Genomic DNA, 41,743 nt, shown 5'->3' on the forward strand with positions numbered 1-41,743 from the left:
CTTGCAGTATTGATCGGTAAAATATTTTCTCTGAAAATAAAGCGCCAGGTTTACAAGACTGATCAAGACCGGCACCTCGACCAGCGGACCGATTACTGCTGCAAAGGCCTCGCCTGAATTTATCCCGAAGACCGCGATGGCTACGGCGATGGCCAGTTCGAAGTTGTTGCTGGCTGCGGTAAAGGAAAGGGTAGCTGTTTTTTCATAACCAGCCCCAAACAGCTTTCCAAGATAAAATGATACAAGAAACATGCTGACAAAATAGATAAGTAGCGGTATCGCTATACGGAGTACATCAAGCGGAAGCCTTACAATATACTCGCCTTTAAGGGCAAACATAACAACTATGGTAAAAAGAAGGGCGATAAGGGTAACAGGACTTATGACTGGAATAAAAGACCTTTCATACCACTCCCTGCCTTTGATTTTTAAAAAGACAAAACGGGTAACAATGCCTGCTATGAAAGGTATGCCAAGATAGATAAATACGCTCTTGGCTATCTCTAACATGCTTACTTCAACGATTATTCCCTTAAGGCCAAACAACAGCGGAAATTTTGTAATGAATATGTATGCATAGAGGGAATAAAACAGTACCTGAAATATGGAGTTAAACGCCACAAGGCCTGCTGCATACTCACGATCTCCACAGGCAAGATCATTCCATACTATCACCATGGCTATGCAGCGGGCAAGCCCTATCATGATAAGGCCGTACATATAGTGTGGATAGCCACTTAAGAAGATGACTGCAAGTAAAGACATCAGGATCGGCCCTATGATCCAATTCTGCACAAGGGAAAGGGTCAAGACCTTTTTGTCTCTGAATACCTTGCCAAGCTCTTCATAGCGCACCTTGGCAAGCGGGGGATACATCATGAGGATAAGGCCTGTGGCGATTGGGATATTTGTCGTCCCGACCTGAAAAAGATCTATAACGTCCTTTATCGGCGGGGAAAAATAGCCGCTCAGCACCCCTGCCGCCATCGCAAGGAATATCCACATGGTTAGAAACCTGTCAAGAAAACTGAGACGCCTGGTAAGATTATCCATTTTTACCTCCCTTAATCTTGTTATATTGTAAACATGCCGGATTTTAATAAAAGAGCTCTTGTTTTTTAGGATGGCCATCATAGATTTTATAAATGGAGTTCATCTATCATACACATCATGAGGGGCAGTAGATCGAAATCTTTAAATATATAGCCGAATATCTTTGAAGGATAATTTTTAGACATATATAATTAATTATATATAAAAAAATAATGATATGTCAAGCCGCAATCCTCTATGACGGAACGATCAGCCGACTCCTTAATATTCGGCATCAAGACGGTTTATAATTGTGACAAGATTGTGACAAGGCAAAGAACGAATTCCGCCGAAAATAGATTTGAAAATTAATGTAAAGGATTGTCATGGCGACCATCTCTTTGAAAAAGATATTTTTGGTCTTCCTTAAAATAGGTACTCTTTCCTTCGGAGGGGTCTATTCCATGCTTGCCTTTTTTGAAAGGGAGCTGGTTGAAAGGCGCAAATGGCTGACACATGAAGAATTTATTGAAAGCATAGCCATCGGACAGATGACGCCCGGTCCGCCCATAGTAAATACTGGTATTTGCATAGGTTACAGGCTGCGAGGGATAAAAGGCGCCCTTGCCGCAACCGTCGGCCAGTCGTTTACAGGCAGCGTGCTGGCCATATTACTTGCGATCTTTTATATAAAAAACAGAGACAATGTCCTGCTGAATTCGGCCATGAAAGGCGTTGGAGCAGCCGTAATAGGATTGCTGCTTTCAATCATTCTAAAAATGGCAAAAAGCACTATCAGGGATTACAAGACGGCGCTGTTTGCCTTGGCCGCCTTTTTTGCCCTCATATTGTTCAAATTGAATCCCATCGGCCTTATCCTGGCATCAGGAGCACTCGGCTTCGTTGTCTATGGAAGGAGTATATGATGGTTTTGCTAAGACTGTGCTGGTTGCTTATCGTCATCAACGCACTCACCATAGGAGGTGGCTATGTGATGCTTCCTATGCTCCAGAGAGAATTCGTGGAAAAGAATCATCTGCTTACCAACCAGGAATTTCTGGATGCCATCGCGATCGGGCAGATCACCCCTGGCCCCATGACCGTTATGAATGCCGTTATCGGATACAAAATCAGCGGTTTGATAGGGGCTATATTGGCAATGCTAAGTTCATACTTGCCGTGCATTATAATTGCAACGCTTGTGACGAAATATTATTACGATTACAAGGAATCGATAATCGTTCAATCGGGCTTCAAAGGGATAAAACCAGCCGTTATAGGATTGTTGTCAGTAGTGGCCGTTTCGCTTGGACATACAGCGCTTGTGGACCTTCCCACATTAGGGATCGCCGTTATAAGCTTTGCTGTAATCGCCTTCACCAAGACAGATCCGTCTTTCGTGATCGTCGGGGCAGGGATCCTAGGGGCTATCCTATCATAAAATCATAAAACTCTCGATAGGATTAAAACACAATCAAAGAGGCAACGGCCCCTGCAACTACAACATATAGGACGTCTATCTGTTTGGACAATGCAACAAAGGCCACCAACGCCAACAACGCTCTCACGACATCCCAATGGATGTCAAAGGCGAACTTCAACGTTACATAAAAGAGCAACCCCACAAAAGACGAAAGGATTCCCTTTGTAACCGGCAGGAAATACCTGCATGACCTCAGCCTGTCAAAAACCGGGACGACCATGACCAATATCAGAAATGACGGCGTGAAGACCGCTATAGTTGCAACCACTGAACCTGCAAATCCATATAACAAATATCCGACAAATGCAGCCGTAATGACGATGGGGCCTGGCGTAACCTGGCCTAGAGCTATTCCATCCATAAACGTCTTGCCGTCGAGCCAGCCCTTTACGTTTACAATCTCATGGAGCATCAACGGTAAAGAGGCAAAGCCCCCTCCAAATGCGAACATGTCTATTTTCATCATCAGAAGGGCGAGGTGAAAAAATTTGTCATCTAAGACATAAAGGGCAAAAAGGCCTGAAAACAAGGCTGCAACAAGAACAATATCGCGTTTGACGACAGACAAGACTGACTCGCCGCGGGGGTTTGGGAGGTCCGTACCTTCAGTGGTGCTGAAAAACAAACATCCTGCCACTCCAGAGCCAATCACAACAAAAAAAGGGCTTATGCCTTGCCAGAAGAACACGGCGGATGCAACCGCCATCAAGACAGCCTTGGCGCCCTTCAATATAGACCTGCCGAATACGAAAGTGGCGTTAGCTACGATGCAAACCACGATCACCTGGAGTCCGGCAAAGACTGATGCAGTCCACGAAACCCCGTGGGATATGATATAACCAATCGAAAGCCCCACCATGAGGATAAAGGCCGGAAGGCCGAAACCTATGTAGGACGCCAAGGCCCCGGTTATGCCGCTCACCTTGAGCCCCACATAGGCCGCCATCTGCATGGCGGTCGCACCAGGTATGGACTGGCAGAGGGCGACGCCATCGTTAAAGGTCTTGCTGTCCAGCCACCCCTTGCGCCTTACCGAAAGTTCCTTTATATGCGCAACCATAGCTGGGCCGCCGAATGCCGTAAGCCCGAGCCTTAAAAAAGATAAAAACAAGGAAATGACCACGTTGGGGCTGCTATCAGGGTAAACCATGGATTTCATTTGTACCACAAAATCCATCTCAAAAAAACGACCAGGGCAAAAGCCATGTAGTCATTTCTTCATATTTCATGTATCTTAATGGCAACTTTTACGCATTTTACCCCATCTTGCCCATTGAATTGGCATACGATTGGGTGTTCTGTCTATCTGTTTGATCGAACGGCTGCAATTTGTCAAAGAAAGGGATTTAAAAAAAATGGAATATAAAGACACGCTGAATCTCCCGAAGACAGGCTTTCCAATGAAGGCCAACCTGGCGCAGAAGGAGCCGGAGATGCTCAAACGCTGGGAGGCGATGGACCTCTACAGACTCCTGAGGGAACAGGGCAAGAGACGCCCTAAATTCATCCTCCATGACGGCCCTCCCTATGCAAACGGGCATATCCACCTCGGCCATACGGTCAACAAGGTCTTGAAGGACATAATCATAAAGTCGCGTCAGATGATGGGCCTTGACGCCCCATATATCCCTGGCTGGGACTGCCACGGCCTCCCCATCGAACACAACGTGGAAAAGGAACTCGGCCCCAAAAAGAAGGAGATGGGACGCCTTGATATCCGCAACCTTTGCCGCCGATACGCTGAAAAATTTGTAGGCGTTCAAAGAGATGAATTCAAGAGGCTTGGCGTCCTGGGCGACTGGGAAAACCCGTATCTCACCATGACCTTTGACTATGAGGCGTCGATTGCAAGGGAGTTCTGCCGCATATTCAACGAAGGCCACGTGATAAAGAACAAAAAACCCGTACACTGGTGTCCGACCTGTGTAACGGCCCTTGCAGAGGCCGAGGTCGAATATGAAGACCACCGCTCCCCTGCCATCACCGTAAAGTTCAAGGCCGAAGATGACCTAACAGATTGGCTCAAGGCGCGCATCAAAGACCTCGCTCGCCCTGCATCTGTGCTAATCTGGACAACCACGCCCTGGACGCTTCCGGCGAACATGGCGATCGCTCTTCACCCGGAATTTGACTATCTAGTCGTAGAAGTAAAAGACGAGGTCTGGATCCTTGCCGAAGGGCGGCTCCTGCAGATCCTTGCACTCTGCGGTCTCGAGCAGACGGATGCAAGGATCTTGGGTAGATTCAAGGGCGCTGAGCTTGAGGGATTGTCTGCGAGGCATCCGTTTCTTGATCGGTCGAGTAGGATCATACTTGCAGACTACGTAACGCTTGAGGCAGGTACAGGCTGTGTCCACACAGCCCCCGGTCACGGGGTGGACGACTACGAGAGCGGTCTCAAATACGGCCTTGAGGTCTATTCACCTGTGGACGACCTGGGCCGTTTTACCGCGGATGTCCCGCTTTTCCACGGCAAAAACATATTTGACGCCAATAACGAGATAATCGAGCTCCTTCAAGGCAATGGCGCGCTTGTATCAAGCGAGTCCCTAACACACAGCTATCCTCACTGTTGGCGCTGCAAAAGGCCGGTGATATTCAGGGCCACGCCCCAGTGGTTCATATCGATGGAAGCCGGCGACCTTAGGAAAGAGGCGTTAAGGGCCATAGACACCGTAAGGTGGATCCCATCGTGGGGAAGGGAAAGGATCTACGGCATGGTCGAGTCAAGGCCTGACTGGTGCATATCCCGGCAGCGGGCCTGGGGGGTGCCTGTTACTGTATTTTTGTGCGGAGATTGCGAAGAGCCGGTGATGGATGAAGAGATCGCGGCGCACCTAGTCTCCATATTTGAAAAGGAAGGGGCGGACGCCTGGTTCAGGAGAGACGCCTTGGAACTCCTACCGCCTGATACAAGGTGCCCGAAGTGCGGCGGAACAGCGCTCAAAAAGGAGATGGACATCCTTGACGTCTGGTTCGACTCGGGCGTAAGCCACGCAGCGGTCCTTGAAAATAGAGAAGGGCTTCACGCCCCTGCCGACCTCTATCTCGAGGGGAGCGACCAGCACCGTGGGTGGTTCCAGAGCTCACTCCTCACCTCTGTGGCCGCAAGGCACAGGGCGCCTTATAAGGCGGTCCTCACACACGGATTCGTTGTGGACAAAGAGGGCAAGAAGATGTCCAAGTCCGTGGGAAACGTGATCCCGCCTGCCGACGTAATAAAGGAGTATGGCGCTGAGATATTGAGGCTCTGGGTCTCTGCCGAGAACTATCAGGACGACATCAAGATATCCAAAGAGATTCTGAAGCGCCTGACAGAGGCCTACAGAAAGATAAGAAATACGATCCGCTACCTCTTAAGCAACCTCTCTGACTTTGATCCTGAAAGGGACACACTGCCCTTGAAAGAGCTCGAGCCCATAGACCGCTGGGCGCTGTGGCGGCTTGAAAACCTTATAGCCAAGGTGAAACAGGCCTATGAGGATATGAGATTTCACATGGTGTTTCATCAGACCTACCAGTTCTGCACGGTTGACATGAGCGCCCTTTATCTCGATATCCTGAAAGACAGGCTCTACTGTGAACTCCCTGCCGGGCGGCTGAGGCGTTCGGCCCAGAGCGCCATCTACCGGATAGTCCGCGATCTGATGCTTTTGATCGCACCTGTCCTTTCCTTTACCGCGGATGAGGCCTGGGATTATCTGCCTGGCGATAAGGAAGAGAGCGTATTCCTGGCTGGATTTCCGGATGTTGATGCAAATGTTCTAAGTGAAGAGGAAAGACTGGAATGGGAGCGGCTTTTGTCCATAAGGGCCGAGGTCACAAAGGCCCTTGAGACAGCGCGCAAAGAGAAGCGGATAGGGCTTGCCCTTGATGCCAAGGTCACGTTGTATACAAGCGATGGGGAGACCGAAGCCTTCCTGAAGGGACACGAGTCCATCATGAAGATGCTAGCCATAGTCTCCCAACTTGAGACGATCTATACGAAACAACGCCCTAATAGGGAAGATATCCGGGAGGCCGAAGGGGTAGCAGGCCTTTACATCAAGGTAGAACCAGCAGCCGGACAAAAATGCGCCAGGTGTTGGACATGGAGCGAAGACGTAGGCAAAGACCTTACGTTCAAAGATGTATGCGGCCGCTGCTCAGGGGTTCTCAGGGCCCTTGGGCTCAACGGTTAGGGGGACTACGGCCGTGAAGTCACCAAGCGATCTGGCCAGGGGATGGTCAAGGCCCCTTCTCCTGCCCGTCGCACGCCTCTTTTCTCACATAGGTCTTGGCCCAAATGCTATATCCATAATCGGACTTGCGGCATATGGGGCGACAGGGGTCATGATTGGTCTCGGATCTTTATTTTGGGCAGGGATAATGCTAGCCGTATTCGGCCCCCTGGACGCCGTCGACGGCCTTGTCGCGCGGGAGAACGGTATGGTGAGCCGATTCGGGGCCTTTCTTGACTCTGCCGTTGACCGCTATGCGGAATTCTTTTTGTTTGTAGGGCTCATGATTCATACATCCTCAGATACAGACGGTTGGGGATGGTGGGCACCCCTCTTGACACTTTCCGCCATGTCAGGCTCCCTTCTGGTGAGCTACACAAGGGCCCGCGCAGAGGCCTTGGGTTTTACCTGCAATGTCGGACTCCTCACGCGTTTTGAGAGAATCCTCATCCTGGTTGTAGGGCTCATCTTCGATCTCATCTATCCTATGCTCATAATCCTCGCTGTCTTTACACACGCAACCGCCATTCAGCGGATAATCCATGTCTACAGACAAAAAGACGCACATTAAACCGGGTCGACTCTATGTAATCGCAACCCCGATTGGAAACCTCAAAGACATAACCATTAGGGCAATTGAGACCCTCGCAAGGGTACATCTGGTGGCTGCAGAGGATACGAGACAGGCGAGGAAACTCCTAAGCCATCTCGGACTCAACCCAAAACTCATAAGCTCCAGGCAGCAAAACGAACTTATAGTAAAAGATGTGATCTTGAAGACACTCGAACAGGGAAAGGACGCAGCCCTGGTCACTGACGCAGGGACCCCCGCGCTTTCAGATCCAGGGGCCAGGCTTGTAGCAGCTGCAAGAAAGGCTGGTTTTTCGGTCATCCCGATCCCAGGCCCGTCAGCCGTCACGACCGTCCTCAGTGTGGCCGGTATGCCAGCGGACAACTTCCTCTTTCTCGGATTCCTGCCATCCAAGAGAGGTGAACGCAGAAAGAGTCTTGAAGCAGCATCAGGCCTCCCTTGCACGCTCGTCCTCTTTGAGGCCCCACACAGGCTCCACGAACTCATGGTGGACATGCTGGATGTGCTGGGGGACAGAAAGATAGTTATTGCAAGGGAGATAACAAAGGTGCATGAGACTATTATGGCGGGCCATATAAGTGAAATCATGAAAGACCTGCCGAATGAAATAAAAGGGGAGATCACCATTGTTGCTGAAGGGGCGCCTCCTGTCAAACCGGATATCAAGGGCCGCGAAGAGGCCATAAGGGACGCTGTTTCCCTTATGCTCGCCTCGACATCAGTCAGAGAGGCGGCTGAGACCTTGAGTAAGGCCACAGGCATAGCCAAGGGCGTCATCTATAAAATCGCACTGGAGGTGAAAAAGGGATGAAGATCGTTGCCATTATCCCAGCCAGATTCAAGTCAACCAGACTACCCGGGAAACCGCTTGCCGACATCGGAGGCAGGCCCATGATACTGCATGTATATACACGGGCCGTGTGCATCCCTGACATGGATCAAGTAGTGGTGGCCACTGACGATAGGCGCATATCCGAATGCATAAAAGAGGCAGGAGGCAATGCTGTGCTCACGGATCCGACGCTCTTGTCGGGCACGGATAGGATCACCGAGGCGGCGCGCGCACTTGGGCTCTCGGATGAAGATATTGTGGTGAACATTCAAGGAGATCAGCCGCTGATCGAGGAGGAGCCGGTCCGAATGATCATAGAAAGGCTCGTCCGCGAAACCGAGCTCGCTATAACCACACCTGCATGCCCCATGGATATGGAAGAGGCGATAAACCCCAACAGGGTTAAAGTGGTGGTGGATGCCAGGTGGCACGCCATATATTTTTCAAGGGCGCTGATCCCATTCGACCGCGATGGGGTGCTGAAAGGGATCAGAGGGGCCTTTTTGAGGCATGTCGGCCTCTATGCCTATCGTTTTGGCTTTTTAAAGACCTTTGCTGGACTTAAACCCGGCGCCCTCGAAAGGATCGAACAACTTGAACAGCTAAGGGCCATTGAAAATGGCTTCCGAATCGGCGTGGTAAAGATTGAAAAGGCCCCGCTGGATGTGGATACGGCCGAAGATCTCGAGGTGATTCGAAGGCTATTTAAAGAACCCATGTCGCCACTCTAGCCAATGGTCACCTTTTCGAGCCTTACCTTTTCTCCCAAAAACCATGCGACTATCCGCTCGGTCATGGGGGTGACGTCAGACAGAAAGAACCTGGCCTTGGCCCGCACCCCTAACATGCCGGCAGTGCTGTCGTCTCCAAGATAATTTCTGATAGCCGCCGCAGCCTCTCGCGATGGATCTATTATCTCAACGCGTTTCCCCATCTTCTCCGTAATCACTTGCTTTAAAAGCGGATAGTGGGTACAACCGAGTACCAGGGTGTCTATTCCTTTGTCTTTAAGGGGCCTAAGATATCTCCTCACAATCATCCTGGTCTCGCGTGCCTCGAACCAACCCTCCTCGACCAAGGGTACAAGCAGTGGGCATGCCTGGCTATAGACCTTTATCTCAGGATCCCTGGCGCTGATCTCCCGCTCATATACCATACTTGAGACAGTAGCCCTCGTCCCTATAAGCCCTATGACCTTTTTACGCGTCCTGGCCACGGCCTGGTCTATGGACGGCGTGATAACCTCGAATACAGGCACATCAAGCGTCTTCCTCAACGCCTCTGTGGCGACGCTAGCAGCGCTATGACAGGCGATCACTATCAACCCCGCCCCCTGACTGATGAGAAACCGTGCATCCTCAACCGCATACCTGATAAGCGTCTCGGGACTCTTTGCACCATAAGGAGCTCTGGCCGTATCGCCGAAATATACGAGCTGTCTGCCGGGAAGCATGCGCCGTAACTCCCGTGCCACGGTAAGCCCACCAACACCTGAATCGAAAATACCGATTATCATATCCCTCATGACCTTCATAACGACTTTTTACATTGACACAGCAGAGTATTTTTGGCTAGTGTAAAAGATCAAAAAATAAACATCTTCGAGGTAGCCGATATGTTGCAAGAAAAAGATAGATGCCTGCCCAACGTTGCAGGATACAATGACATAATAGATGAAATAGGTGAGGATGAGGAAATAGAGACGACGATAATCTCGCTCGGTGAATGCAAGATAGACTCGCCGCTGGTGAAAAAACTGTATTCCTGCTTCATCCGAGATGAAGACCGGGTGCTCGTAAGGGTGTCGGAACATAACATCAGACAGACCATCAAACGCGGCGCATCCCTACCCTCCTTTGAGATGGCCGGGCCAAGAAGAAAGATATACTTCGATCCAGCCAAGACACGTTGCGCGATAGTGACATGTGGCGGGCTCTGTCCAGGCATAAACGACGTAATCCGCGCTATCGTCATGACCCTGCACTTCGGCTATGGTGTGCAGCCCATAGTTGGCATCCGTTATGGACTTCGGGGCTTTATCCCAAAATACGGCATCCCGGTAATGGAACTTACGCCCGAATCGGTGGTCCGCATACACGAATACGGCGGCACAGTTTTGGGATCCTCCCGTGGGAATCAACCTGCGGACGAGATAGTAGACGCCCTGACGAGACTAAATGTGAACATACTTTTTATGATTGGCGGTGACGGGACCTTCAGGGCTGCAAGCAAAATAGACGATGAGATCGCGGCAAGGGGGCTTAAAATATCAGTGATAGCCATCCCGAAGACAATAGACAACGATATCTATCTGGTATCAAAGACGTTTGGATTTGACACAGCCGTGGAGATGGCGTGCGAGGCCATAAGGTGCGCGCACACAGAGGCGGTCGGCGCCCCAAATTGCATAGGTCTTGTAAAGGTAATGGGCAGACACTCTGGATTCATCGCCGCCGCCGCGGCAAATGCCCTTCGGGAGGTCAACTTCTGTCTGATCCCAGAGAGCGATTTCGACCTTGAAGGCGACGGGGGGTTGTTAAAGGCCCTTGAAAACAGACTCAGGGAACGTGGGCATGCCGTAGTGGTAGCCGCCGAAGGGGCAGGGCAACGGTATGTAACCGGCGGCGTTGTTGAAACAGACCCTTCGGGGAATGTAAAGCTCGGGGACATCGGCCTCTTTCTGCGGGACCGCTTCAAGACCTATTTTGATGAGATTGGAATGGACGTCTCTATACGCTACATAGACCCGAGCTATATCGTCCGCAGTGTACCAGCCAATGTAAACGACCGCCTCTACTGCGCAAACCTTGGGCAAAACGCGGTCCATGCAGCCATGGCCGGAAAGACCGCTATGATGGTAAGCCTCTGGAACGACCGCTATGTCCACGTACCCATAACTGCAGCGATAAAACGTAGGAAAAAGGTGGATTTGAATAGTCGGTTCTGGCTGAGCGTACTTGAATCAACAGGACAATCAACGCTTAAAAACTAAACGCCGCCTATGTATAAAGGCGCATGGGAACAGCCGAAAATCAAAATATGGGCGGGCTGTGTATGATAAACAGCCTCAGCTCTCCGTCGCTTGAACTTCTGACGCCGTGTGGAACGGCCTCGGGGACGAATATATAGTCGCCCTGGCCGATCTCCTGATGCCGCCCGTTTATAAAGGCCTCTCCTCTGCCGCTGAGGACATATATAGAATCTATCTCATGCTCGTGGACATGAATAGGTATCTCCGTGTCTGGTTTAAGGATGAGTATGGAGACACCCACCTTCTGACACTCTGTCTTTGTAATGAGCTTGGCGATCTTGACGCCCTCATATTTTGGATGGGGCTCGAATCTGATCCCATCACCGCATTGAAAGAAAGCAGTCTTTAATGAGACCATTACAGACCTCGCTTAAAAAATAAAATATAAGGCATCTCGTTTCAATTTTGAATCTAGGTCGGTCTATAATATTTGTCAACAAGGCACTTTCAGCCCAAGATATCAATTTAAATCAACATCGAGAGCAAAATGGGCAAGAACACCAGCACAAGCGGCATTTGGAGAAACAAGCCCGAAACAATGGCTATGGCAAGCGGTTTCAACATAGCCGCCCCTTCACCGAGCCCAAGCGCAAGCGGCATTAAGGCCAAGATGGCAGCTATGGTGGTCATGGCGATGGGGCGGAGGCGGTTTTCCCCGGCCTCGACCAAGGCGGCCTTAAAAGGCATTGTGGACGAGATGCAGATGGCATTGAGCTCGGAGATATAAAAAATGGAGGCCTCTGTGACTATACCGATAATCATTGTAATGCCCATCATAGACGAGATGTCAATCTCCGACCCTGTAATCCACAACCCGAAAAAGACCGCCGAGATGGAAAGGAGGGTGGTAAAAAGAATAGCCAAGGCGATCCTGAATCTCTCATAGAGAAAAAGGAGCAATAAAAATACAAGCATCACCGCCGCAACGAAGACCGTGATCAGGCCCTTGAAGGCGATCTTTTGCTGTTCGTAAAGCCCGCCGAGCTCATAATACACCCCTTTTGGGATCAATCCCGGCCGACGCAGAACCTTCTTTACATCTCTTATGACAGAACCCATGTCACGCCCACTTATCCTACCCGTTACGGCTATCATCCTCTTCAGGTCTTCATGCATAATCTGGGGCTGGCCGGTAAGTATATTGATCTTAGCTATCCTCTTCAGGGGAAAGAGATGTCCTCCGGAACCCTTGAGCTGTAGATTTTCTATGTCCTTCATATTCTTTCTGACATCTTCAGGGACCCAGACCCTCACGCCCACCATCTTCATGTTCTCCTGTATCTTTGTCGTAACAACGCCTGTAAGATACTGGGTGACAAATCGTGTCACAGCCTCTGGATCAACCCCTTCGAAGGACGCCTTATCCCGGTCCACACGGATTTGAAGGGCATCGCCTGCGAAAACGATCCCGTCCTTCACCTCCACTACCCCTGGGATATTGCTTATTGCCTGCGCCACCTTAGGCCCAAGCCTTCCAAGGAGGGACTGATCATCGGAAAAAAGTTTTATCTCTATAGGTTGCGGTACCGCAGTCAAGTCTCCTATAAGATCCTCCATCAATTGGGCCATCTCGACCTGGATCCCAGGTATGGTCCTCTCTATCCTGCCCCTTACCTCATCCATTACGGCCTCTATAGGACGTCTGGGTCCAGGCTTGAGCCTTACAAAGAAATCGCCCTCGTTGGCCTCCGTGAGGAAACCGCCAAGGGCCGTGCCTGTCCGTCTCGAATAGGTGTCAACCTCTGGGGTGGCGCGCAGTATCGCCTCAACCTGCCTTAAGAGCCTATCTGTTTCAGTAAGGGATGTGCCTGGAGGGGTGCGGTAATCGAGTATAAAACCGCCCTCGTCCATCTTCGGCATAAATCCTGAACCTAGCCTCTTGTATGAAAACCAGCCGGCAAATGCCAAGCTGACAAGGGTCAGCATGAGAAAAAGGGGGGCCCGATCAAGTATACACCGCATAAACCACCCGTATCCATTTTTAAACCGCTGTTCAATACCTCCTTTTCCGCCGTCCATGACCCTGATGTCGTCTTCTTTTAAGAGGTGTGCAGCCAGTACCGGAACCCCTATCCAGGCCACTAAGAAAGACACCACAAGGGCAGAGGCCATAGTCAAGGATAAGGCCTTGAAAAAGGCGCCAGTTACGCCCGAAAGAAAGGCGAGCGGGGCGAATATGATGACGGTCGAGGCGGACGAACCAGCAAGGGGGCTGGTAAGCTCCTTCATAGCGGCCATTATCCTCTCATGTCTGGTACCACTGTGCCTTGCGAGGCCCCTTACGATATGCTCCTCCATAACTATCATGTCGTCGATGATGAGCCCAACTGCAGCGGCCATACCCCCAAGCGTCATGATGTCGAACCTCATGTGCAGAAGATAGAGGACCAGAACGGTAACCGCCAGAACGCTGGGCACGGCGGCGGCGGCGATAAGGGTCATCCTTGCATTTCTCAAAAATATCCACAGGATGACTGCGGCAAACAAGACACCTAAAAACACTGCATCGCGGACACTCTTGGCAGAGGCGAGTATCAACTCGCTCTGATCATACCAGTTGGCTATCTTTATATCGCTGGGAAGGTGGGGCTTAAAGGCCGCAAGCTTTTTCTTGATATCCGTTGCTATCTGAACGGTATTGCCCCTTGGCTGCTGGTAAACCTGGATGAGTACGGCATCGCGTCCATCAGCCGTGACCTTTATCCACTGCGGGACCGTACCCAGTGTCACCGTCCCTATGTCGTCAAGGCGAAGCAGACCGTTTTGCCCTGAACGGATGACCGTGTTCTTAATCTCACCTATCCCGCCTAGTCTGGTATCGGATACAGCAAGATAGAGACGGTAGTGGTCCTCAATGCGGCCGACGGCCTTTACCACATTCGACGCCGAGAGCGCCTTTGCAACATCGTCCACTGTAAGCCCAAGGGCCTCCATCTTTGCCGGATCAAGCATAACCTGAAACTCCGCCTCCTGACCGCCCTGGACCTCGACCTTCGCAACGCCTTTCACCGTTGACAGGAAAGGAGCCAGCTGATAGAGGGCGATGTCCCTAAGCTCCACCAAGGAATGGGTATTTGAGGTAAGGCTGTAGGCCAACACCGGAAAGACGGTCGGATCCATTCGCCTAACCGTGAAACTAAGACCCTGCGGAAGCGTCGATCTTATCTGATTTATGGCCGATTCCACCTGAAGCATAGCCGAGACCATATCTTCGCTCCAATCGAAATTGACCGAGATATCAGCACTGCCGCGACTGGTGGTGGAACGCACGTTCCGCACGCCGGGTACGCCCCTGATCGCCTCCTCGACAGGTCTTGTAACCTCAATGGCCATTAGATCAGCCGGCCTGTCGCCTGCGTCTAAGCTGACCTCGACGCGCGGGAATTCAACATATGGGAAAAGGGCAACAGGGAGATACAAGCTCGCAGCGGCACCGGCCAAGGCAAGAACCGCTATCAAAAAAAGAATTGAACGATGATGGCCCTTGATCCAGTCGGCAATATTCACTTTATCCCCCGATCGCCCGGTATGGTCATGGGCACGGATCCGGCCGCCTCCTTAACCGTAACCGCCATGCCGTCCTTCAGCTCATAGTTGCCGAGGACTACGGCCATATCACCCTTTAAAATATCCCCTGCCATGACCTCAACCTCACCGTCGTTCTCAAGCCCCACCTTTACGATGTGTTTTTTCGCAAGACCACCCTTTACTGTGAAAAGGACAAAGGCCTTATCCTCCGGAATAACCGCGTCCCGCGGGACAAGAAGCCCCTTTCTGGAAAACAACCTTATCTCGCCCCTTACATACTCATTCAGCATGACGCCCAAACTGGACGGAAGCGAAACAAAGACATCAAGGAGGCGGGTTGAGGGATTCACCATCTTTGATACCGCCCTCACCCGACCGACGATGGGTCTTGCATCTGCCCTGTTCACAAACGAGACTGCCACCGACTGACCTGTCTTGACCAAAGAGGCGTCTTCAGGTTCCACGCCTAGCCTTACTTCCAACCCATTTTGCGCCACGATCTCCACTAGGGAGCTGTCAGGCTGGACCACTGCATCCCTACCTGCGATAACCCTGTTCACCGTCCATTCCGCAGGACCGTTTACAGGGACCCTTATAAGTCTTTCCGCACCGACTCCCTGATCTTCAAGGTGTTTAAGACGTGCAGCTGCTTGGTCTAATGTCTTTTTTGCAGCAGCCACCTCTTGATTTGTTGCAAGTCCCAGGGAAAAACGCTGATCTATAAACCCAAGCTCCTTCTTTGCACCCTCATATTCGAGCCGTGCCTCCTTGAAGGCAAGCAAGGCATCAGGACCTAGAGCTATCTTAAGAAGAGGCTCGCCCCTTCTCACCACCTGGCCCTCGTTCACATAGATCTCGGCAATCCGCGCCTGATACGGCAGAGACAGCACCTTTACCGCACCGGGCGACGGGATGACCGTCCCATATGCCGTTATAGTCTTTGTGACAATGCCTTCACGCACAGGTACGCAATAGACAGTGGCCCTTACATCCGCCAGCCTCCCGGCATATAAAGGCCCTGGACCGGCGAGATCAAGGCATATACAGAAAAATACCCCAACACTACAAACAAGAGGACAGAAAAACGATCTCATCGCCCGCCGCCTCCATGCGGTAAAGATTGTGCGGTATGTAAATATGGAAAGTAAAGACCAGATGCGGCCTCAAGCGCCACTGCCAGTTCGGTGAAACTCTCTTTGAGATTCAAGAACTCAAGCTCCTTGTTGATAAGATCTTCAACAACCTGATAATAACCTATGGCATCAATATCTCCTCGTTTAAAGGCCGCCTCTGTCTGCTTGAGAAGGCGTCTCTTGTTTTCGACAGCCTGCTGCAAAAGACCGACCTGGTCTCTTACCGCATTGATATCGCTTGTTATGGAGGCCAGTTGTGACCTGGCCTCAAAGAGTCTGGCCATATATTCGTCAAAGAGCCTCTGTCTTGTAGCATGCTCCACGGCTATACCGCCTTGATTACGGTCAAACACCGGGAGATCAATACTCACGGCAAAACCAGTAGTAACTATGGCCCCTGTATCCCTTGAACGGACTATCCCTAAGGCCATCTTTGGAAACTGCTTCAGTATTTCAGCACGAAGCCTAGCCTCTTCGCCTTCATAGCCCTCCTTAAGCGCCACGAGATCCAGGCGCCGCGCCTCAAGGCCGTTAAGTACACTGTCCTCTGAAGGAAGCTTGCCAGGCCAAGCGGAAAGGCCGACATCTTGGATATGTATCTCATAATCAGGGGGAAGTCCGAGGACCATATTGAGCGCAAGCCTGTCTTTCTTGACCTCTTCCTCGGACTTTGAAAGCCCAAGCTCGAATTGACTGAAGGCCGCCTCTGCTGCATCCAGATTCAATGCCGTCTCATTACCCTGCACCGCGGCCTTTTTCAGGATATCGAGCCTCTTCTTCATATCTTTCTCAATCCCTTTCAAGAGGGCAAACCTCCTTTGCGCCCAAAAAAGATGGATAAAAGAGAGTCGCGCCGCTTCAGCCACCTGCCACTCTTTCCAAGCCACCTCAAGTTCCACGGAGCGAAGGTCTTTTTTTTGTGCCTCAAGCTCAGCGGCCCTGCTGATCAATGAGGTGATGTCCCATTCAATCTGGGCGTTATAGGCGTTTACAGTACCTTTGGTAGGGCCGCCGGTTGGTCTGTCAAGGCCGGCGGATATCTTTGGATTGGGCAGTATGCCTGCCTTTAGAACCTGCGCACGGGCCAGACCAAGGCGGTCGCGCTCGGCCTTCAGTCCTGGGTTTGCAACAACGGCCATTATTGCGGCCTCGTCAATGGAAAGCCCGTCCGAAAGATCAAAAGGCACCGGCTTCAAGGGCCTCAACAGGGGATTTTCAAGCCCCTGCAACTCTATTTTGACCTTGGCCGTGTCAACCGGAGCAAGGGCCCGCTTCACGGCCAAGCTGTCGATAGGCATGGGATGATAAGGCGTACAGCCGGCGAGCAAGGCTACAACTAACAAAACGCAGCTGCTGATTGTACAATTTTCTTTCAACATTGCATTCTCTGACGGTTCTTTAAGGCCTGCAAATGTCGAAAGACAATAATATATAAATTTAACTGCTCTATTGCCTTTAAATTACCTCGAAATTAAATCTGATAGCGTCACAAAAGGCGCCGACTGCCGTGTTGCGCTGCATCCTTCGTCACCGCGACGTACAAGAAAATACGCCTCATTCCTCAGGATCTGCGCGCCTTGTATTTACGATTTTTACTTAGCCATCTCATATAATGACTTTTTATGAGATCATCAAATCTGGCGGCAAAAGGCCCTGCACAGGCCATCAGGCTAAAGTTCAAGGGCCATTGCACTCGTAACCCCATCCTGCTCCCTTAGCTTGGCCATGGCCTCTTCATTTACCTGCTCATCTGTCGTAAGGAGAATCACATTACGCCTATGGCTTGGGTCCTGACCGACCTGCATCCTGGCTATATTCACCCCCAACTCGCCTAGACAAACGCCGATCCGCCCTATCACTCCGGGCCTGTCTTCGTTATATATAAGGAGCATGTGCCCTTCAGGCGCCGCCTCCAGACGGAAGTCATTGATCTTTATGATCCTGGGTTCTTTCCTACCAAAGATGGTACCTGCTATCTCATTCGATCCGGACGCCGCTTTTACTTTTATGGTCAGGAGATTAGTAAAGTCTTCCGGCGTCTCACTCCTGGACTCAGTGACATTTATGCCGCGTTCCTTGGCTATTATCGGGGCGTTTACAAAATTCACCTCTTCCCTGAGCACGGGGGCAAGAAGACCCTTCAAGGCAGAGACCGTAACAGGTTTTGTATCAAGTTCAGCTATATCCCCCTGATAGAGTATGGAAACCTCCTCAATAGGACCGCCAGCCAGTTGGGCATGAAATGCGCCTATCTTTTCCGCCAGCAGAAGAAATGGGCCGAGTTGGGCAAGCACCTCGCCGCTCACCGATGGCACATTGACCGCATTTCTGACCTCACCCTTTGTCAGATAGTCGACGATCTGTTTAGCAACCGCAAGCGCTACGTTTTCCTGCGCCTCTTTTGTGGATGCACCCAAATGGGGCGTGCATATAAAGTTATCAAGGGAAAGGAGTGGATTTTCTTTTGTAGTAGGCTCTTTTTCAAAGACGTCGAGTGCCGCACCGGCGATCCTGCCTGATGTCAGGGCCTCATACAGGTCTTCTTCGTTTATAATCCCGCCCCTTGCACAGTTTATGACGTACGCCCCAGGCTTCATCTTATTGAAGAGTCCCTTGTTTAAAAAACCCTTCGTCTCTTTTGTGAGAGGGGTGTGGACTGTGATGTAGTCTGACTTTGCAAGCAGATCATCCAGATTAGTCATCTCAACCCCCAGCTTCTCGGCGACCTCCGGTATTACATAGGGATCAAAGGCAACCACCTTCATCTTCAATCCCTGGGCCAGTTGGGTTATAACACTACCTATCCTGCCCATTCCTATTATGCCCAAGGTCTTGCCCGCCACCTCTTGCCCCATAAAACGCTTCTTCTCCCACTTGCCTGCCTTCATCGAGGCAGTCGCCTGCGGTATGTGCCGCGAGAGTGCAAGGATCATGGCGATAGTATGCTCGGCTGCGGAATTTGTATTGCCGCCTGGTGTGTTCATAACAACTATACCGCGTTTGTTACAGGCCTGGATATCAACGTTATCGAGGCCTGAACCGGCCCTTCCTATCACTTTGAGCCTTCTTGCAGCATTTACGACATCGGCCGTCACCTTTGTGTTGCTCCTGATTACAAGACCATCCACGTCTTTTACGGCATCCAAAAGCTCGTCGGCCGGGATCCCCGGCCTTTCATCCACCTCGATCCCAGCCTCCCTTAGTATCTCAATCCCTTCCTTTGCTATCAGATCACTTACCAAGATCTTCATGGCGCACTCGCTCTCCTTTAATCTGTATCGAATTAATTGCTTGCAAAAAAGGCCTGTGCTGCAGCGACGCCTTGCCCAAGCTCAATCGGGTGTCCCATCGCCTTAAGCGCCCGCTCCACGGCTGCAATGGCTATTATCATGTCCCATTCACTCAGATGTCCCATATGGGAGATGCGGACGATACGACCCTTGGCCTGACCCTGACCGCCTGCAATGGTAATCCCATATTCCTCGCGGAGTTTCTTTACAATAGCCTGGCCATCTATGCCTTCAGGGGTCTTTATAACAGTCACCGCCTCTGAAGGGGCCTTTGAATACAACTCAAGCCCCATGGCCATGACCCCCGCCCTTGTACCTCCTGCAAGGCGGGCATGTCGTTTGAAAACGCCGTCGAGACCCTCTTTTCTTATCTCATCGAGCACGGCACCAAGACCTATAATGAGGGAAACCGCCGGGGTAAATGCGGTGGTGTCTTTGGCAATGGCCTTTTTTTCTCTCAAAAAATCGAAATAATATTTTGGAAGGCCTGACTTCTCGACTAGCCTCATGGCCTTCTCGCTCACGCTTACCATGGCAAGACCAGGCGGAAGGGCCAAGGCCTTCTGTGACCCTGTTATGACCACATCGACGCCCCATTCATCGGTCTTCAATTCATAAACGCCGAGCGCAGTAATGGCATCAACAACCAATACAGTCTCGGGCTTATTTTTCATCAGTGAAGCGAGCTCCTTTACAGGTTGCTTGGCGCCGGTGGAGGTCTCATGGGCCTGGACAAAGACCGCCTTCGCCTCAGGATTGGCATCAAGGACCTTTTTCACACGATCCGGATCCACGGCCTCCCCCCACGGTACGTCTATGTTTACAACCTTTATGCCATATGCCTCACATAATTCCGTCCAACGCTCACCGAACTTACCTGCTCTGATCACGATCGCCTTGTCCCCTTGGGACAGGAGGTTCACGACAGCGGCCTCCATGCCGCCGGTTCCGGAGGAAGCAAATATGATTACATCGTTCTTTGTCTGGAACAGATATTTCAAGTCCTCCCTCACCTTAGCGAGAAATGTCGAGAATTGGGGCGATCTATGATGAATGACCGGCTCAGATATCCTAGAAAGTATATGAGGCGCTACAGCCACAGGCCCTGGGGCCATGAGATAACGTTTCAACATCGAAAGTCTCCTTCGACTCTGATTTTGGGTTTAAAGCCTGCTATCTTATCGCCGTTTTATAGGGATATGTCAAGGGCAATAGCTACAAAAGATGGATCGGGATTGCCCCCATCGCGGATTTCTGTTAAAAATTATAAAAAATGCAATGCACCTATTTGAAGGCCATGTCTATGGATAACTCATGGAACGCCCTGATTAAAGACAGTTCTGGACCCCTGACAGAACGGCCGTTTTCAGACCTCAAGGCCCTTATAGAAAAGAAAAAGTCACGCAAGCCCGCCAAAAAGGAGGCTACTGGCGGCATATCTCAAAAAAATCAAAGGAAATCAACAAAACATCAGGCCGAGTGTTCGGATGAGGCATTATTTCTAGAAGCGGTCCAGGATGTGACCCCACTTCATCCAAAAAGAGAGGGGGAAGAAATAGACCCTGAGATGTCTTCCAGGCCTGCTATGCCGGCACTTCCCAACCCTCAGGAAATGGAAAAGGCAGAGATACTTAAGGCATTAAAGGCCCTGGTCTCGGGAAAGGCCCCATTTCCAGTAAAACAGACCCCTGAATTCGTGGAAGGTCCTGACCCTAGAACAAATGAATGGCTTGTAACCCGTCTGCACAATGGTGAATTTTCGGTACAAGGTTATTGTGATCTGCACGGCCTTGACACATTGGGGGCCATCGATGCCTGCGAGGCGTTCTTGAATCAAGCCATTTCAGAAGGCAGGCGTTGCGTGGCGTTCATCCATGGCAGGGGGCTCTCTTCCCCAAAAGGACCAATACTTAAAGAGGTCGTCACAAGATGGATCGCTCACGGGCGCTTCAGGAAATTTGTCCTGGCCTATAGTTCTGCCCCGGTCTGGGACGGCGGTGCAGGCGTAACATATGTACTGCTGCAGCGCAGACCCCAAGGCAAAAAAAGAAGGGCAAGGACAAGCGGAGGGCCTTTTGAGACATAAAGGGCGGCTGATAATAATAGAAGGTATAGACGGCACCGGAAAGACCACGCTGGCAAAGGCCCTACAGGAGCGACTTGCAAGGAACGGCTTTGATTCGATCTTCACATTTGAACCGACGGATGGCCCATGGGGAAAACGGCTTCGCAAGAGCTTTTCGTACAGCAAAAGGCTGCCGGTTCAAGAAGAACTTGATCTCTTTATCAAAGACAGGAGAGAACATGTCGCAGGGCTGATCCTGCCTGCGCTGGGCAGTGGGAAAATCATCGTCTGCGACCGTTATTATTTCTCGACCATGGCCTATCAAGGCGCAAGGGGGCTCGATCCGGACAAAATACGCCATGAAAACGAGGCGTTCGCGCCGTTACCTGACCTGATGTTCATCCTTGAGCTTGATCCGGCCGTTGCCTTGAGGCGCATATGTGAAAAACGCGGAAACCAACCGAACAACTTTGAAGAAATAGATTATCTTAAGAGGGTGGCCGCCATCTTCAAAGGCCTTTCCGATCCGTTCATAGAACGGCTTAATGCAGGGAGACCGCAGGACGAAATCATTGCCGCTGCATGGGTAAAAACAGCCTCATGCCTCGGTGCGCCATGAAAAATATCTTTCAATCCCGTTATACTGAAAAAAATCATCAGTATTTGGCGGCTAAACTACCGTCAAGTCAAAATGTTGTGCCGCTTGACAGACAGACGTGGGGATGATTCTTGCAAGGCCATTGTACAGAAACTTTTATTTTGACATTACGCAGGCGTCTTTTTTTACTATCGGAAACCTGACCGGATACATGCTAGGATCCAAAACCACCTGGCAGGCCAGACGCTCGTCCATATTTATTACTAGTGGCGCCAGGAGATTCGCCGTAATCTCATCCGGATTGCCTTTTGGGATCGTTACTATAACCATGACAAAGGCCTGCTCTGCCCGCTCAAGCCTCAGTTCTTTTTGCACTGAATCAGGCAGTTCAAAGACATAGTCGGAACAAAATACCTGCGGGCTCATTACAACAAAGGCGAGCCAGGGGGTATCGACACTCTGAAGCCAATAAAATGCGGAACCGCTGCGGTGAGGGAAGAGGACATATCTCTTGTCGGAAGGAAAACCCAATATCTCCCTTGTAAACGTTATCACCTTTTCGTTGTCTATCTCTATGCGGCCGAACCGCGTGGTCTCTATTTCCATAATCTTTCCTATTAAGACCGTGTCTTAAAAACTATCTTGTCCAGGTCCTCCGGCGCTGCAGCGGAACCCGCCGCCTTCAGGTTTTCTTCTTGAATGCGCCTGAAGACCTCTTCCCTCAATATCGAAAGCCCAGGCGGGGCACTGATCCCGATCCGTACCTGACGGCCATTTACATCCAGAACTGTGACCTCTATCTCGGCTCCTATGCGTATCTTTTCCCCTGCCTTTCTGGTCAGGATAAGCATTAGGTCCCCCGCGGCATCTGCCACCCCTCAACCCTGCAGCTGCCTTGGCCTCGCAGCAGGAAAATCCAGGATCTTATATCCTGGCCTCTTGAGACGGCCGCTATCATAATTTCATGATCCGTTTCGACGCAATCATTTCAAGTAATCAACAAGACTGACGTTCATGACCTTTGCAGCCGCGGCAAGGGCCGCCTGATAGCTCGTCTGCTGGGTCGTCAGATCCGTCACAGCCTTGACGATATCTGTATCCTCCACTGATGAAAGACGCTCGGTGTTTGTAAGAACAAGATTATCCGCCATGGACGACTTGTTGGTCAAGGCATTTGACATGGCACCGAGCGTAGCGCTCTGTTGGTTTACATACCCTATTGCCCTATCGATGTCTGAAATCGCAGCGATTATATCAGCCTGATTGTCCGACATCAGACCATTATAAAGGACATTGAGCGAATTGAACACGCCGCCTTCGACAAGGGCCGTATGGCCATCCAGGTTTATCTTCTGTCTCAGACCTGACGCCGCCTGTATGGCTATATCCTCCTGGTTGCCGTTGTATTTGACCGTACCATCAGCCTGCAGGACAAAAGGCGCCTCCCCTGTTGCATAGCCGGTGGTCTTTGTCCCGCCGAACACATAGCGATCTCCCATCTTTGTATTGCCAAGCGCCACCACCTCATCTATGATGGATTTTACCTCCTCGGCTATGGCCTTGCGTGAATTCGCATCCTGGGTGTCGTTCGCCCCTTGAACCGCCAGCGTCTTGGCGCGCGTGAGCCTGTCTTGTATCTGTGACATGGCTGAATCGGTAGCAGTCACCCAGCCCTGCCCATAGGTGATATTGTCTTTATATTGATTCGTGCTGCTGATGACATCCCTGATACCCAAGGCCTCGGTCAGGGCCACGGGGCTGTCCGAAAGGGTACTATATATCTTGCCCGAAGAGATGGACCTGGTTGTCTTCGCCATGTTGTCTGTAAGACGGCTAAGGTCTGTATTTATTTGATCATAGATGGTATTCATGGTTATACGCATATCTTTTGCCCCCTTAACTGGCTTACAGCCTACTCCTTACTGCTTTGCAGCGAGAAGGCTCTGAAACAAGTCATCGGCCACCTTGATCAGCTTGGCCGCAGCCGAGTACGCCTGCTGAAACCTAATGAGATTTGCCATCTCTTCATCGAGCGATACAGCCGATACCGCGTCTCGGCTCGCCTGAAGCCCGTTTACGGCAGACTGGCTAAAGGCATAATCCGATTGAATGCCCTTGGAATCAATGCCCACTGTACCGACAAAACTCTGATAAGCGCTGTTGATGTCCGCCCCATCCAGCCCGGCAATGCCTGCCCGGCTCACATCCCCCATGGCCAGGGCATTCTGGTTGCTTGCAGGCGAAAAGGTCCCACCCTGAGGGGTCGAAATGTCCATGGCACCCAAGAAACCAGAGGGGGTCACAAGATCCTCGGTCAGGGCGAATGCAGCTGCGCTGCCATCAGTCCTGATATTGAGGCCATTGTTGTCAATGCTTGCAACAAGTCCTGGAATTGAATCTATCTTCTTTGCAACGCTTGAAAGACTGTCATATTTTGAGACGGTAATCTGGTTTACGCCGCCTATCTGGTTGCCATTTGCATCATAGAGATAAATGTTGAATTTTCCGCCAGATGTCACGCCCATCAAGAGCTGGTTGAGGGGGCTCGCCGTATTTGAGACCGCATATGCCCCATTAGCCGCCTGGCTGATCTGCCCAAGGCCGAGGGCGTTCAGGACCCCACTCGTATCGGAATCAAGGGCAAATGACTCACCGGAATTTGTGGGCGAGATGACGAGGTGTTGATTTGTTGGATCGGTCGCGTCAATCGAGGCCGAAAGGAAGCCGGTGGCATTTAACTTGCTTACCAACGTATTCAAACTGTCAGTGGCAGCTACGGTTACGGCCGTTGTACCAATCAAATTCTTGTTCACATCATAATGGTTTACAATAAATGAACCATTACGGACAGAGCCGTAGAGCGGAAGGCCCGAAGCGGAAGAATTGAGAGATTGGGTGGGATCCGTCACCCCTTGGAGCGCAGTCATCTGAGGTGTGGCGGTCAACGGAGGCGCATCCGCAGCATCAAGACCCAGATAAGATAGGACGCCCGAGGTGTCTTCAAGGGTGATGCCCTTCCATGCGCTGTTTGCAGCACTGATCGTGAGTTTGCCGTTATTGATGCCCGCACTGAGGCCGCTTACGTTGTTTATGGCATTTACAATGCCATCTATAGAGGTAGTTTTCGGATCGACAGGTATCCTCACAGGATCGATGCCTGCGGTGGTTGGATCCATATCAACAAGCTGGCCGTTCTGGTCATAGACCCAGAGCCTTATCTCACCGGAGGCAAAATTGGTCACAAGCGGGCGGTTCGGATCCGTGACAGTGTTTCCGCTTACAGCCTGACCGGCACCTACGCCCTCCACCTGTGCGGCAGCGACAAGGCGGGGGTCGTTTATAAATGTCTGGTTAACGCCGATTGTGCCTGCGTCATGGCCGGTAAAAAAGCTGTTCATCCCCAAGGCCATAAGCGCCCCAGAGGTGTCCTGCCCAAAGGCGAAGCCTGCTACGCCATTTTGCCCGTTTACACTGATGGTAAGCCTTCCGCCTGCTATGCTTGCCGTAAGACCGACATTGGCAGTATTTATGGCGTTTTGGATATCGGATAGGGTCGTTGAACCCTTTGTGATGTCTATCTTGAGCGGGTCGTTTACACCAGGTGTTGCAGGATTGAGGTCTATGACATTGCCGTTTTTATCATAAAGCCAGATGTCAAAGGAGCCGGTCTGCACGCTGCTTGAAAATGGAAGCCCTGAGGCCCTGTAACTTATGGGCTGGGTTGTGGCAATGACCGTGTTGGAGGCCGTAGTCTCTGTAAGAGGGATAAGACCCACGCCCTGGCTGTGCTGGCTATTTACGGCCTTGATGAGCTCGGATGCCCAGTTGTTCAGCTGCGTAAGATAATTTGGCGGGTAACTTCCATCGAACTTGCCGAGATTCAGGCCTGTCACGCCGCCCGATATGGACTCTATCTGAAATGAGATGGGGAAATTCCCGGGGTTTGTATCTTTGAGTACGAGCCTCCCGTCACTGTTGGGGTACATGTCTACAGTATTGCCAAATGCCGCCTTGACTGCGGTTACAAAATCGCCGATGGTACCTGTCACCGACGAACCCGCCCCAGGACCAGAGCTGTTTGTCCACGTCCATGAGCTATGGTTTGCAGCGGTCGGATCATAGGTATATGTGCCGGTGATAGGCGTGCCATCCTGTCTTGTACCAGAGAACTGGATGGTAAACGGGGCAGTGCCGCTCACCGTTACGCCGTCAATGTTGCTCCATGCGGTTGACGATGCTATGGCTTGTCCGCCTGTTGTATTGGCCTGGGAACCTATGAGCGTCGATGTGTCAGGGGGGCTTATGCGGGACTTGATATCAAGCCAACCTCCGAGCGTACCGTTTTTTATATCTTGGGCTGTAAGCGTCTTAATCTGGCCTGTCGGGCCTTCCCAATTGACACTGCCATCGCTTATGGTCAAATGAGATGACTTATTCCCCTCGACGAGCGGGGATCCTTGGCCTATAAGCACTGTATAGGTACCCTGTTTTGTCTCGAAATAGTGGACATCCGCCAGCTGAGATAGCTGTTTTACGAGTTCGTCCCGTTGATCCCTTAAGTCGTTAGCCTGGTGATTAGATGACTCCATCGAAAGGATCCTGACATTTATATCGGCGATCTGATCTGCGATCTGGTTTATATTTTTCACCGCGGTGTCGATATTCAGATCCACGTTTTTTGAAAGTTGCATTAGTGAATTATAGCGGTCGTTTATTCCCTGGGTTAGAAGACTTGCATTATTTAGGAGCGTTGTCCGCTCAGGTATGCCCTCCGCATTGTTTGCAAGACCATCCCAGCTCGTCCAAAACTGACTCAGCATTCCATTTATGCCGCTTTGATCGACCTCATTAAACACGCCTTCCACAAGCTGCATCCCTGATTGTCTTGCCTGAAGCCCTGACATGACGGATGTCTTGCCGAACAGGGTCTGAGTTATAAAACGGTCATATGCCCTTGTTATCTCGGTAGCGCTTACGCCGTTGCCGATAGGACCAACTGAAGAAGGGGTAGGAAAATTAGGAGACAAAGTGACGCTCTGCCTTGAATAGCCAGGCGTATTTACATTTGATATGTTTTGGGCGGTTATATGGAGATTTACCTGTTCGGCAAGCACTCCTTGATTTGCGACATTCAAAATACTTGTTAGACCTGGCATTATATCACCTCCAGCTTATACCTGCCCTGCATCCCGCCCTTGGTATGGACCCTTGCCTGCGAGTCATAGGTGGCCGGCCTTGCACCTGAAATGCCCTCCATGAATAGTCCGAGGAGGTCATCGACCATCTTGGCCTGGCCGAGCACCCATTTTTCATGACGCCGATTCATCGAAACGATCTCCTTACGCAAAAGCCTCGTCTTAGTCAGCCATGACCCCAGACCTTCGGAATCAGCCCTGTTGGTCAAACTCATGAGTGCATTCCATCGCCCTTCTCTATTCCCCCCGTAATCCACTCCGCACATCTCAAGCATCTTGTCCGCCAGGGCTGCTATAATCCTTTCTAACCCATTTATCTTTTCAGCCTGCCTCTTTTTCTTTTCGGCAATATCGGCAAGCGGCTTGAAGTCGCCCGATCTCAAGACGATCCACTCCTCAATAAGGATGGAGCGCATTTCCTCCCATGCCTGTGTCACAGAATAGGCACGGACCCAAAACGACCTGGGCAGGGCCGGCAAATATCGTACATCTCCTGTTGGCATGCGCCGATTAAGGCTATTTATCTTTCTCGTCTTTGATGTTTCCATATCTGTGCACCAGATTTTTGTAGAGCTCTTTACCTATACCTATGCCCTTTCCCTCAGACAAGACCTTCGAAAGCTGATCTTCAAAGAGGGTGGTGTATATATCCCCTTGAAACCTGGCGCCAAAAAATCCGCCGTTGGACATACTCTTCCTCATCGTCTCAAGCATCTGTTTTATAAACATGGCCTCAAAATCGGCACACACCTTTTTTATCTCCTTATCGCTATGTCCCTTCAAAGAAGAAGTGGTCTCACCAGCGACCCTGACACCTGGTAACTTATTTATCGACTGCGGCAACATGGCTAGATGATCTCCAGATCGGCATGAAGGGCGCCTGCAGCCTTGAGCGAAGTGAAAATGGCTATTAAATCTCTCGGCGTTACGCCTATTGCATTCAAGGCCTTTGCGAGATCTCCTATATTGGGCTGCGTATTGAGCACGATGAGCCTTCCCTTACCTTCCTGCACAGATATCTGGGTATTCGGCGTCACAGCCGTAGCCCCTTGTGAAAACGGCTGGGGCTGTGAAACCCTAGGGCTCTCATTGATCTGGATGCTTAAATCACCATGAGATATAGCCACCTTTGATATTGTAACATCAGATCCCACTACCACGGTCCCGGTCCTTTCATCTAATACCACCTTTGCGACCTGATCCGGCCTGATCTCGACATTTTCGATGGCCGCTATAAGATCTACGATATCCCCCCTGAATTCAGGCGGTACAGTGAGCTTGATGGTCTCGGCATCCACGGCCCTTGCATCCACTCCCCTCAAGACAGAATTGATCGCAATCGCCGTCCGCGATGCGGTTATAAAATCGGGATTATTTAGACTTATCAATATATCAGACCGTTGATTGAGAGCGACCGGGATCTCGCGCTCGACCGTAGCGCCGTTTGCTATCCTTCCGCCTGTGGGGTGATTTTTTTGCACACTCGCCCCAGCCCCCTGTGCCGAAAAGCCACCAATACTGATCGGGCCTTGCGCCACGGCATATATCTTGCCGTCGATCCCTTTGAGCGGGGTCAAAAGCAGGGTCCCGCCCTGCAGGCTCTTTGCATCACCGAGCGACGACACCACCACATCCAACTTCTGGCCTATCTTGCTAAACGGCGGCATCTGGGCTGTGACCATGACGCCTGCGGTATTCTTTACCTTGACCTTCTTCGGGTCTATAATCACTCCCATCCGTTCCATCATGTTGACTATAGATTGGGTGGTGAAGTCCGCTTGCGTCCCGTCTCCGGTGCCGTTCAAACCGACTACCAACCCATACCCGACAAGCTGATTTGTGCGAACGCCGTCTATATCAGCTATGTCTTTAAGACGCACCGCATGCGACGTCCCAACGCACACGAGGATTGTGCATAAAACAATGGGCATGCAGACGGCATGCAACATCGATTTGAAAACAAACGACCCGCCCTTAAACATACCTTGCCTCCATCAAAAAGGCGCGACCATGTCAAGAAGCCTCACAAGCCAACCTGGTCCCTGCTTATCCGACAAAACGCCCCCGCCTGTGTACTCTATCCTGGCGTCCGCCAGACGCGTGGATGGAACTGTGTTGTCGGATGACAAGTCCTTCGGCCTGACGACGCCGGAGAGTGTTAAATACTGTGTCTCGTTGTTGATCTTGAGCTCACGGCTCCCCTCGACCAACAGATTGCCGTCCGGGAGCACCTGAACAACCCGTGCAGAGATAGTACCTGTAAAGGAGGCGTTCCGCGAACTCTTGCCGCTCCCATTGTACTTGTCGGTCGCACTGCCCCCTATGGTGTTTGACGGGTTAACCGTACTGTTCTTGCTGAATATAAGTCCTAATATGCCTGTAAGTCCAAGATTCGCATTCGAATCCTTTTGTGTCTGGGTGGCTGCGTCATTGGCGGCCTTCAGATTCTCAGCTATTAAGATGGTAATCACATCGCCAACGTTCCTGGCCCTGAAATCGGAATATATGCTTCCTTCACGCCCTGGCGTAAAAAGCGACCCTTCATGCGGATGCTCCCGTGGCACCGGTATCTCATAAAATGATGAAGGGACCGGCGTCATTGGACGCTGCGGCTGCGACACACCCGCACAACCCGACAACGTCATCATGGCAGCGGCCATGGCCGCAATATTTACAACAAACACGACCTGGGAGAGAAAGGTTGATCTTTTCGCCCTATTCATCCTATTCATCTTGCACCTCATGCTGCCAAACCAAACCGCTCCCTGTCAAAAACGCACAGAGACAGTCTTTGCGTCCTTTACGACGGCAACTATCTCACGCTTACTCATGATGTTTTGGACCTTTATGGCCTCACCGAGCGCACCATCCTGCATGACCTTACCCGGCGTCGTGATAGTGAAAGAGGGGGAATCAGCTACTATCGTCACAATGTCACCGCGATGGACCACCAGCGGCTGGGCGACCATTCTGTCTGTCAAGATCTGCCCGGGTTGGACAAAACGGGTGAGGGCCAAACCAGTAACCTTGGCAGGATCGTCAAAAAAACTGTCATAAATCCTGGAAATCGGTTGGCGGATCATATTTATATCATCCAAAGATAAGATATGCCCTTTTGGAAGCGCCTTCGCCGCGCAGACAACAGGACGATATATCTCCACAAAACCACAACCCCTTACCCTATGTTTAATCTTGCCGTCCACTTTTACTGTGAAGATACAGGTGAACATCCCAAGGGGGCGCTCGCCAGCAGGGGCCTCAGTCTCTATCTCGACCTTTCCGCTGGGCACGGTCACCTCCGGCGGAAAGGTCTGAAACCTCATGATCTCAATCTCACCATCAGCCCAAGGGATGCGCCTTGATATCTCCTGCCTGAAATAACGACTGAAATCATCGGTCGTTATCGTCTTTTGAGACTGTGCAACCTGACCTTGATCAGCGGCCGCAAGGTCATGACCCAGTAGCAGGATGGCCGAAATCATAAAAAAAATGACACGCAAAAGACAACGGAGCTCGCCGGACATCAGGCCTTTTTTTATCATTTTACATCATCCCCCTTTCAACGCCTCAGGTCTAACGTCTCAGATTGTCTGCCAGGCTGAGCATTTCATCAGCCGCCTGCACCGCCTTTGAATTGAGCTCATAGGCACGCTGGGTCACGATCATGTCCACCATCTCCTTTACCACATCGACATTGGACTGCTCTAAAAAACCCTGGGCAATTGTGCCGAAGCTGTCGGTCCCAGGGGTGCCCTCCACTGGATCACCTGAGGCCTGAGTCACGCGATAGAGATTCCTGCCTATGCTAGAAAGGCCTGCAGGATTGGCGAAATCATATATAGAAAGCTGGACGGATGCGAGCGGATTGCCGTTTTTGTCCGACGCAGTCAGCATCCCATAAGGGTTTATATTGATGGTGGTCGTACCCTGTGGTACGGAAAACTCAGGCTGAAGTCTGTCCCCGCCTGACGTAACGATATAGCCGTCTCTATCGAGCTTAAAGTCCCCGGCCCTCGTATAGAGCTCCTCGCCATTGCTTATCACCTTGAAAAATCCCCTCCCCTCTATGGCCCAATCAAGATCATTGCCGGTATGCTGATAATCACCTTGGGTGAATATCTTTTCAACTGAACTTAACCTAGAGCCCATACCAATCTGTATGCCGGTCGGGACCTGCGTCCCATCGGCATTCTGCACGCCAGGGGTCTGTATCGTCTGATACAAAAGATCTTCAAAGTCAGCCTGGCTCCTCTTGAAGGCAACTGTATTAACGTTGGCCATATTATTGGCTATTACATCAAGATTGGTTTGCATACTGTTCATGCCCGACGCGGCAGACCAAAGCGCCCTTATCATAAGCCACCTCCGTTTATATCTGGAATAAATAACATCTGTCGTCTATCAACCTACCCTGCCTATATCATTGGCTGCATGCCCATCCATCTGGTCAAGCGCCTGAAGGGTCTTCTGTTGCGCCTCAAAGGCCCTGTAGATATCCAGAAGATTCACCATCTCCTCCACCGGATTCACGTTCGAACCTTCTAAAAAACCCTGTTTTATCAGGGCGGATGCAGGCATGGCATTACCGGAAGCCGCGGTTTGGGCATAGAGATTGCCACCCAACCTCTCAAGCGCCTGAGGATTCTTGAAATTAACCACATCGAGCTGTCCGACATCTGTCTCGTCAACCCAAAACCTGCCGTCCTTACTCAACCATATCCCTTTTCCGGTCGTATCATCGAGGACTATCGGGACCCCTCCTCCAAGCACTGGATACCCTTCTTGAGTAACAAGCTGTTTATTGGCATCCAAGGTGAAGTTCCCGGCCCTGGTATATCTAACGCCCTGCGGCGTCTGCACAACAAAAAAACCATCACCCTCTATGGCAAAATCAAGCGGGTTGTTGGTCTCTTTCATTGTGCCTTGACTCAGATCAGATCGGACCACCTCTTTTTTTGCAGTCCTCTCCGTCCCGTCAACCTGGGGCAAAAGATACTCCTCGAAGGTCATGGACTGTCTTTTGAAGCCTAGCGTGGAGACATTCGCCATATTATTGGCGCTCATCTGAAGCTTTCGATCAAGTATATCGGCGTCCTCGAGGGCCTCTATATGACCCAGCCTGGTATGGGGATGCAGCCCGATTGAAAAAAACATGCTTTTTCTCCTTACAGGTCATATCTCGAATAAAAGTTTATGCAATGCCCATGCCTAAATTCAGCTGGTGATGCATTTGAGACCGACAAAAAATTCTCAAACAAAACAAGATATTATCCCATCCAACAAGGTCACAGCTTGGCAACCGGAATAGATCAAAATGGAGCACGGCATTTTATTCCTACCATCAGGATCCGCTCCGGCATCCACCGTGCATGATGGCACCAATTGCAGAATCAATCACGACAAGATAAAAGTGTGTCCTAGGGGATGACCTAAAGAGATCGGGAAAATGGATTTTAGGTGATATAAGCTACATATTATTTATTATTGATGGCCTTATTGTTCACCTTGTATATCCAGGCCAATATCTCGGCCACAACCGCATAGGTGTCTGGAGGTATCGCAGCGTTCAATTCAAGGCGCGAAAGCACCTCAACCAAGTCGGAATCTTGACGCACAGGGACACCGGACGCCCTTGCTATCTCCAATATCTTCTCGGCAACAAGCCCCTCACCCTTTGCAGTCACCCTGGGGGCGATGTCTTTCTCAGCGTCATAGCTCAAGGCTACAGCCTTTTTTCGTTCTGCAGTCTGTCTCTTCATGTCAGAATCACGTCACCAAGTCTATAAAGCCTGGTCCGCCTACACCTTCGACAAAGGGCCCGATGAATTCGGCCTGATTGGCCTCGTCAATAGGGATGATCCCGGATATCTCAAATCTGAATCCTAGACGCTGTAGGGCATTCTTTAATTCCGGGAGATCGGCCCTTATCCTGGGGAGGGCATCATGATCAGCCGCAATCATCATGTTCAATAAACCCCTGCCCATAGTGACGTGCATCATAACCGCTCCAAGACCCCTAAGCGTCAAATCGAAGATCAGGTGCGAAACCGGACCATCAGATCGCCCTTCAGGACCGCCTTCGGCACCCCCTTCAAACCAAAATGAGACATCTCCAAGGCCGGCACCCCCTTCAAACCAAAATGGGACTATGAAAAATGGGATGTCGAGATGGGCTCGGACTTGACTTTGGTAGTTTTGAACGACATCCACATGAGAAGACAAGGCCTTAAGGCCGTCAGCGACATCCTCTAATGCCTTGTCTTTCATATCTATACCAGCGTCGGATATATGACCTTGCCCGACACGTCGACTATCATCAAAGGTATCATCAAAGGTCGTCTGTCGCGCCCCATCGGATGGCCTGTCCGAACCAAAATAAAACCGCACTCGGCCCTTTGCATCTAATACCCGGCCAGCTTGAGACACCTCTTGGCCTTTTTCCCCGGCATTATGCTTCACCTGAACCTGTTGTCCAGGCCACTTAAGAGGTACATCCGGCCCAGACACACCGGCTTCGGCCTGAATAATGTCCGAAACTGCGCGTGCAAGTGGCCCAGCTCGGTCGGCCGGCGCATTGCTTAAGGCAGATTGATTATCCAGGTGAGGGCTGGAAATTTTTACATACATGCCATCAGCCACGATCCCTTGCGGCGCCTTTTCAAAAAGGGAGGGTTGGGCCTGCCCATTTGGGGCGGCATCCACGGATGGCACATCCAGTAACCCAGCCTTGCCGGTAGGCTGAGACAAACCGTCTTGGGCCCTGACATATACACCCTGCGATCTGGTCTGCAATGTCCTTGACGGATCTTGCTGCACCACCCGGCCAGGGATTCCGTCTATATCCGCAGTCGCCGTCCTGATCTCTGATCCATGGCCCTCGACTGCAACGCCATCGGCGTCGACACGACCGTCCTGACCCTTGGCACCAGCCAATCCATCCAGGAGATTTTTCAATACAATCCGCAAGGAAGGCAGTTGCTGTGGTGAGGATTCAAACTTGCCGCTGGATAGACCTGGGGCTCCACCCGCAGTCGCCATGGTAAACGAGATCCTGACCTTATCGGGATCGGCTTTCCCGCCATAAGAAAGTGCATCGACTACAAAGGAGGCCGCCTTGATGGCATTTTTCAAACCACCCGCCGCCGTATCTTCGGCGGACAAGATCCCGACTCCATGCTGTTGCGGCAGCTCAAGGTCTTTGGTGTAACCCGCCAAACCGTCAAAGAGCCTTGAAAAGGCCTGTGAAGCCCTTAAAACATCGGCCCTGACCGCCATCGAGGCCAACGTCAACTGTCTGTCGCCCTGTACGCTGGCCTGCGATTCGGAGGAAACGAGCCTTACCCTTACAGGTGTGCCAGACTCTAGTATACGAAGGCGCACCTTGGTACCTGCCGAAGGCAGCAAATCTACATCGGCCCTTGCCTTGACGACATCGCCCTTGATCGAGATCAAGCTCAGTCCGCCTTTCGTCTCAAGCACAAGCCCATCAACTTCTGCACCGGGCCTTGCCCAGTCTGGAACAGCAACAGATGACCTATCACCTGTGCCCAGGTCTTGAAGTGTACTGGTCTGGTCATCTGTCAGACCTCTAACCCCAAAAAGCAAGAGTAGCTCAGAAATGGTCCCGACCAAAAGGCATCCCCTTTCTTAAAGACTTCATACCATCTTTTCGGAAAGCGGCTGCAAATCATAAATTTTTGATGGCATCGCAAGAAGTCGCCAACCGCCGTGTTGCGCTGCATCCTTCGTCACTGTAGCGTACAAAAAGTACGCCTTTCCTCAGGATCTTCACGTCTTGCATTTGACGATTTTTGCTTAGCCATCTCATATAATTAATGGCCTTTTACGAGATCATATTACGAGATCATAAATTTTGAAGGGAAAAGATCTGAGAGAAGGATCCGGAGATCAGACCATCCCACGCATACGGATGGCAAGGGCCTGTGCATCTATGCCCTGCATGACGTACAATTCCTTCGGGCTCCCTGATGAACCATAGTGCGTGACACCGACGGCTGCAAAATGCTGACTTATACCCTCCTCCGCAAGTATCTGCGCCACGATGGCACCCAGACCTGTATGTACAATGTGGTCCTCGACCGTCAATACAGGTCCGCGTCGTGCCGCCTTTATTATTGCATCCCTATCAATCGGCTTAATGGACGCCATATTCAAAACACCGGCGGAAATCCCCTCTTCAGCCAAAATCTCCCTTGCCTTCAACACCTCGGAGACCGCTGTGCCGTAGGTAATAAAGGTGGCACTGTCCCCTGACCTCAACCAATCCGCCTTTCCTGGTTTGAAGACATAGTCTTCTCCGAAAAATGGGGCACCGAAATCATCTGTTATGACAGGCAGCTTAGACCTCCCCATCCCTACAAACACATTTCCTGGATGAGTTGCCACATAGCGGATAATCCGATCGGTCTGATTCGCATCCGCCGGCATAAATATTGAAAAACCAAAGAGATTCCTAAAAAGCCCTATGTAATCAAGACACTGATGGGTAGGACCGTCTTCCCCCACATCCAAACCTACATGTGTTGCGACAACCTTCAAATAGGTTTCATTCAGGTCGTTTAAACGGTGTTGATTATATGTCTCGGCCGCTGCAAAGACCCCAAATGTGCTGAAAAATACACAAAACCCCTCGCGACTCAATGCCCCTGCACAGGCCACTGCATGGTGCTCCTGGATCCCGGCCTCAAAAAAGGCGTTGGGTGAAACCGCCCTGAAACCGCTCATCTTGACCGAACTTTCAAGGTCGCAACTGAAACCGACTATCTTTGGGACGGAACCCGGCGGGTTATTGGCCACGGCCAGCCCTTTCAGGGCTGCACCATAGGCCGAACGGCAATCGACCTTTTCATCAGGGCCGTAAACTATAGGTGCCGCAGGGTCTATGGCCGGCCATTTGACAGGATGATCCAGGTCTGCGGCCTGGATCATCCTGTGACCCCTGCGCCTGTCGATCCATTCGTCCAAAAGGCTGGGTGCAAATCCAATCTCAGAGAGGGCCTTTTTCGCGTCATCCGGCCGAAGGGTCGAGCCGTGATATTTGGCCTTGTTCTCCATGAACGATATACCCTTGCCCATCACAGTCCTGGCTACCAGGACCGTCGGGCGCGCCGGATCAAGGTCTTCGTGCAGCCATGCCCTCCTCAACGCCTTAAACAGACATTGGAAATCATTGCCGTCAGGTACATATAACACATTCCATCCGGCTGCAGCATACTCATCACGTACCCTTGTCGGCATGACATCTTCTGTGGACCCACCTATCTGTAAGTGATTTCGATCAACAATACCTATAAGGCCGGCCTGGCCATATTTAGCGGCAAATCTCCTGGCCTCTGCCACCTGGCCCTTCTGTTGCTCCCCGTCTCCCATCATAACGATGGTCTTTCCTGGAGAACCACGTAATTCCTGACCGAGTCTCAGCCCGGTCCCGACCGAAAGACCTTGCCCCAAATTACCCGTATTCCACTCTACACCCTTCACCCCTTGCTCTACATGACCGGCACATGCCGAACCGGCCCGGCGGAATTCAGTTAGGAACTGCTCCTCCGATATATAACTATACTCAGCCAATACGCTGTATACACCAGGAGATATGTGCCCTATACTGATGACGATCCTATCTCTGTCCTCCCAAGACGGCTCATCCGGCCTATGCCTTGTAACCGCATAGAGCAACAACAGGATATGGAGTGAAGACAAAGAACCGCCCGGATGACCGCTGCCGGCCAACGTCGTGGAAAGGATGACACGTGCCGCACACCTCCTCCACATAGCCTCCAAATTCATCAACTGATCATCAACAAGGTATTTCTGCTGTTCAATGTCTATGTGAAACATAAAAAATGCACCTGAAAGATTACTTGGATTTGGAGGGTTGCGACTGACCGGCGCTCTCCTGGTCGTAGGCCTTGATTACCGAATCTGTTATATCAATGGCTGGTGAGACATAATAGAGGCCTGGCATGTTGCTTTCCAAAATAATGGAGTAACCGCCACTCTCTCCTATCTTGGTGACCACCTTTTCGAGTACCTTTAGAATAGGCTCCATCACCTTGGCCTCAGCCTTGCGCATCTCAAGCTGAGCATCATCGCTCTGCTCCTTGAAGTCCCTCACCATCTTTTTATATTCGAGCTCCTTCTCCGTCCTCGCCTCCTCGCTCATAAGAGGGGCCTTTTTTTCGAAATCGTCCTTAAAGGCCTTGATTGCATCCTGTTTAGCCTGCAATATCTTTTGCAGATGCTCGAACTGCTGATTAAGCTGAGACGTGGCCTTCCGCCCCACCTTTGACTCCCTTACCACCTTTTGCATGTTAATAACCGCTATCTTCGGTGCGGCAGAGGCCTCTGCTGCCTCTGAAAAAGACGGGACAAGACAGATGGATCCAAAAAATAAAATCAACATTAGGTTACGAACAAAGCATCTCATATAAAAACCACCCCTTTTTTGACAAAAAAGACCACAGCGCCCATAAGTTAGGATGCTGTGGTCTTTTTTTAAATTAAATCAATCCAAACTTTTACTTATTGACGATGACAAAATCATCTCTACGATTTTTTGCCCAGGCTGCCTCGTTGTGGCCTGGATCAAGTGGCCGTTCCTTGCCGAAGCTTACGACATCCATACGGTCAGCCGCTACACCGAGCTTTGTAAGGTACGCCTTTGCACTCTTCGCCCTTTTTTCGCCAAGGGCAAGGTTGTATTCGGCAGAGCCGCGCTCATCACAGTTACCCTGGATCTCGATCTTTATCTGCGGATTGTCCATCAGGAACTTGGCGTTGTTGTCAATCCTGGACTTCATGTCGTTTCTGATATTGTAACGATCAAAATCAAAATAGATTGGCAGCATCGGGGCACTTGTCCTCCCCTCTGAGATCTGTGCGGCGGTCTTTATGCCCTCTTCAGGCGGCGCCTCGTTATTTACCGTTGACTCCGTTGTGGCAGGGGCCTGGCTTACCTCCGGGGCCGGCGGAATCGGCTTTTTCTTGGCGCAACCTGAAAAAGCGGCAACCATCATCAAAGATACGGCAACCATAAACAATAATCTGAATCTCTCTTTGCCTCTAAACATCTTTTTCTACCTCCCAAATTTACTTTATTTTTTATTGCCTGCTGCTTGATCAGCAAAAAAATCTGAAAAATATATTAAAATAAGTTTTTTATAAAATTCAAGAACTTTTTACAAAAACCATAAAAAACTCTATCAATCAATTCCTCCTATCCATCAATGCACTGAAGCCGACAACGCAAAATTGATATTTTTAGAATAATCCCTCACACCGGCGACTATACCGTCTGCAATCTTGTCCAGATAGGCATCGTCTCTTAAAAGTTCCTCTTCCTTTGGGTTGCTTATAAACGAGGTCTCAACAAGAATTGACGGCATCTGTGCCCCAATCAAGACAAAAAACGGCGCCTGCTTAACCCCAAGGTTTTTGACGTCACCAAATCTACCGTCCAACGAATGTACAAGGTCTTTCTGGACAAAAGCGGCAAGCCTCGCCGACTCATTTACCTTGGTATTTTTAAGGATTTTGTTTAAAATGGATCGAAGCTCACCCACCCTTTTGCTGGATGTGGCGTTTTCAAGGGCCGCAACCCGCATGGCGTCTTCATCTACGGCAAAATTAAGAAAATATGTCTCAACCCCAGCAGTGGTGGGGTTGGGCGCCGAATTGGCATGAATGGAGATAAAGAGATCGGCCTTTTCAGCATTAGCGATGGCGGTCCTCTGTTCGAGCGGCAAAAATACATCGCTGTGTCTAGTAAGGACAACATCGCAGCCCAGTTCATTCTTAAGCCTTTCAGCCACTTTGCGTGCGATCTTAAGGGTCACATCTTTTTCCTGAAGGCCGGTAGGCCCTATAGCGCCCGGATCTTTCCCGCCATGACCTGGGTCTATGACCACCCTCCTCACACAAAGGCCCAACTGCTGGGCTATGGAAAGACCCTTTCCCTTAACGATGCCATTGCCCTTAATAGACGGACCTGCGACCTTTTTACCCTGTTCAGCAGATACTTCACCCTTTTCAACAGGACAAACAGTCTTTTTTGCATATTGTTCACTAAAGGCGTCGATTATAACCCTGAACGGATCTTCAAGATAAAAGGCCTTGATCTTGCGGCTCCCGCCGAGGTCGCATACCACTCTCACCGTAGTTCTATCAAATTGACCTACCCTTACACCCTTTAAAAGTCCATCTCTTATATCAACTGCAGTGGGTAGACCTTTCTTTATTATAGCTGGCCTGATATCTATATAAAAACGAGGTGGCAACCCCTTTGGCCTGTTGGCAGGCAGAAACCCTTCCTTAAATGTAACAGGGCCTGTGGTATCAATAACTATCCTTGTATAATCAGAGACGGACCAGTGCCTTATGTCGGTAACCTCCCGCATCCCTGTCTCTTTTTCAGGTATTAGCGCAGGGATTTCGGCGGATCGAACTTCATTGTAAGGATATTTGCCGAGTACGGCCTCATTGACCCCGAGAGATGCGAGCTCCTTCTTGGCCCTATCCACTTGATCGCCGTTTGGATATTGTTCGATTATCCTCTTGAGCGCACCCTTGGCTGACGCAACATCGCCCTTCATGAGATAAAGCCCGGAAAGCAAATATAGGGCGTCATCAGCGAGTCGATGTCTGGGAAACCTCTCTACAAGGACCTCGTAGCGCTTTATAGCCTCCTCCAGGTCTTCCCCGGATTTGGAATGATCGTATAAATTATTATAACACCTGCCCATCATGTATAAAATCTTGGGCGTGACATCTTGATCGTCTGGATATTTGAAATAAACGGCTCTGAACTCCTTGATCAACCTCTGCCACTCCGCCGCCTGACTACACAGCGTTGGAGACTCGACAAGCCTGTCATATTTGGTCTTGACCTTGACATAACTGGCCTCTGCCTTATCAATACCCTGACCTTGATGCGGACGTGACTGCCGAGCGTATAACTGGCCTTGGCCCAAAAGTGCAACGGCCGACATCGTCAATATTACAAAAAACAATCTCGCAATGTAAATGCGGCGGAATCTCACGGATCTTACCTTGCTTGCCGGATATCTTTCATCAATAAATATTTGCCTGACATGCCTATCACTGTTTATAATCGACTATCCAGCATACTGGATTTTGAAAGGCCATTGGGCATCGGTCGACCTCGACCCCTTCTCTCAAGCCCCAAAATATCCCTTTCAGAGGAGGCCTCAAGCGCTATCAACCAATAAAGTCTATTATACAACTGTATCTTCTTGCGACATTCATGGCTAATCCAATGCGAATCTTCAACTAGATTATAAAAATATGAATCAACCCCGAAAAAACCGTCCAACATATGGGTTGCAATGTGCAGGAGTTTGCTGAGATATCCCTGAGGCAGCTCCCTGAGTTCTGGGATAGATTTAAAGCCCGCCCTGGAAAGCTCTGAAAGAAAACCATCCAGGACCGCCCTATTCTCCGCTATGCCCATATCCACCCTTACCCAAAAGTCTCTATGCACAGCCGAAAGGCTCCTTGGCTCAAGGATATAGATACTCTTATACGAAATCAGCTTATATAGCTCAAAAAAGCGCAGGGCTTTTTCCTTGCAAACCTCAAAGCCATCTCCCTCTACCAACAACTCGTGATAAAATTCCATGAATTGCTATTTTGCCCCACATCATCATAAAACTCAAGGCCACCTTTGAGGTAGATTGTATAAGTTTTTAATTAAATAGTTTTGCTGCATAAACCACCTTCAACCCATGATCGCGACTATTTAAAAAAATAAACTTCATGCTACCATAAAGCCAACCTTTTAAGGACATATATTTGTGCAGCCTTTTAATAAACGCATTGCAATAATGCTCCCCTTTGGTTTTTCGTCAGGCCTTCCCCTTGCACTTACCGGTGCAACACTCCAGGCATGGCTTGCGACCTCGGCGGTCGATATAAAAACCATAGGCCTGTTCTCCCTCGCAGGCCTTCCATATGCCATAAAATTTCTCTGGTCTCCGATCATGGACCGCTTTTCCATACCTTGGTTGGGTAGAAGAAGGGGGTGGATATTCCTCGCCCAGATCCTTCTGTCTATAGGCCTCGCCTTTATGGCCACATTGTCACCTGCTGAAAACCAGATGGTAATGGGATGGACCGCATTCATTATTGCATTCCTCTCGGCGTCTCAGGACATCGCCATAGATGCCTATCGCGCCGATGTCCTTAGACAGGAAGAAAGGGGTCTCGGGGTGGCCATGACAGTCACGGGCTACAGGATTGCTATGCTGGTCTCAGGGGCACTCGCCTTAATCCTTTCCGACCGGATAGGTTGGATGAATACCTATCGTGTGATGGCCGCATTCATGGCTGTTTCGATTATAATAACCATTTCAAGCCCTAAAACCGATGGAGAGACAAGGCCGCCGCGTGACATAAACGAGGCCATTGCAGGGCCACTGAAGGAGTTCTTCTCACGAAGGAATGCCCTGTTTTTCATACTCTTTATCATACTCTACAAACTGCCCGACGCATTCGCTAGTTCACTCATCACGGCCTTTTTGATAAAAGGACCAGGTTTTTCGCCGACCGAGGTGGGAACGGTAAACAAGGCCCTGGGGCTCGCATCCACCATGGCAGGGGCCTTTCTGGGCGGCTGGCTTATGAGGCGTATGGGGCTATTCAGGTCGCTCCTTTATTTCGGCGTCTTTCAGGCCATATCGAGCCTTTGGTTTACGGCCCTCGCCATC

The 41,743-nt window shown here is 50.6% G+C and carries 37 protein-coding genes; 10 read left to right on the forward strand and 27 right to left on the reverse strand.

Annotation, left to right across the window (positions count from 1 at the left end):
- A partial coding sequence (arsB, locus tag ACP5SG_RS00845) for an ACR3 family arsenite efflux transporter (RefSeq protein ID WP_428121100.1) occupies positions 1 to 1,053 on the reverse strand: 1,053 nt, incomplete at its 3' end.
- 365 nt (positions 1,054 to 1,418) lie between these two features.
- Here arsB and ACP5SG_RS00850 point away from each other — a divergent pair.
- Together ACP5SG_RS00850 and ACP5SG_RS00855 are read left to right on the forward strand one after the other, a co-directional pair.
- A complete protein-coding gene (locus ACP5SG_RS00850) occupies positions 1,419 to 1,958 on the forward strand; it encodes a chromate transporter (RefSeq protein WP_237888641.1) in 540 nt (179 codons plus the stop codon).
- Complete coding sequence (locus tag ACP5SG_RS00855) at positions 1,955 to 2,473, forward strand: chromate transporter (RefSeq protein WP_237888642.1); 519 nt, start codon at positions 1,955 to 1,957, stop codon at positions 2,471 to 2,473. The genes ACP5SG_RS00850 and ACP5SG_RS00855 overlap by 4 nt, the downstream gene beginning before the upstream one ends.
- Before the next feature lie 22 nt (positions 2,474 to 2,495).
- Here ACP5SG_RS00855 and chrA read toward each other — a convergent pair whose 3' ends face one another.
- The gene (chrA, locus tag ACP5SG_RS00860) at positions 2,496 to 3,665 is read right to left on the reverse strand and encodes a chromate efflux transporter (RefSeq protein ID WP_428121104.1); all 1,170 of its coding nucleotides are present in this window, start codon (positions 3,663 to 3,665) and stop codon (positions 2,496 to 2,498) included.
- Positions 3,666 to 3,870: 205 nt separating this feature from the next.
- Between chrA and ileS the strand changes: the two genes are divergently transcribed.
- From ileS to kdsB, 4 genes are read left to right on the forward strand one after another with little or no spacing between them, the layout of a single operon-like run.
- Positions 3,871 to 6,696 (forward strand): isoleucine--tRNA ligase, encoded by a 2,826-nt coding sequence (ileS, locus tag ACP5SG_RS00865; protein WP_428121107.1) that lies wholly within the window; start codon positions 3,871 to 3,873, stop codon positions 6,694 to 6,696.
- A gap of 13 nt (positions 6,697 to 6,709) precedes the next feature.
- Complete coding sequence (locus tag ACP5SG_RS00870; protein WP_237888645.1) at positions 6,710 to 7,306, forward strand: CDP-alcohol phosphatidyltransferase family protein; 597 nt, start codon at positions 6,710 to 6,712, stop codon at positions 7,304 to 7,306.
- Positions 7,278 to 8,138: a 16S rRNA (cytidine(1402)-2'-O)-methyltransferase gene (gene rsmI / locus ACP5SG_RS00875; RefSeq protein WP_237888646.1), complete on the forward strand. Its 861-nt coding sequence runs from the start codon at positions 7,278 to 7,280 to the stop codon at positions 8,136 to 8,138. The genes ACP5SG_RS00870 and rsmI overlap by 29 nt, the downstream gene beginning before the upstream one ends.
- The gene (kdsB, locus tag ACP5SG_RS00880; protein ID WP_237888647.1) at positions 8,135 to 8,890 is read left to right on the forward strand and encodes a 3-deoxy-manno-octulosonate cytidylyltransferase; all 756 of its coding nucleotides are present in this window, start codon (positions 8,135 to 8,137) and stop codon (positions 8,888 to 8,890) included. The genes rsmI and kdsB overlap by 4 nt, the downstream gene beginning before the upstream one ends.
- On the opposite strand, the gene murI is transcribed toward kdsB, so the two are convergent.
- Positions 8,887 to 9,693 (reverse strand): glutamate racemase, encoded by an 807-nt coding sequence (gene murI / locus ACP5SG_RS00885; protein ID WP_237888648.1) that lies wholly within the window; start codon positions 9,691 to 9,693, stop codon positions 8,887 to 8,889. The two genes, kdsB and murI, sit on opposite strands and share 4 nt — an antisense overlap.
- A gap of 33 nt (positions 9,694 to 9,726) precedes the next feature.
- On the opposite strand from murI, the gene ACP5SG_RS00890 reads away from it, so the two are divergent.
- Positions 9,727 to 11,151, forward strand: a complete 1,425-nt coding sequence (locus ACP5SG_RS00890; protein WP_237888649.1) for an ATP-dependent 6-phosphofructokinase — start codon at positions 9,727 to 9,729, stop codon at positions 11,149 to 11,151.
- Between the two features lie 40 nt (positions 11,152 to 11,191).
- Here the strand turns inward: ACP5SG_RS00890 and ACP5SG_RS00895 are convergent, their stop codons facing one another.
- The 6 genes from ACP5SG_RS00895 to ACP5SG_RS00920 all read right to left on the reverse strand — a co-directional run bounded on the left by ACP5SG_RS00895 (position 11,192) and on the right by ACP5SG_RS00920 (position 20,274).
- Positions 11,192 to 11,548, reverse strand: coding sequence for a cupin domain-containing protein (locus ACP5SG_RS00895; protein ID WP_424661479.1), 357 nt, complete (start codon positions 11,546 to 11,548; stop codon positions 11,192 to 11,194).
- A 107-nt stretch (positions 11,549 to 11,655) separates the two neighbouring features.
- Positions 11,656 to 14,697: an efflux RND transporter permease subunit gene (locus ACP5SG_RS00900; protein ID WP_237888651.1), complete on the reverse strand. Its 3,042-nt coding sequence runs from the start codon at positions 14,695 to 14,697 to the stop codon at positions 11,656 to 11,658.
- A complete protein-coding gene (locus tag ACP5SG_RS00905) occupies positions 14,694 to 15,812 on the reverse strand; it encodes an efflux RND transporter periplasmic adaptor subunit (protein ID WP_428121124.1) in 1,119 nt (372 codons plus the stop codon). The genes ACP5SG_RS00900 and ACP5SG_RS00905 overlap by 4 nt, the downstream gene beginning before the upstream one ends.
- Positions 15,809 to 17,230, reverse strand: coding sequence for a TolC family protein (locus ACP5SG_RS00910; protein ID WP_237888653.1), 1,422 nt, complete (start codon positions 17,228 to 17,230; stop codon positions 15,809 to 15,811). The genes ACP5SG_RS00905 and ACP5SG_RS00910 overlap by 4 nt, the downstream gene beginning before the upstream one ends.
- Before the next feature lie 291 nt (positions 17,231 to 17,521).
- The gene (gene serA / locus ACP5SG_RS00915) at positions 17,522 to 19,102 is read right to left on the reverse strand and encodes a phosphoglycerate dehydrogenase (protein WP_237888654.1); all 1,581 of its coding nucleotides are present in this window, start codon (positions 19,100 to 19,102) and stop codon (positions 17,522 to 17,524) included.
- Positions 19,103 to 19,134: 32 nt separating this feature from the next.
- Positions 19,135 to 20,274, reverse strand: a complete 1,140-nt coding sequence (locus ACP5SG_RS00920; RefSeq protein WP_237888655.1) for a pyridoxal-phosphate-dependent aminotransferase family protein — start codon at positions 20,272 to 20,274, stop codon at positions 19,135 to 19,137.
- Positions 20,275 to 20,414: 140 nt separating this feature from the next.
- On the opposite strand from ACP5SG_RS00920, the gene ACP5SG_RS00925 reads away from it, so the two are divergent.
- A complete protein-coding gene (locus tag ACP5SG_RS00925) occupies positions 20,415 to 21,227 on the forward strand; it encodes a Smr/MutS family protein (protein WP_428121131.1) in 813 nt (270 codons plus the stop codon).
- Positions 21,217 to 21,825 carry a dTMP kinase gene (gene tmk / locus ACP5SG_RS00930; RefSeq protein WP_237888657.1) on the forward strand — a complete coding sequence of 203 codons (609 nt, stop codon included), beginning with the start codon at positions 21,217 to 21,219 and terminating at the stop codon, positions 21,823 to 21,825. Before ACP5SG_RS00925 ends, tmk begins: the two co-directional genes overlap by 11 nt.
- A 135-nt stretch (positions 21,826 to 21,960) precedes the next feature.
- On the opposite strand, the gene fliW is transcribed toward tmk, so the two are convergent.
- From fliW to ACP5SG_RS01020, 18 genes are all read right to left on the reverse strand, one after another.
- Positions 21,961 to 22,410 (reverse strand): flagellar assembly protein FliW, encoded by a 450-nt coding sequence (gene fliW / locus ACP5SG_RS00935; protein ID WP_237888658.1) that lies wholly within the window; start codon positions 22,408 to 22,410, stop codon positions 21,961 to 21,963.
- Between the two features lie 11 nt (positions 22,411 to 22,421).
- Positions 22,422 to 22,655, reverse strand: a complete 234-nt coding sequence (csrA, locus tag ACP5SG_RS00940; protein ID WP_237888659.1) for a carbon storage regulator CsrA — start codon at positions 22,653 to 22,655, stop codon at positions 22,422 to 22,424.
- Positions 22,656 to 22,787: 132 nt separating this feature from the next.
- Complete coding sequence (flgL, locus tag ACP5SG_RS00945; RefSeq protein ID WP_237888660.1) at positions 22,788 to 23,687, reverse strand: flagellar hook-associated protein FlgL; 900 nt, start codon at positions 23,685 to 23,687, stop codon at positions 22,788 to 22,790.
- 36 nt (positions 23,688 to 23,723) lie between these two features.
- Entirely contained in the window at positions 23,724 to 26,960 is a 3,237-nt protein-coding gene (gene flgK, locus ACP5SG_RS00950; RefSeq protein ID WP_428121141.1) for a flagellar hook-associated protein FlgK, read from the reverse strand.
- On the reverse strand, positions 26,960 to 27,502 hold the full coding sequence (locus ACP5SG_RS00955) for a hypothetical protein (RefSeq protein WP_428121144.1): 543 nt from the start codon (positions 27,500 to 27,502) through the stop codon (positions 26,960 to 26,962). Before ACP5SG_RS00955 ends, flgK begins: the two co-directional genes overlap by 1 nt.
- Before the next feature lie 13 nt (positions 27,503 to 27,515).
- Positions 27,516 to 27,845, reverse strand: coding sequence for a rod-binding protein (locus ACP5SG_RS00960; RefSeq protein ID WP_237888663.1), 330 nt, complete (start codon positions 27,843 to 27,845; stop codon positions 27,516 to 27,518).
- A gap of 2 nt (positions 27,846 to 27,847) precedes the next feature.
- Positions 27,848 to 28,930: a flagellar basal body P-ring protein FlgI gene (locus ACP5SG_RS00965; RefSeq protein WP_424661493.1), complete on the reverse strand. Its 1,083-nt coding sequence runs from the start codon at positions 28,928 to 28,930 to the stop codon at positions 27,848 to 27,850.
- Between the two features lie 63 nt (positions 28,931 to 28,993).
- Positions 28,994 to 29,731 carry a flagellar basal body L-ring protein FlgH gene (locus ACP5SG_RS00970; RefSeq protein WP_424661485.1) on the reverse strand — a complete coding sequence of 246 codons (738 nt, stop codon included), beginning with the start codon at positions 29,729 to 29,731 and terminating at the stop codon, positions 28,994 to 28,996.
- 36 nt (positions 29,732 to 29,767) lie between these two features.
- Positions 29,768 to 30,541: a flagellar basal body P-ring formation chaperone FlgA gene (gene flgA, locus ACP5SG_RS00975; protein WP_237888665.1), complete on the reverse strand. Its 774-nt coding sequence runs from the start codon at positions 30,539 to 30,541 to the stop codon at positions 29,768 to 29,770.
- A gap of 31 nt (positions 30,542 to 30,572) precedes the next feature.
- Entirely contained in the window at positions 30,573 to 31,355 is a 783-nt protein-coding gene (gene flgG, locus ACP5SG_RS00980) for a flagellar basal-body rod protein FlgG (protein WP_424661486.1), read from the reverse strand.
- 45 nt (positions 31,356 to 31,400) lie between these two features.
- Complete coding sequence (gene flgF / locus ACP5SG_RS00985) at positions 31,401 to 32,153, reverse strand: flagellar basal-body rod protein FlgF (RefSeq protein WP_424661487.1); 753 nt, start codon at positions 32,151 to 32,153, stop codon at positions 31,401 to 31,403.
- A 320-nt stretch (positions 32,154 to 32,473) separates the two neighbouring features.
- On the reverse strand, positions 32,474 to 32,758 hold the full coding sequence (locus ACP5SG_RS00990) for an EscU/YscU/HrcU family type III secretion system export apparatus switch protein (RefSeq protein ID WP_237888668.1): 285 nt from the start codon (positions 32,756 to 32,758) through the stop codon (positions 32,474 to 32,476).
- Between the two features lie 7 nt (positions 32,759 to 32,765).
- The gene (locus ACP5SG_RS00995; RefSeq protein WP_428121161.1) at positions 32,766 to 34,631 is read right to left on the reverse strand and encodes a flagellar hook-length control protein FliK; all 1,866 of its coding nucleotides are present in this window, start codon (positions 34,629 to 34,631) and stop codon (positions 32,766 to 32,768) included.
- Between the two features lie 276 nt (positions 34,632 to 34,907).
- On the reverse strand, positions 34,908 to 36,857 hold the full coding sequence (locus tag ACP5SG_RS01000; protein WP_424661489.1) for a transketolase: 1,950 nt from the start codon (positions 36,855 to 36,857) through the stop codon (positions 34,908 to 34,910).
- A 19-nt stretch (positions 36,858 to 36,876) separates the two neighbouring features.
- Positions 36,877 to 37,422, reverse strand: coding sequence for an OmpH family outer membrane protein (locus ACP5SG_RS01005; protein ID WP_428121165.1), 546 nt, complete (start codon positions 37,420 to 37,422; stop codon positions 36,877 to 36,879).
- A gap of 115 nt (positions 37,423 to 37,537) precedes the next feature.
- Positions 37,538 to 38,089, reverse strand: coding sequence for a peptidoglycan-associated lipoprotein Pal (gene pal, locus ACP5SG_RS01010; RefSeq protein WP_237888672.1), 552 nt, complete (start codon positions 38,087 to 38,089; stop codon positions 37,538 to 37,540).
- Between the two features lie 153 nt (positions 38,090 to 38,242).
- On the reverse strand, positions 38,243 to 40,006 hold the full coding sequence (locus ACP5SG_RS01015) for an N-acetylmuramoyl-L-alanine amidase (protein ID WP_424661491.1): 1,764 nt from the start codon (positions 40,004 to 40,006) through the stop codon (positions 38,243 to 38,245).
- A 116-nt stretch (positions 40,007 to 40,122) separates the two neighbouring features.
- A complete protein-coding gene (locus ACP5SG_RS01020; RefSeq protein ID WP_237888674.1) occupies positions 40,123 to 40,656 on the reverse strand; it encodes a hypothetical protein in 534 nt (177 codons plus the stop codon).
- A 175-nt stretch (positions 40,657 to 40,831) separates the two neighbouring features.
- On the opposite strand from ACP5SG_RS01020, the gene ACP5SG_RS01025 reads away from it, so the two are divergent.
- A partial coding sequence (locus ACP5SG_RS01025) for an AmpG family muropeptide MFS transporter (RefSeq protein WP_424661492.1) occupies positions 40,832 to 41,743 on the forward strand: 912 nt, incomplete at its 3' end.

Source organism: Dissulfurimicrobium sp., from assembly GCF_049968175.1.
GTDB classification, from domain to species: Bacteria; Desulfobacterota; Dissulfuribacteria; order Dissulfuribacterales; family Sh68; genus Dissulfurimicrobium; species Dissulfurimicrobium hydrothermale.

Coding starts and splice junctions, on each gene's coding strand:
- flgL (WP_237888660.1), bottom strand. CDS start 23,687: ATGCGTATAACCATGAATACCATCTATGATCAAATAAATACAGACCTT.
- chrA (WP_428121104.1), bottom strand. CDS start 3,665: ATGGTTTACCCTGATAGCAGCCCCAACGTGGTCATTTCCTTGTTTTTA.
- flgA (WP_237888665.1), bottom strand. CDS start 30,541: ATGATAAAAAAAGGCCTGATGTCCGGCGAGCTCCGTTGTCTTTTGCGT.
- ACP5SG_RS01005 (WP_428121165.1), bottom strand. CDS start 37,422: ATGTTGATTTTATTTTTTGGATCCATCTGTCTTGTCCCGTCTTTTTCA.
- ACP5SG_RS01020 (WP_237888674.1), bottom strand. CDS start 40,656: ATGGAATTTTATCACGAGTTGTTGGTAGAGGGAGATGGCTTTGAGGTT.
- ACP5SG_RS00895 (WP_424661479.1), bottom strand. CDS start 11,548: ATGGTCTCATTAAAGACTGCTTTCTTTCAATGCGGTGATGGGATCAGA.
- csrA (WP_237888659.1), bottom strand. CDS start 22,655: ATGCTTATCCTGACCAGAAAGGCAGGGGAAAAGATACGCATAGGAGCC.
- ACP5SG_RS01015 (WP_424661491.1), bottom strand. CDS start 40,006: ATGTCGGCCGTTGCACTTTTGGGCCAAGGCCAGTTATACGCTCGGCAG.
- ACP5SG_RS00905 (WP_428121124.1), bottom strand. CDS start 15,812: ATGAGATCGTTTTTCTGTCCTCTTGTTTGTAGTGTTGGGGTATTTTTC.
- rsmI (WP_237888646.1), top strand. CDS start 7,278: ATGTCTACAGACAAAAAGACGCACATTAAACCGGGTCGACTCTATGTA.
- ACP5SG_RS00990 (WP_237888668.1), bottom strand. CDS start 32,758: ATGAAGAGACAGACTGCAGAACGAAAAAAGGCTGTAGCCTTGAGCTAT.
- ACP5SG_RS00955 (WP_428121144.1), bottom strand. CDS start 27,502: ATGCCAACAGGAGATGTACGATATTTGCCGGCCCTGCCCAGGTCGTTT.
- serA (WP_237888654.1), bottom strand. CDS start 19,102: ATGAAGATCTTGGTAAGTGATCTGATAGCAAAGGAAGGGATTGAGATA.
- ileS (WP_428121107.1), top strand. CDS start 3,871: ATGGAATATAAAGACACGCTGAATCTCCCGAAGACAGGCTTTCCAATG.
- kdsB (WP_237888647.1), top strand. CDS start 8,135: ATGAAGATCGTTGCCATTATCCCAGCCAGATTCAAGTCAACCAGACTA.
- pal (WP_237888672.1), bottom strand. CDS start 38,089: ATGTTTAGAGGCAAAGAGAGATTCAGATTATTGTTTATGGTTGCCGTA.
- flgG (WP_424661486.1), bottom strand. CDS start 31,355: ATGATAAGGGCGCTTTGGTCTGCCGCGTCGGGCATGAACAGTATGCAA.
- flgK (WP_428121141.1), bottom strand. CDS start 26,960: ATGCCAGGTCTAACAAGTATTTTGAATGTCGCAAATCAAGGAGTGCTT.
- murI (WP_237888648.1), bottom strand. CDS start 9,693: ATGAAGGTCATGAGGGATATGATAATCGGTATTTTCGATTCAGGTGTT.
- ACP5SG_RS00925 (WP_428121131.1), top strand. CDS start 20,415: ATGCAATGCACCTATTTGAAGGCCATGTCTATGGATAACTCATGGAAC.
- ACP5SG_RS00910 (WP_237888653.1), bottom strand. CDS start 17,230: ATGTTGAAAGAAAATTGTACAATCAGCAGCTGCGTTTTGTTAGTTGTA.
- fliW (WP_237888658.1), bottom strand. CDS start 22,410: ATGGAAATAGAGACCACGCGGTTCGGCCGCATAGAGATAGACAACGAA.
- ACP5SG_RS00920 (WP_237888655.1), bottom strand. CDS start 20,274: ATGTTGAAACGTTATCTCATGGCCCCAGGGCCTGTGGCTGTAGCGCCT.
- flgF (WP_424661487.1), bottom strand. CDS start 32,153: ATGTTTTTTTCAATCGGGCTGCATCCCCATACCAGGCTGGGTCATATA.
- ACP5SG_RS00960 (WP_237888663.1), bottom strand. CDS start 27,845: ATGTTGCCGCAGTCGATAAATAAGTTACCAGGTGTCAGGGTCGCTGGT.
- ACP5SG_RS00965 (WP_424661493.1), bottom strand. CDS start 28,930: ATGCCCATTGTTTTATGCACAATCCTCGTGTGCGTTGGGACGTCGCAT.
- ACP5SG_RS00855 (WP_237888642.1), top strand. CDS start 1,955: ATGATGGTTTTGCTAAGACTGTGCTGGTTGCTTATCGTCATCAACGCA.
- ACP5SG_RS00970 (WP_424661485.1), bottom strand. CDS start 29,731: ATGAATAGGATGAATAGGGCGAAAAGATCAACCTTTCTCTCCCAGGTC.
- ACP5SG_RS00850 (WP_237888641.1), top strand. CDS start 1,419: ATGGCGACCATCTCTTTGAAAAAGATATTTTTGGTCTTCCTTAAAATA.
- ACP5SG_RS01000 (WP_424661489.1), bottom strand. CDS start 36,857: ATGTTTCACATAGACATTGAACAGCAGAAATACCTTGTTGATGATCAG.